57 protein-coding genes and 1 other RNA gene (1 of these 58 cut by a window edge) are annotated in these 54,615 nt (G+C 65.0%); 38 read left to right on the top strand and 20 right to left on the bottom strand.

The window, feature by feature from the left end; translation table 11 throughout:
* Positions 1–3 precede the first annotated feature (3 nt).
* Positions 4–933: a heme-dependent oxidative N-demethylase family protein gene (locus NOF55_RS06855; protein ID WP_306410598.1), complete on the bottom strand. Its 930-nt coding sequence runs from the start codon at positions 931–933 to the stop codon at positions 4–6.
* An 89-nt stretch (positions 934–1,022) separates the two neighbouring features.
* On the opposite strand from NOF55_RS06855, the gene NOF55_RS06850 reads away from it, so the two are divergent.
* Positions 1,023–1,535 carry a ClbS/DfsB family four-helix bundle protein gene (locus NOF55_RS06850; RefSeq protein WP_306410597.1) on the top strand — a complete coding sequence of 171 codons (513 nt, stop codon included), beginning with the start codon at positions 1,023–1,025 and terminating at the stop codon, positions 1,533–1,535.
* A gap of 134 nt (positions 1,536–1,669) precedes the next feature.
* Here NOF55_RS06850 and NOF55_RS06845 read toward each other — a convergent pair whose 3' ends face one another.
* Entirely contained in the window at positions 1,670–3,475 is a 1,806-nt protein-coding gene (locus NOF55_RS06845; RefSeq protein ID WP_306410596.1) for a M3 family oligoendopeptidase, read from the bottom strand.
* Between the two features lie 147 nt (positions 3,476–3,622).
* Between NOF55_RS06845 and NOF55_RS06840 the strand changes: the two genes are divergently transcribed.
* Entirely contained in the window at positions 3,623–5,182 is a 1,560-nt protein-coding gene (locus tag NOF55_RS06840; RefSeq protein WP_370868937.1) for a sigma-54-dependent transcriptional regulator, read from the top strand.
* A 311-nt stretch (positions 5,183–5,493) separates the two neighbouring features.
* Positions 5,494–7,326: a peptidoglycan L,D-endopeptidase MepK gene (gene mepK / locus NOF55_RS06835; RefSeq protein WP_306410594.1), complete on the top strand. Its 1,833-nt coding sequence runs from the start codon at positions 5,494–5,496 to the stop codon at positions 7,324–7,326.
* A gap of 220 nt (positions 7,327–7,546) precedes the next feature.
* Here the strand turns inward: mepK and NOF55_RS06830 are convergent, their stop codons facing one another.
* The 3 genes from NOF55_RS06830 to NOF55_RS06820 all read right to left on the bottom strand — a co-directional run bounded on the left by NOF55_RS06830 (position 7,547) and on the right by NOF55_RS06820 (position 9,001).
* Positions 7,547–7,813, bottom strand: coding sequence for a DUF2312 domain-containing protein (locus NOF55_RS06830; RefSeq protein WP_306410593.1), 267 nt, complete (start codon positions 7,811–7,813; stop codon positions 7,547–7,549).
* A gap of 86 nt (positions 7,814–7,899) precedes the next feature.
* Entirely contained in the window at positions 7,900–8,205 is a 306-nt protein-coding gene (locus tag NOF55_RS06825) for a DUF1244 domain-containing protein (protein ID WP_306410592.1), read from the bottom strand.
* Positions 8,206–8,215: 10 nt separating this feature from the next.
* Complete coding sequence (locus NOF55_RS06820; RefSeq protein ID WP_306410591.1) at positions 8,216–9,001, bottom strand: N-formylglutamate amidohydrolase; 786 nt, start codon at positions 8,999–9,001, stop codon at positions 8,216–8,218.
* 180 nt (positions 9,002–9,181) lie between these two features.
* Between NOF55_RS06820 and NOF55_RS06815 the strand changes: the two genes are divergently transcribed.
* Positions 9,182–9,670 (top strand): DUF1036 domain-containing protein, encoded by a 489-nt coding sequence (locus tag NOF55_RS06815; protein ID WP_370868936.1) that lies wholly within the window; start codon positions 9,182–9,184, stop codon positions 9,668–9,670.
* The gene (gene pyk, locus NOF55_RS06810) at positions 9,670–11,109 is read left to right on the top strand and encodes a pyruvate kinase (protein WP_306410590.1); all 1,440 of its coding nucleotides are present in this window, start codon (positions 9,670–9,672) and stop codon (positions 11,107–11,109) included. The genes NOF55_RS06815 and pyk overlap by 1 nt, the downstream gene beginning before the upstream one ends.
* A gap of 93 nt (positions 11,110–11,202) precedes the next feature.
* On the opposite strand, the gene NOF55_RS06805 is transcribed toward pyk, so the two are convergent.
* The 5 genes from NOF55_RS06805 to NOF55_RS06785 form a co-directional block, all read right to left on the bottom strand.
* Positions 11,203–11,829 (bottom strand): tetratricopeptide repeat protein, encoded by a 627-nt coding sequence (locus tag NOF55_RS06805; RefSeq protein ID WP_306410589.1) that lies wholly within the window; start codon positions 11,827–11,829, stop codon positions 11,203–11,205.
* Between the two features lie 81 nt (positions 11,830–11,910).
* On the bottom strand, positions 11,911–12,036 hold the full coding sequence (ykgO, locus tag NOF55_RS06800) for a type B 50S ribosomal protein L36 (protein WP_141147817.1): 126 nt from the start codon (positions 12,034–12,036) through the stop codon (positions 11,911–11,913).
* A 192-nt stretch (positions 12,037–12,228) separates the two neighbouring features.
* A complete protein-coding gene (locus tag NOF55_RS06795) occupies positions 12,229–13,305 on the bottom strand; it encodes a 5-(carboxyamino)imidazole ribonucleotide synthase (protein WP_306410588.1) in 1,077 nt (358 codons plus the stop codon).
* The gene (gene purE, locus NOF55_RS06790) at positions 13,302–13,802 is read right to left on the bottom strand and encodes a 5-(carboxyamino)imidazole ribonucleotide mutase (RefSeq protein ID WP_306410587.1); all 501 of its coding nucleotides are present in this window, start codon (positions 13,800–13,802) and stop codon (positions 13,302–13,304) included. The genes NOF55_RS06795 and purE overlap by 4 nt, the downstream gene beginning before the upstream one ends.
* A gap of 18 nt (positions 13,803–13,820) precedes the next feature.
* The gene (locus NOF55_RS06785) at positions 13,821–14,024 is read right to left on the bottom strand and encodes a YdcH family protein (protein WP_306410586.1); all 204 of its coding nucleotides are present in this window, start codon (positions 14,022–14,024) and stop codon (positions 13,821–13,823) included.
* A 327-nt stretch (positions 14,025–14,351) separates the two neighbouring features.
* Between NOF55_RS06785 and NOF55_RS06780 the strand changes: the two genes are divergently transcribed.
* The 7 genes from NOF55_RS06780 to NOF55_RS06750 all read left to right on the top strand — a co-directional run bounded on the left by NOF55_RS06780 (position 14,352) and on the right by NOF55_RS06750 (position 20,043).
* The gene (locus NOF55_RS06780; protein ID WP_306410585.1) at positions 14,352–14,528 is read left to right on the top strand and encodes a YdcH family protein; all 177 of its coding nucleotides are present in this window, start codon (positions 14,352–14,354) and stop codon (positions 14,526–14,528) included.
* 227 nt (positions 14,529–14,755) lie between these two features.
* Entirely contained in the window at positions 14,756–15,409 is a 654-nt protein-coding gene (locus NOF55_RS06775; RefSeq protein WP_306410584.1) for a thiamine phosphate synthase, read from the top strand.
* 8 nt (positions 15,410–15,417) lie between these two features.
* The gene (locus NOF55_RS06770; RefSeq protein ID WP_306410583.1) at positions 15,418–16,572 is read left to right on the top strand and encodes a tetratricopeptide repeat protein; all 1,155 of its coding nucleotides are present in this window, start codon (positions 15,418–15,420) and stop codon (positions 16,570–16,572) included.
* Between the two features lie 97 nt (positions 16,573–16,669).
* Positions 16,670–16,918, top strand: a complete 249-nt coding sequence (locus tag NOF55_RS06765) for a hypothetical protein (RefSeq protein ID WP_306410582.1) — start codon at positions 16,670–16,672, stop codon at positions 16,916–16,918.
* A 167-nt stretch (positions 16,919–17,085) separates the two neighbouring features.
* Positions 17,086–17,886 carry an inositol monophosphatase family protein gene (locus NOF55_RS06760; RefSeq protein ID WP_306410581.1) on the top strand — a complete coding sequence of 267 codons (801 nt, stop codon included), beginning with the start codon at positions 17,086–17,088 and terminating at the stop codon, positions 17,884–17,886.
* A gap of 99 nt (positions 17,887–17,985) precedes the next feature.
* Positions 17,986–19,011, top strand: a complete 1,026-nt coding sequence (locus NOF55_RS06755) for a flagellar motor protein MotA (protein WP_306410580.1) — start codon at positions 17,986–17,988, stop codon at positions 19,009–19,011.
* Entirely contained in the window at positions 19,012–20,043 is a 1,032-nt protein-coding gene (locus tag NOF55_RS06750; protein ID WP_306410579.1) for a peptidoglycan -binding protein, read from the top strand.
* A 43-nt stretch (positions 20,044–20,086) separates the two neighbouring features.
* On the opposite strand, the gene NOF55_RS06745 is transcribed toward NOF55_RS06750, so the two are convergent.
* On the bottom strand, positions 20,087–21,895 hold the full coding sequence (locus tag NOF55_RS06745; protein ID WP_306410578.1) for an ABC transporter transmembrane domain-containing protein: 1,809 nt from the start codon (positions 21,893–21,895) through the stop codon (positions 20,087–20,089).
* A 195-nt stretch (positions 21,896–22,090) separates the two neighbouring features.
* Between NOF55_RS06745 and rpmE the strand changes: the two genes are divergently transcribed.
* Positions 22,091–22,312 carry a 50S ribosomal protein L31 gene (gene rpmE / locus NOF55_RS06740; protein WP_306410577.1) on the top strand — a complete coding sequence of 74 codons (222 nt, stop codon included), beginning with the start codon at positions 22,091–22,093 and terminating at the stop codon, positions 22,310–22,312.
* 370 nt (positions 22,313–22,682) lie between these two features.
* Here the strand turns inward: rpmE and rcdA are convergent, their stop codons facing one another.
* From rcdA to NOF55_RS06725, 3 genes are all read right to left on the bottom strand, one after another.
* Positions 22,683–23,198, bottom strand: a complete 516-nt coding sequence (rcdA, locus tag NOF55_RS06735; protein WP_306410576.1) for a protease adaptor protein RcdA — start codon at positions 23,196–23,198, stop codon at positions 22,683–22,685.
* A gap of 435 nt (positions 23,199–23,633) precedes the next feature.
* Positions 23,634–23,822 carry a DUF1192 domain-containing protein gene (locus tag NOF55_RS06730; protein WP_370868956.1) on the bottom strand — a complete coding sequence of 63 codons (189 nt, stop codon included), beginning with the start codon at positions 23,820–23,822 and terminating at the stop codon, positions 23,634–23,636.
* A 2-nt stretch (positions 23,823–23,824) separates the two neighbouring features.
* A complete protein-coding gene (locus tag NOF55_RS06725; protein WP_306410574.1) occupies positions 23,825–25,189 on the bottom strand; it encodes an MFS transporter in 1,365 nt (454 codons plus the stop codon).
* A 259-nt stretch (positions 25,190–25,448) separates the two neighbouring features.
* Between NOF55_RS06725 and NOF55_RS06720 the strand changes: the two genes are divergently transcribed.
* Positions 25,449–25,610, top strand: coding sequence for a hypothetical protein (locus tag NOF55_RS06720; protein WP_306410573.1), 162 nt, complete (start codon positions 25,449–25,451; stop codon positions 25,608–25,610).
* An 82-nt stretch (positions 25,611–25,692) separates the two neighbouring features.
* Here the strand turns inward: NOF55_RS06720 and NOF55_RS06715 are convergent, their stop codons facing one another.
* The 3 genes from NOF55_RS06715 to tkt all read right to left on the bottom strand — a co-directional run bounded on the left by NOF55_RS06715 (position 25,693) and on the right by tkt (position 30,264).
* Positions 25,693–26,895 (bottom strand): phosphoglycerate kinase, encoded by a 1,203-nt coding sequence (locus tag NOF55_RS06715; protein ID WP_306410572.1) that lies wholly within the window; start codon positions 26,893–26,895, stop codon positions 25,693–25,695.
* A 227-nt stretch (positions 26,896–27,122) separates the two neighbouring features.
* Positions 27,123–28,124, bottom strand: coding sequence for a type I glyceraldehyde-3-phosphate dehydrogenase (gene gap / locus NOF55_RS06710; protein ID WP_306410571.1), 1,002 nt, complete (start codon positions 28,122–28,124; stop codon positions 27,123–27,125).
* Between the two features lie 157 nt (positions 28,125–28,281).
* On the bottom strand, positions 28,282–30,264 hold the full coding sequence (gene tkt / locus NOF55_RS06705; RefSeq protein WP_306410570.1) for a transketolase: 1,983 nt from the start codon (positions 30,262–30,264) through the stop codon (positions 28,282–28,284).
* A gap of 318 nt (positions 30,265–30,582) precedes the next feature.
* On the opposite strand from tkt, the gene NOF55_RS06700 reads away from it, so the two are divergent.
* The 5 genes from NOF55_RS06700 (at position 30,583) to NOF55_RS06680 (ending at position 33,322) form a co-directional block, all read left to right on the top strand.
* Positions 30,583–30,855, top strand: a complete 273-nt coding sequence (locus NOF55_RS06700) for a DUF4164 domain-containing protein (protein ID WP_306410569.1) — start codon at positions 30,583–30,585, stop codon at positions 30,853–30,855.
* A gap of 21 nt (positions 30,856–30,876) precedes the next feature.
* Entirely contained in the window at positions 30,877–31,257 is a 381-nt protein-coding gene (locus NOF55_RS06695) for a cell division protein ZapA (RefSeq protein ID WP_306410568.1), read from the top strand.
* 46 nt (positions 31,258–31,303) lie between these two features.
* Positions 31,304–31,463: non-coding RNA, 6S RNA (ssrS, locus tag NOF55_RS06690), on the top strand.
* 186 nt (positions 31,464–31,649) lie between these two features.
* Positions 31,650–32,675 carry a polyphosphate kinase 2 gene (ppk2, locus tag NOF55_RS06685; protein ID WP_306410567.1) on the top strand — a complete coding sequence of 342 codons (1,026 nt, stop codon included), beginning with the start codon at positions 31,650–31,652 and terminating at the stop codon, positions 32,673–32,675.
* Positions 32,676–32,737: 62 nt separating this feature from the next.
* Positions 32,738–33,322 (top strand): 5-formyltetrahydrofolate cyclo-ligase, encoded by a 585-nt coding sequence (locus NOF55_RS06680; RefSeq protein ID WP_306410566.1) that lies wholly within the window; start codon positions 32,738–32,740, stop codon positions 33,320–33,322.
* Here the strand turns inward: NOF55_RS06680 and NOF55_RS06675 are convergent.
* Positions 33,297–35,264 (bottom strand): methyl-accepting chemotaxis protein, encoded by a 1,968-nt coding sequence (locus tag NOF55_RS06675; protein ID WP_306410565.1) that lies wholly within the window; start codon positions 35,262–35,264, stop codon positions 33,297–33,299. The two genes, NOF55_RS06680 and NOF55_RS06675, sit on opposite strands and share 26 nt — an antisense overlap.
* Positions 35,265–35,322: 58 nt before the next feature.
* On the opposite strand from NOF55_RS06675, the gene NOF55_RS06670 reads away from it, so the two are divergent.
* From NOF55_RS06670 to NOF55_RS06650, 5 genes are all read left to right on the top strand, one after another.
* Complete coding sequence (locus NOF55_RS06670) at positions 35,323–35,544, top strand: hypothetical protein (RefSeq protein WP_306410564.1); 222 nt, start codon at positions 35,323–35,325, stop codon at positions 35,542–35,544.
* Positions 35,541–36,365 (top strand): TIGR00282 family metallophosphoesterase, encoded by an 825-nt coding sequence (locus NOF55_RS06665; protein ID WP_306410563.1) that lies wholly within the window; start codon positions 35,541–35,543, stop codon positions 36,363–36,365. Before NOF55_RS06670 ends, NOF55_RS06665 begins: the two co-directional genes overlap by 4 nt.
* A 114-nt stretch (positions 36,366–36,479) precedes the next feature.
* On the top strand, positions 36,480–37,331 hold the full coding sequence (locus NOF55_RS06660; RefSeq protein WP_306410562.1) for an MBL fold metallo-hydrolase: 852 nt from the start codon (positions 36,480–36,482) through the stop codon (positions 37,329–37,331).
* Positions 37,332–37,357: 26 nt separating this feature from the next.
* Positions 37,358–37,711: a hypothetical protein gene (locus tag NOF55_RS06655; protein ID WP_306410561.1), complete on the top strand. Its 354-nt coding sequence runs from the start codon at positions 37,358–37,360 to the stop codon at positions 37,709–37,711.
* A gap of 61 nt (positions 37,712–37,772) precedes the next feature.
* Positions 37,773–38,519, top strand: coding sequence for a YebC/PmpR family DNA-binding transcriptional regulator (locus NOF55_RS06650; protein ID WP_306410560.1), 747 nt, complete (start codon positions 37,773–37,775; stop codon positions 38,517–38,519).
* Between the two features lie 204 nt (positions 38,520–38,723).
* Here the strand turns inward: NOF55_RS06650 and NOF55_RS06645 are convergent, their stop codons facing one another.
* Together NOF55_RS06645 and NOF55_RS06640 are read right to left on the bottom strand one after the other, a co-directional pair.
* Positions 38,724–39,725 (bottom strand): LLM class flavin-dependent oxidoreductase, encoded by a 1,002-nt coding sequence (locus NOF55_RS06645; protein WP_306410558.1) that lies wholly within the window; start codon positions 39,723–39,725, stop codon positions 38,724–38,726.
* Between the two features lie 97 nt (positions 39,726–39,822).
* Complete coding sequence (locus NOF55_RS06640) at positions 39,823–42,123, bottom strand: methyl-accepting chemotaxis protein (RefSeq protein ID WP_306410557.1); 2,301 nt, start codon at positions 42,121–42,123, stop codon at positions 39,823–39,825.
* Positions 42,124–42,326: 203 nt separating this feature from the next.
* Here NOF55_RS06640 and ruvC point away from each other — a divergent pair, with 203 nt between their 5' ends.
* The 14 genes from ruvC to ftsH form a co-directional block, all read left to right on the top strand.
* Positions 42,327–42,839 (top strand): crossover junction endodeoxyribonuclease RuvC, encoded by a 513-nt coding sequence (gene ruvC, locus NOF55_RS06635; protein WP_306410556.1) that lies wholly within the window; start codon positions 42,327–42,329, stop codon positions 42,837–42,839.
* Between the two features lie 18 nt (positions 42,840–42,857).
* Entirely contained in the window at positions 42,858–43,475 is a 618-nt protein-coding gene (ruvA, locus tag NOF55_RS06630) for a Holliday junction branch migration protein RuvA (protein ID WP_306410555.1), read from the top strand.
* Between the two features lie 114 nt (positions 43,476–43,589).
* Positions 43,590–44,633: a Holliday junction branch migration DNA helicase RuvB gene (gene ruvB, locus NOF55_RS06625; RefSeq protein WP_306410554.1), complete on the top strand. Its 1,044-nt coding sequence runs from the start codon at positions 43,590–43,592 to the stop codon at positions 44,631–44,633.
* Between the two features lie 169 nt (positions 44,634–44,802).
* Positions 44,803–45,276 carry an NUDIX hydrolase gene (locus NOF55_RS06620; protein ID WP_306410947.1) on the top strand — a complete coding sequence of 158 codons (474 nt, stop codon included), beginning with the start codon at positions 44,803–44,805 and terminating at the stop codon, positions 45,274–45,276.
* Positions 45,269–45,712, top strand: a complete 444-nt coding sequence (gene ybgC, locus NOF55_RS06615; RefSeq protein WP_306410553.1) for a tol-pal system-associated acyl-CoA thioesterase — start codon at positions 45,269–45,271, stop codon at positions 45,710–45,712. The genes NOF55_RS06620 and ybgC overlap by 8 nt, the downstream gene beginning before the upstream one ends.
* Positions 45,713–45,939: 227 nt before the next feature.
* Positions 45,940–46,662, top strand: coding sequence for a protein TolQ (tolQ, locus tag NOF55_RS06610; RefSeq protein WP_306410552.1), 723 nt, complete (start codon positions 45,940–45,942; stop codon positions 46,660–46,662).
* 28 nt (positions 46,663–46,690) lie between these two features.
* Entirely contained in the window at positions 46,691–47,146 is a 456-nt protein-coding gene (gene tolR, locus NOF55_RS06605) for a protein TolR (protein WP_306410551.1), read from the top strand.
* 8 nt (positions 47,147–47,154) lie between these two features.
* Positions 47,155–48,321: a cell envelope integrity protein TolA gene (gene tolA / locus NOF55_RS06600; RefSeq protein ID WP_306410550.1), complete on the top strand. Its 1,167-nt coding sequence runs from the start codon at positions 47,155–47,157 to the stop codon at positions 48,319–48,321.
* A 14-nt stretch (positions 48,322–48,335) separates the two neighbouring features.
* Positions 48,336–49,640 (top strand): Tol-Pal system beta propeller repeat protein TolB, encoded by a 1,305-nt coding sequence (gene tolB / locus NOF55_RS06595; protein WP_306410549.1) that lies wholly within the window; start codon positions 48,336–48,338, stop codon positions 49,638–49,640.
* Positions 49,641–49,839: 199 nt separating this feature from the next.
* Positions 49,840–50,367 (top strand): peptidoglycan-associated lipoprotein Pal, encoded by a 528-nt coding sequence (gene pal / locus NOF55_RS06590; protein WP_306410548.1) that lies wholly within the window; start codon positions 49,840–49,842, stop codon positions 50,365–50,367.
* A gap of 252 nt (positions 50,368–50,619) precedes the next feature.
* A complete protein-coding gene (locus tag NOF55_RS06585; protein ID WP_306410547.1) occupies positions 50,620–51,546 on the top strand; it encodes a cation diffusion facilitator family transporter in 927 nt (308 codons plus the stop codon).
* Positions 51,547–51,714: 168 nt separating this feature from the next.
* A complete protein-coding gene (gene ybgF / locus NOF55_RS06580; RefSeq protein ID WP_306410546.1) occupies positions 51,715–52,686 on the top strand; it encodes a tol-pal system protein YbgF in 972 nt (323 codons plus the stop codon).
* A 2-nt stretch (positions 52,687–52,688) separates the two neighbouring features.
* Entirely contained in the window at positions 52,689–53,975 is a 1,287-nt protein-coding gene (gene tilS / locus NOF55_RS06575; protein WP_306410545.1) for a tRNA lysidine(34) synthetase TilS, read from the top strand.
* A 118-nt stretch (positions 53,976–54,093) separates the two neighbouring features.
* Positions 54,094–54,615, top strand: partial view of an ATP-dependent zinc metalloprotease FtsH gene (gene ftsH / locus NOF55_RS06570; RefSeq protein ID WP_306410544.1) — the 5' end (the start) only. The gene runs 1,431 nt beyond the window's last position; 522 of the gene's 1,953 nt are visible here — the first part of the coding sequence; it begins with the start codon at positions 54,094–54,096; its stop codon lies beyond the right edge, outside the window.

Genomic DNA, 54,615 nt, shown 5'->3' with positions numbered 1-54,615 from the left:
GGATCAGCCGGCGGCAGCGGCCTCGTGGGCGGCGGCGATGGCGCGCAGATGGGCGACGAGTTCGGGACGTTTTTCCGTCAGGCCCTTGTAGTTCGCCTGTTCGGTCGTCAGCCCCTCGAGCTGGTCGGCCAGCGAAAGGGCGGCGGGTGCCAGTTCCGGATTCTCCTCCATCGCCTTCACCGGGTCGATATAGATGCGGATGGTGAAGAGCAGGTCGCCGGAGACCGGCATCCGGGCGAGCGACTGCCGCTCGATGCGGATGAAGCTCGCCCCGGGCGCGACGTTGCGGGCCTCGACGTTCGGCGCATAGGTCTTGGTCGCCGGCAGATGCAGTTCGTAGCTCCAGTTGATCGTCCAGTTGTAGCGCTTCACCGGCATGCCAGGCTTGAAGTTGTCGAACATGCGGTTGATGATCGTGGCGTTGCGCGTGCCGCCCTTGAAGTCCGGCACCTCGGCGTGGACCTGCTCCATTGGTCGGCCGAACTTGTCCTCCAGCGACCAGGAGGAGGGGAAGGCCAGATGGGCGGCGGCGATGCGCCAGCCGTCCTCGCCGCGGCGCATCAGCACCAGGTCGTCCTGCACCAGAAGGCCGGCGCGCACGAGGGGCGGCAGGCTCTCATCCTCCAGATCGACCGTGTGGCCGGCGACGTGGACCAGGCTGCCGTCGCGCTGCCAGACGTCCGGGCGATTGGCCGTCAGCCAGCCGGAGAGTTCGGCCAGAACCTCCCGCTGCGCCGCGTCGGTTTCCGGCTCGGCCTTGTAGATCGTGTCGAAGACCTCCGCGCCGAGACGGCGTTTTTCCGAGAGGAAGAAGCCGATCTCCTCGTCCGGTTCGATCCAACAGTTCGGATCGAGCGGCGAAATGGCGATGGTGAAGGGTTTGTGTCCACCTCTGAAAGGTGTGTAGACAGGCTTTTCGATCAGTTGTTCCATCGTTGCTGTTCCCTTGTCTTTTTTGCCATGTTGCGCCGCGGAAAACATAAGGGCAAGCTCCGATTTCACGCAGCGGGAGGGATTCATTCATGGCTGTCGCGTTCAGCAAGGCCCAGTTGCTGGCGGTGATCGAGAAGAATTACGATCGTCTGCTGCGCGAACTGAAAGCGATCCCGGCGGAGCGGGTTTTCGAACGGTCGCTCGAAGGCCGCTCGAAAGGCACGACGATGAGCGTCGCCGACATCGTCGCCTATCTGATCGGCTGGAATGCGCTGCTGCTGAAATGGCAGGAGCGGCGGGCCGCCGGGCTGCCGGTCGATTTTCCCGAGACGGGTTACAAATGGAACGAACTGGGAAGGCTGGCGGAAAAATTCCACGCCGATTACGCAGCGCTCGGCTGGGAGGAGCGTCTGGAACGCCTCGATCTGGAGAAGGGACGGACCGTCGCCCTGATCGGGCGCCTCGACGACGACGCGCTCTACGGACTGCCGTTCTATGGCCAATATCCGCTTGGCCGGATGATCCAGTTCAACACGGCCGCGCCTTACGAGAACGCCCGCAAACGGGTGCGGGCGTGGAAGAAGGCGAACGGGCTGAACTGACGGACCCTAACCATTCTTTCGTCATGGTCGGGCTTGACCCGACCATCCAGCGGCACCCGCCGCATGGACCCTCGGGTCTAGCCCGAGGATGACGGAGGAGAGGTTACGCTTCCGTCTCTGACCTTTGCCGGTGCTCAGGCTTGCCTGTCGAGTGCCTCAAGCTCGTCGATCAGGCTTTCGATCATCGACAGGCCGCGATTCCAGAAGTCCGGGTCGGTGGCGTCGAGGCCGAAGGGCTTCAGCAGTTCCGCATAGTTCTTCGAGCCGCCGGCCTTGAGCAGGTCGAAATATTTCTGCTGGAAGCCCGTTTCCGCGTCGCGATAGACGGCGTAGAGCGAGTTCACCAGGCAGTCGCCGAAGGCATAGGCATAGACGTAGAAGGGCGAGTGGATGAAGTGGGGGACATAGGACCACCACGTCTCGTAGCCTTCCGAGATGGCGATGGCGTCCCCAAGGCTTTCCGCCTGAACCGAGAGCCAGAGCTTGCCGATATCGTCCGCCGTCAGTTCGCCTTCGCGCCGGGCGGTGTGGACCTTGCGCTCGAATTCGTAGAAAGCGATCTGGCGCACGACCGTGTTGATCATGTCCTCGACCTTCTGGGCGAGCATGGCCTTGCGCTCGCGCGGGTTCTCCGTCCTGTCGAGAAGGGCGCGGAAGGTCAGCATCTCGCCGAAGACGGACGCGGTTTCGGCCAGCGTCAGCGGCGTGTCGCACATCAGCGCGCCCTGGCCGCCCGCCAGGACCTGATGGACGCCGTGGCCGAGTTCGTGGGCGAGCGTCATCACGTCGCGCGGCTTGCCGAGATAGTTGACGAGCACATAGGGGTGCGCCGAGGGCACGGTCGGGTGGGCAAAGGCGCCCGAGGCCTTGCCGGGCCGGGCCGGGGCGTCGATCCAGTTGCCGTCGAAGAAGCGTCCGGCGATTTCCGCCATTTCCGGCGCGAAGGCGCCATAGGCGTCGAGAACGGTCTTCTTCGCCTCGGCCCAGGGGATCGCCGCATCCGGCGTTTCCGGCAGCGGCGCGTTGCGGTCCCAGTAGTTCAGCTTTTCCATGCCCAGCCATTTCGCCTTCATCGCGTAATAGCGGTGCGAAAGGCGCGGCCAGGCGGCCTTGACGGCGGCGACCAGCGCATCGACCACCTCGCGCTCGACGCGGTTGGCCAGATGGCGGCTGTCGGCGATGTCCTCGAAGCCGCGCCAGCGGTCGGAAATCTCCTTGTCCTTGGCCAGCGTGTTGGTGACGAGGGTGAAGAGCCGCAGGTTCTCCTTGAAGACCGCAGTCAGCCCTTCCGCGGCTGCCTTGCGCCTGGCCGGATCGGCGTCCTGAAGCAGCGTCAGTGCTGCCTCCAGCGGCATTTCCACCCCGTCGATGGTGAAGACGAGGCTTGCCAGCGTCTCGTCGAACAGCCGGTTGAAGGCGCCGGCGCCGGTCTGGCTCTTTTCGAGGAAGAGCTGTTCGATCCTGTCGTCGAGCTGATAGGGCTTGTCCTTCTTCAGGTCCTCGATCCACGGACGGTAATGCGCGGCCTTTGCGTCGGCCTTCAGGCAGGCTTCCATCACCGCGTCGTCGATGCGGTTCAGTTCCAGCCCGAAGAACAGAAGGTGGGAGGAGGCGTCCGTCAGCTTCGCCTGGGTGTCGCCGAAGACCTTGCCCTTTTCCGGGCTGGTCGTTTCGGCGTAGTAGGCGAGGCCGGCGAAGGAGCCGATCCGGCCCATGAGGTCCGACAGCGCCTCGTATTCCTCGATGGCCGCGCCGATCCCCTCCGGACCGGTCTTTGCCGCCGCTGCGGCGAGCTTGCCCTTCCACTTCGCTTCGAAGGCCAGGGCGTCGCCCTGCGCCTTCGCCAGCGCTCCGGTGAATTCGGCGGAGGCGGCGGAAGGATAGAGATGGGAAAGATCCCAGACGGGCAATTCACCGAGCGGGGAGGGGGCTGTGGACATGATCCGGCTCCTTGGCTGGCCGCTTCGCCGGCTCTGATGGGAACGCACCGAAACGGGAAATGGATGATCGTCCCTTGTGTGGTGCCTCGATCGTTAAAATGCAAGCCTTTCCCAAAACCTGATGTTCAAGCCTTTGTGGCAACTCTCATGGGTCCGCAGTTCGCTGAACGAAAGCCGAGCAGAACAGGGGGAGCGAAAGTGACCGCACAGATTCTCATTGTCGATGACGACCCGGTGCAACGCCGGCTTCTCAAGGCGGCCGTCGAACGCGACGGCCACCATAGTCATATGGCCGAGAACGGCCGTCAGGGTCTGGAGATCCTCAAGGCGCATGCCGGGATCGATGTCGTCGTGCTCGATCTGATGATGCCGGAGATGGACGGCCTTGCCTTTCTCGACGCGCTGGCCGTGATGCACATCGACGTGCCGGTCATCGTCCAGACCGGGCAGGGCGGTATCGAGACGGTCGTGAACGCCATGCGGGCGGGTGCGTTCGATTTCGTCGTCAAGCCGGTGTCGCCGGAACGCCTCGGCACGGCGATCGCCAATGCCCTCAAGCTCGGGCATGAGCAGGGCGAGGCCCGCTCGCGCGGTTCCCGCGGCCGGCGCAGCGGCACCGTCAGCTTTTCCGACATCGCCTCCGCCAGCCCGGACATGATCCGCGTCATCGATCTCGGCCGCCGCGCCGCGCAATCCACGATCCCGGTGATGCTGGAAGGCGAATCCGGCGTCGGCAAGGAAATGGTGGCGCGGGCCATCCAGTCGGCCAGCGAGCGGTCGGGCAAGCCCTTCGTCACCGTCAATTGCGGTGCGATCCCGGAAAATCTGGTCGAGAGCATTCTCTTCGGCCACGAGAAGGGCGCCTTCACCGGCGCCACTGAAAAGCATGCCGGCAAGTTCATGGAAGCCGATGGCGGCACGCTCTTCCTCGACGAGGTGGGGGATCTGCCCCTCGACATCCAGGTGAAGCTTTTGCGCGCCGTCCAGCAGGGCGAAATCGAAACGGTCGGCTCGTCCCGCGTGCAGAAGGTCAATGTGCGGCTGATCTCGGCCACCAACAAGAACCTGATCGAGGAGGTCAAGGCCGGGCGGTTCCGCGAGGATCTCTATTACCGCCTCAACGTCTTCCCGATCACCATACCGGCCCTTCGTCGCCGCAAGGAAGACATTCCCAACCTGGTGCGGGTCTTCCTGCACCGCTTCTCCACCGAGCAGCGTCTCGGCGCCCCGCTGACGATCAGCGCCGGGGCGATGGCGCTGCTGACCGCCTTCGACTGGCCGGGCAATATCCGCCAGCTCGAAAACACGATCTACCGGGCGGTGGTTCTGGCGCAGGGAAGCGAACTGACGGAAACCGACTTTCCGCAGATCCTCGGGCAGTTGCCGGATTTCGCGGCCGGCAGCGCTGTGCGGCGCGAGATCGGCGAAAAGCATCTGCGCCTCGTCGAAAGCCTGACCGCGCCGGTCGAGAGCCTGGCCGCCGAAGAGGGCCCTTCCCGCGAGGACATGATCGCCAGCGTCGACGACAGCGGCGAAATCCGCAAGCTTGCCGAGGTCGAGGAGGAACTGATCCGCTTCGCGCTGAAGTTCTACGGCGGCCAGATGAGCCGGGTCGCCCGGCGTCTGGGCATCGGCCGCTCGACGCTTTACCGGAAGCTCAAGGACTACGGCATCGACCCGGACAATCCGGTGCAATCCGTCGCCTGAGACGGACCTGCGGCCGGCAGACGGCCTCTGCGAAACGCCCCCGCGCCACATCCGGCGCGGGGGCGTTTACCGTTAACCATGCCTGTTGATCCAAGTTAAGGTCTCGGCAAGGATAAGCAGTTACCCTTTGTCAATGTCCTGTTAGTGAACGATTCACCATGCGGGAAATGAGCGGGTGACTGTGGCAGATTGGCCATCGTGTCACCGTATTTGACAGTCAATTCAGGCAACTCATGTTGTCTGCGATGGGGATAGCCTTGCCTTACGGGTACGAAAATGAAACGCCGCCGGCCGCAGTTTCATGCGGCGCGATGGCCAGATTCGGCACACTGTTCGTGGACAAGATGGTTGCGACCCTGGTTGCCCTGGCGCTGGTCTTTTCAAGCTGGCCGGTCGCGACAGCGCAGGCGGCGGGCCAGACCCGCAGTCTGAAGATTTACTTCGTCCATACCGGAGAGCGCGCCAACATCGTCTACAAGCGCAACGGCCGTTACGACCAAAAGGGTCTGGATGCCCTGAACCGTCTGCTGCGCGACTGGCGCCGCAACGAGCCGACCCGCATGGATCCCAGGCTGTGGGATCTCGTGTGGGAGGTCTATCGCTCCGTGGGAGCGAAGGACTATATTCATGCGGTTTCCGGCTACCGTTCGCCCAATACCAACGCCATGCTGCGCTCGCGCACGGCGGGTGTGGCGGAAAAGAGCCAGCACATGCTCGGCAAGGCGATGGATTTCTATATTCCGGGCGTGCCGCTGAAGAAGCTGCGCGAGACGGCGATGCGGGTCCAGGGCGGCGGCGTCGGCTATTATCCGAAATCCGGCTCGCCCTTCGTGCATCTCGACGTCGGCAACGTTCGCGCCTGGCCGCGCATGAGCCGCAAGGAACTGGTCAGTCTCTTCCCGAACGGCAAGACGCTGCACATTCCCGCGGACGGAAAGCCGCTTCCCGGTTATCAGCAGGCGCTGGCCGAGTACAAGCAAAGGGGCGGGGCGCCCGCCGGCGTCATGGTCGCGGATTCCCGCAGCGGGCAGCCGAAACGGCGCAATCTCCTGACCGCCCTGTTCGGCGGAGGCGACGAGAACGAGGATGCGGACGCCATCACGGCGCCGGCCCGCGCGCCGTCGCGGCAGCAGGCACCGGCCCGCGCCGCACCCGCCGCACCGGCACCGCAGCAGGAAGTTCTGACGGCGCGCACCGAAGTCCGCAATCTTCCGGGCACGGAAGTGGCGTCCGCACCGGTTCCCGCCGCCCGCCCGGCCTATGCAGGCCAGGTCGCCGGCAACGGGCTGGCAACGGCACTTTATTCTCCGCCGCGCAGCACGGCGCAGGAAGCCATCGCCTCGGTTCTGCCGGCGGACCGGCCGCAGGCCTCCGACGCTTCGGCCGGCGTCGCTCCGGATCTTGCCGGCATGGCCATTCCGGTGCCGACCCTGCTTGCCGGGCGTAACGAGCAGCCCGAAACGGAACCGCTCATGACCGCGTCGATCTCGCCGGTTGTACCGGAACTTTCCGGCGGCGTGCCGCTGCCGCTGTCCCGTCCGTCCGTTGCCGAAAGCCTGATGGCCGGCGTCGACGGCGACGAGGAAGGCGAAGACGATCTCGCCGAACAGGAGGAACTGTCCGCCGGAATGGTGGCGGCCCTCGCCGCCGACGGAACGGACGCCCGCCGCGATTTCCAGTCGGCAATGGAGAAGGCCGCGACGGCGACCGTGGTCGCGACGCGCGTTCCGGTGCCGGAGACTGCCGCCCGGCAGAAGGCGCAGGAAGTGGCGGCGCTTGAAACCGTCACGCCATCGACGGGTCGTTTCGGCGATGTCTTCGACATGCCGGTCCAGAAGTCCGAGGACTTGCCGCGCGGCATCGAGGCGGGACTTCCGGAAAAGGGCGGCCGTCCGCAGCAGGCCGACGCTGAAAAGGCGCGCCGCGCCATGAGTTCGGGCACGGCCGAACTGACGGGCGCCAAGCTTGCCGAATGGGCCTTCGCGAAACAGCGCCAGACCGCGCCCGCCTCGGCCTTCAAGGCACCGCGCGTGACGGCCCAGGCGCTGGCGGGCTACGATTCCGGCGACCGGCCGCAGCAACTCCAGTCGGAGCCGGATCGCTTTTCGGGCAATTCCCGCGTCCTGACGGTCAACGTTCCCTGACCTGAAATATAAAAAACGCCGGGGCGATGCTCCGGCGTTGGTATATGGCAAGCCCTTTCCTCCGTCACCCTCGGGCTCGACCCGAGGGTCCATGCAGCGGTTGCCGCTGGATGCTCGGGTCAAGCCCGAGCATGACGAAAGAGAGGGGGAGGCATTTGTAAACAGTCCGACGCCGGGAGCGATGTCCCGGCGTTTTTTCATGGAGGCGGGTGGCCCGGATTTATTCGGCGTCCGGCGGACTTTCGATCATGCCCAGCGCGGCGAGATAGGTTTCGAGGATCGCTTCCTCTTCCATCCGCTCCTGATCGTCCTTCTTGCGCAGGGCGATCACCTTCTTGAGGATCTTGGTGTCGAAGCCCGTGCCCTTGGCTTCCGCATAGACATCCTTGATGTCGTCGGCGATGGTCTTCTTTTCTTCTTCAAGGCGTTCGATGCGCTCGATGAAGGCGCGGAGCTGATCGCGGGCAACGCCGTGAACATCCGTCATCGGGTTCTCCTTATATGATTATGGTTCAGGTGAAAAATGGTCGGGCATGACCTGCCCCGCCGCGCGGCGAAGGTCAAGCGAATTGATCAGCCGTGCGGCGTGTTCTTCTCGAACGCGGCCTTCTGGCTGTCGGAGGCTTCCGTCTGGTGTAGCCTTTTCCAGTCCTCGTACGGCATGCCGTAGACGATCTCGCGCGTCTCGTCCTTCGTGAGTGCGACGCCCGCCTCGCGCGCGGCATCGCCGTACCAGTTGGAAAGGCAGTTGCGGCAGAAGCCGGCGAGGTTCATCAGGTCGATGTTCTGCACGTCGGTGCGTTCGCGCAGATGGGCGACGAGGCGGCGGAAGGCGGCGGCCTCGAATGCGGTCTGTTCGGCTTCGGTCAGCTTCTTCATCCTTCAATCCTCAGAGGTCCGCCCGCGAGGGATGGACCTCGTAGACGTGCAGGGCAGGGTCTTCGTTCATCGCGGCGAAAATGGGGTGAAGCCGGGCCGCCCAGCTTTCGATCCCCGCCTCGTCGGCGATCAGGTCCTGCCGCACTTCGAGCAGGGCGTGCGGCGTGCCGTTCATCGTGCAGTGGCGGTACATCGTGTCGTTCTTCAGCGCGCCGTCATAGGGCTCGTTGTCGCCGACGAGAATGTCGCCCGGGGCGCGCAGCCGGTCGATGAGCTGGCCGGGGGCACGGAAGTCGCTGTCCCACAGAACGGCGGCGTGCCAGGGCCGGCGGACGTTCTTCCAGGCTGGTGTGTAGGAATGCAGGGAGATGACCAGCGGCGCCCGGCCGGAGGCCTTCGTGACGCGGGCGATCGTCTCGCCCACGGCGCGGTGATAGGGGCGGTGAAAGTCGATCAGGCGGCGCTCGCGCTGCTCGGCGGACAGGGGATAGTTGCCCGGAATGATCGCGCCGTCCGAGATCTTCATGATCAGGGTGGGATCGTCCTCGCCGCGGTTCGGGTCGATCAGCAGCCGGGAGAAGCGCGACATGACGGCGGGAACGCCGAGCGAGGCGGAAAGCCGGCGGGTCAGCCCTTCCACGCCGATGTCATACGCGATATGGCGCGTGAAAGCACTTTCGGGCAGGCCGAGGCGGGCGTAAGGTTCCGGCACGATGTTGGTGGCATGATCTGCCAGGATCACCATCGCCTTGTCACAATCGCCATCCAGAATCTCGAAAGGTGTAAGGTCAGGCATGGGGGTCATCGGAGCGCTGAGGAAAGGAGGACCGGGCCGGTCCATCGGGATGCGGCGGCTGTGATCGCATGGGCGGAGGGCGCATGCAAGCGCCTATTGTCCCTACAGCCGGGCGAACGTTCCGCGCGTTGACAATCGCTGTGCGCCGCGCAAGAAAGATAGCATTCGAAAATGGGAGACATGGTTCGAATCGTGCCCAAAATTCAGTCATTTTTCGCCGCGTCCAAGGGCAGGCACCTTTTTCATGCCGGTATAGTTGCCGGTTTCTGCCTGGCCCCGCTGTTTGCGGCGAGCGATGCCCGCGCCGATTTCCGCGTGTGCAACGGAACGCAGAACCTCGTCGGCGTGGCCATCGGCTACCGTGCCGCCGAAGGATGGATCAGCGAGGGTTGGTGGCAGGTGCCGGCCTCCACCTGCGCCACCCTGATCGAGGGTGAACTGCAATCCCGCTACTACTATCTCTATGCCGAGGATGCGGCCCGGGGCGGTCGCTGGACCGGCGAGATCAACATGTGCGTGGCGGAGAACGAGTTCAAGATCACTGGCGTCGAGGAGTGCTTCTCGCGCGGTTATCAGCGCATGGGTTTCAAGGAATACGACACGGGTCGGCAGGGAAGCTGGATGGTCCAGCTTTCGGATACGCCCGGCGCTCAGGAAGGCCAGAATTGATGAAGCGGAACCGTAAAGTCAAAATCCTCGCGACGCTGGGTCCCGCCTCCGCCGAGGAGGAGATGATCCAGAAGCTGCACGAGGCGGGGGCCGACCTCTTCCGCATCAACATGAGCCACGCCAGCCACGATGTGATGCGCACGATGATCCAGCGCATCCGCGCCGTCGAAGCCCGCTGCGGCCGGCCGATCGGCATCCTCGCCGATTTGCAGGGCCCGAAGCTGCGGGTCGGCAAGTTCGCCGAAGGCAAGGTCGATCTTGTTCCCGGCCAGACCTTCACGCTCGACAACAAGGACGAACCCGGCGACGACAAGCGCGTCTTCCTTCCCCATCCGGAAATTCTCGAAGCCGTGCGCCCCGGCCATCGCCTGCTGATCGACGATGGCAAGCTGAGCTTGCGCGCCGAGAAGTGCGATGGCAAGAGCATCGTCTGCACCGTCGTTTCCGGCACGCGCATTTCCGACCGCAAGGGCGTCAGCCTGCCCGACACGCTGCTGCCGGTCGGAGCGTTGACGCCGAAGGACCATGCCGACCTCGATGCCGTCCTGGAAACCGGCGAGGTGGACTGGGTGGCGCTGTCCTTCATCCAGCGGCCGGAAGACCTGGCCGACGTTCGCAAGGTGGCGCGGGGCCGTGTCGGCCTCATGTCGAAGATCGAGAAGCCGCAGGCCATCGAGCGCATCGATGAAATCATCGAGCTTTCCGACGCCCTGATGGTGGCGCGCGGCGACCTCGGCGTGGAAATGCCGCTCGAAACCGTTCCCGGTCTCCAGAAGCAGCTCATCCGCGCATGTCGCAAGGCCGGCAAGCCGGTCGTCGTGGCGACGCAGATGCTGGAATCGATGATTACCGCGCCCGTGCCGACCCGCGCCGAGGTTTCCGACGTCGCGACCGCCGTCTTCGAGGGCGCCGACGCGATCATGCTGTCGGCCGAGTCCGCGTCGGGCGCCTATCCGGTGGAGGCGGTGTCCACGATGGCGTCGATCGCGACGACCGTCGAGCGCGAGCCGCACTATCCGGGGATCATCTACGCCCAGCGCCCGCAGCCGGAAGCGACCGGCGCCGACGCCATCTCGCTTGCCGCCCGCCAGATCGCCGAAACGCTGAAGCTGACCTCGATCGTCTGCTATACGGCCACCGGCACGACCGGCCTGCGCGCCGCGCGCGAGCGGCCGCAGGTGCCGATCATCGCGCTGTCGCCCTCGACGCCGACGGCCCGCCGTCTTTCCGTCGTCTGGGGCCTGCACTGCGTGATCGAACAGGATGCGAACGATCTCGAGGACATGGTGAACCGCGCCTGCCGCATCGTCGCCGCCGAAGGTTTCGGCAAGCCGGGCGACCGCATCATCATCTCGGCGGGCGTACCGCTCGGCACACCGGGTTCGACGAACCTGCTGCGCATCGCCTATATCGGTTCGGACGGCCTTTCCGGCATCTGAACGCTCTGCACTCTGTATCATTGGAAAAGCCGGCAACATCATTGCCGGCTTTTTCGTTTCGGGCTGCTGCTGTTCGGCGTCGCCAAGCGACCGTCAGGCCCTGCTGCCGGCGAGTTTTTCTTCGAGGGCGGCGGCCTTCTTCTGGGCGTCGCGGTCGGCGGGGTAGATTTCCAGATAGCGCTGCCACGCCTTGAGGGCGGCTTCCGTCTGCTCGCCGCTTTCGAGGATTTCCGCCATCATGGAGAGGGCGCGGAAATGGCGCGGCTCGCGAATCAAGACCCGGTTCAGATCGCTCATCGAGCGCTTGTCATTGCCCAGAACATGGTTGAGCGCCGCGCGCTTGTTCCAGACCCCGACATGATCCGGGTCCAGAACGGTGGCCTGATCGAGAAAATCGAAGGCGGCGGTATTGCGCTTCTGCTTCACGGCGTCGTCGGCCCATTTCATCAGAAGATTGACCGTGGCGCTGCCAGAATCGTTCCAGGCTGCCGACAGCCTGCCTGCGATCTGGGCCGCCTTGGCCGGATCGCGCTCGCGGCGCAGTTCCGACAGGAGCGATTCGATTCGCTGGCTTTCATCGGGCTGGGACTTCAACGGCGCCGGCCATGCGTCGGCAGGCGACGTGCGAGCTTCGACGGCATCGGGCGCACCGGCCGTCTGCGCCAGTGCGGCGGCGGCAGTCAGGTTCAGGAGAAAAAGGGCGGACAACAAAAAGCGCATGGCGGGAGTTTAACCCGCCATGCGCAATGTTCCAATCACTTTTCTGCGCAGCCCGTAACCGGGGCGCAGTGCCTTCCGCAATCAGCCCTGACGGGCCTTGAAGCGCGGGTTCAGCTTGTTGATGATGTAGACGCGGCCCTTGCGGCGAACCAGACGGTTTTCCCGGTGACGGGCCTTCAGGGCTTTCAGAGAGTTCTTGATCTTCATGTCTTCAGTCCGCAAGGCTTCGGGGACGCATCCCCTTCGGTCTCTACAATCAAAAGCGCGCCGGTCAGCGCGCTCTTTTGGGTTGGGCAGGGAGATACAGGCTCGGCCCCGGCCTGTCAACCGCCGCCGCGGGCATTTTGCCGGAATGCCCGGCATTTTAGCCTGCCGACGACCCCTCGGCTGCGGCCCTTCCTATCGTTTCAGAACGGTGACGTGGCCCATCTTGCGGCCCGGCCGCGCTTCCGCCTTGCCGTAGAGATGCACCAGGGCATCCTTTCTCAGAAGCCAGCCGGGAACGGCCAGCACGTCGTCGCCGATCAGGTTGGTCATGACGCAATCGCTGTGGCGGGCCGGATCGCCGAGCGGCAGGCCGGCGACGGCGCGGATGTGCTGTTCGAACTGCGAGACGACGCAGGCCGCCTCCGTCCAGTGGCCGGAATTGTGGACGCGCGGCGCGATTTCGTTGGCGACAAGCCTGCCGTCCGGCAGGGCGAAGAACTCGATGCCGATGACGCCGACATACTCCAGGGCGGATAGCAGCTTTTCGGCCGCCGCGAAGGCTGCCTCGACGGTTTCGCCGGAGACCTGCGCCGGAAGCGTGGACGTATGAAGGATGCCGTTCAGATGGACGTTTTCCGCCGGGTCGTAGCAGGCGACGGCGCCATCCGCCCCGCGCGCCGCGATCACGGAAATCTCGCGCTCGAAGGGCACGAAGCTTTCGAGGATGAGCGGCACGCCGCCGAGCGCCTCGAAGCCGCCGGCGGGGCTGTCTTCCGGGCCCTTGTAGACGCGCTGGCCCTTGCCGTCGTAACCGAGTCGGCGGGTCTTCAGCACGCCGCGGCCGCCAAACCCGGCCAGGGCGCTTTCCAGTCCCGCCTGATCGTCGACGGCGCGGAACTCGGCGGTGTCGATGCCGGAGGCATTGAGGAAGGTCTTTTCCGTGAGCCGGTCCTGCGCCACTTCCAGCGCCCTGGGCGGCGGGAACACGGCGACGTTGCCGTGAAGCGTCGCCGTCGCCGTGACCGGCACGTTCTCGAATTCGTAGGTGACGACGTCGCAGAGGCTCGCCAGTTCGGCAAGCGCGACCGGATCGTCGTAGGCCGCCGCGATCTGCCGGTTGGCGACCTGCGCGGCGGGGCAATCGGCCTGCGGTTCGAGGATGACGGTGCGGTAGCTCAGCCGCGCCGCCGCCATCGCCAGCATGCGGCCGAGCTGGCCGCCGCCGATGATGCCGATCGTAGCGCCGGCCTTCAGGGGTGCCTGTGTCATGGGGTGTCGTCCAGCGGATAGTCCGCGACGGCGGTCGTCTGGCGGCGGCGCCATTCGTCCAGCCGCTCGGCGAGCGCGTCGTCGTAAAGGGCGAGAACGGCGGCGGCCAGAAGCGCGGCGTTCACCGCGCCGGCCTTGCCGATGGCAAGCGTTCCGACCGGAATGCCGGCGGGCATCTGGACGATCGACAGAAGGCTGTCCTGGCCGGACAGGGCCCGGGACTGGACCGGAACGCCGAAGACGGGAAGGGGGGTGAGCGCTGCGGTCATGCCGGGCAGGTGGGCGGCGCCGCCGGCCCCGGCAATGATGACCTTGAAGCCTTCCTCCCGCGCGCCCCTGGCGAATTCGACCATGCGGTCGGGCGTGCGGTGGGCGGAAATGATGCGGGCCTCGTAATCCACGTCGAGGGCTTCGAGCGTGTCTGCGGCGTTCTTCATGGTCTCCCAGTCGGACTGGCTTCCCATGATGATGGCGACGGGCGGCGATGTGACGCTCATATGCGGGCCTCCGGCCGTTCAGGCGATGATGTCGGGAATGATCTGGTCTTCGATCTGGCTCATCTTGTCCTTGATCGCCAGCTTCTTCTTCTTCATACGCTGCACGCGCAGGGCGTCGCAGCCGGTCTCGATCATGGCGTTGATGGCGACGTCGTAGTCCTCATGCTCCTGACGCAGGCGCGCCAATGTCAGCCTGATCTCGGCCTGTTCCTGATCTGCCATTTCCATTCTTCCCCACTGACACCCGTCCTTGCCGGACGCCCGGATTATGGGCCGTGCGGCTGTTCCGGGGCTGATGCCCTCTTTGAATCTCTCCGTTGCGCGGTCCGTCGCCGGATGCCGGAAGGCCATCGAGGCCGACCTTCGCGTGGCCATGCCTCTATCACCAAACCGTCTGCACGGGAAGTTAGACATGATCACGAAATTACCACGCCCGCGACAAGATTTCACCTTCGACAACGACGGCACTTCATGTCACAATCCCGTCGTAAACCTGAAGTCCCGGCGATGGGATGGCCGGGACGGGTACACGAAGGAAGGACGTGTCACATGACCATTCAGGCTCATCTTGAATCGCTTGAAAAGAAGCATGGTGCTCTTGAGGAGGAGTTGCGCACCGCTCTTACGTCGCCCTCTTCCACGGACAGGCACATCTACGAACTCAAGCGGCGCAAGCTGCGCATCAAGGATGAAATGCATCGTATCAAGGAAATGACACGCCACTGATCGCATTTCCGCATGACACCGCCGCCGCTTCGGTGGTTCCGTTCCGGGAGGATGGGACGGAGCCGCCGGGGCGGCGGTCTCGTATCCGGCCCGGCCATCCCCTCGCACCGGACCGTCTCCTGGGTTTTTCTCTGCACCATTGAACCTTGCGCCCGTCCGGTTTATCGAAGGACGGATGAAACACGGGCCGCGCGCCAAGGCGGTGGCCCACGCCGAGCAGGATTGACATGACCTCACCCGAAGACCGCTGCCGCCTCGTGCTGATCGTTCCGCAGGGAGGCGATGCCGACGAACAGGCGAAAATTCTGGGCGATGCCCTGAAGGGTGGCGATGTCGCCTCCGTGATCCTGCCGCAATACGATCTCGACGACGTCGCCTTCCAGAAGCTTGCCGCAGCCCTCGTGCCGGTGGCGCAGGCGGCCGGAGCGGCGGCGCTGGTCGCCGGCGACAGCCGGGTGGCCGGGCGCGTCAAGGCCGACGGGCTTCATGTCACCGGCAATGCCGAGGCGCTCGCCGAGGCGGTGGAGAAATTTGCGCCAAAGCTCATCGTCGGCGGCGGCAATGCGACGGAACGCCATACCGCGCTGGAAATGGGCGACGCCAGCCCCGACTATCTCTTCTTCGGCAAGCTCGACGGCGACATCAAGCCGGAGCCGCATCCGAAGAACCTGGCGCTCGGCGAGTGGTGGTCCGAAATGGTCGCGATTCCGTGCATCGTCATGGGCGGCTCGGATCTGGGTTCCGCTCTGGCCGTCGCGGAGACCGGCGCCGAATTCGTCGCGCTTTCCAAGGCGGTTTTTTCCCATCCCGCCGGCGCGGCGGCGGCCGTTGCGGAAATCAACGCGGTTCTTGACGAAAAAGCGCCACGGTTTGAGGCTTGAAGGTTGGCATGAGCCGAATCCCGACGCGCCGCCTTGTTTTCGTTCTGCCCGTTCTGGCCCTCTGCTGTGCAGGGGCCGAGCGCCCGGCGCTGGCGCAGGCCATCCGATCCCAGCAGAGCGAAGGCGGCGCGGCGCCTGTGAAGAGCAGCCGCGTCAAGAGCGCCGACGACGATCCGCGTTCGATCATGGACGAGCCGGATGTGCCTGCCGCCGGCCTCAGGATCTATGACCGCATGGGCGCCGGTCTGCCGCCGCTTCCGCAGGAAAAGCCCTATGAGGGCGTCGTGGACGAGGCTTACGGGGCCTATCAGCGGGGGCTTTACGTCACCGCCCTCCAGCTTGCGCTGGCGCGGGCCGAACAGGGCGATGCGACGGCCCAGACGCTCGTCGGCGAAATGATGTCGCAGGGGCTCGGCATCAAGCGGGACCGCAAGAACGCGGCCTTCTGGTATGGCGAGGCGGCCAGGCGCGGCGATCCGGCGGGAATGTTCCAGTATTCGCTGCTGCTGATGGACGGGCGCGACGTGCCGCGCGACCGGGCGCTGGCCCAGGATTACATGCGCAAGGCCGCCGAGGCGGGCAATGCGTCGGCGCAGTTCAACTATGCGCAGATGGTGGCTTCGGACAATCCGGGCGATGAGGGCCTCGCGCTGGCCTTGCCCTATTACGAAAAGGCTGCGGATCAGGGCCTGGCCGATGCGCAATACGCCGTCTCGCAGCTTTATGTCGGCCTGGAAAGCGTATCCGCGGAGAAGAAGGCGCTGGCGCGGGACTATCTCGAAAAGGCTGCGGCGGCCGGCCACGACACCGCGCAGCACGACATGGGCGTCTGGCTGATCGAGGGCATCGGCGGCGATGTCGATTACGAGAAAGGGTTCCGCTGGCTACGGGTCGCTGCCCTTCGCGGCAATGTCGCGGCCCAGAACAAGCTTGCCCTGCTTTACGTCCATGCCATTGGCACGCGTCCGGACCCGGTTGAGGCCGGCAAATGGTATGTCCTGTCGCGGCGGGCCGGGCTCGGCGATGACGATCTGGAGGATTTCTTCCTCGGCATCAGCGACGAAACCCAGGAGAAGGCGACAGAGGCGGCCAACAGCTTTGCCGCCGCGCGCCGCGCGGCGATGGGTGAGGCGCGGCTCGAACTGCGCCAGTTGACCCAGTGAAGCTGCATGGACGGCGAATGCGTTTCCGGTATGGCTTTCCGCCCGGCGGTGCGGCAATGCCGGCCCCGCGTGCCCGAATGATTCCCTTCCCCCGGCGATGAAGTATATCGCTATCGGCCTCTATGGCGTCGTCACCGTTCCCATCCTTGCCGCGACCCTTGTCGAGGGCGGGAGAGGTGGCGCAAAATGGGATGCGATGCGGGTCATCGGCCTCGTGCTGTGCGTCGCCTGGCCGTTGGCGATCCTGGCGCTGCTTGCGCTTTCGTGCGTGGGGAAACGGGGGAGAGGGCTCGTCAGGCGTCTCGTTGCCGATCCCACCTCCGGCCGCGTGCGGTCGGGCGACTGAGGGGCATCGCCGTCCGGGAAAGCGGTCCCTGGACCTGTTTCTCCTGCCGCCCCTTGAATTCCGGCGCGTTTTGTGGTCTTGAACCCGCCGATCAATCATGACCGCATGAACGCTTTGGCCGATCCGGCTTCCGGATGGCTCGCCGGATTTTTCAAGGACACCGCAACATGGCCCGCTCAGCCCTTCTCAACGTGATGGTTCAGGCCGCCCTCAAGGCAGGCAAGTCGCTGGCACGCGACTTCGGCGAAGTGCAGAACCTTCAGGTTTCGGTGAAGGGGCCGGGCGATTTCGTCTCGCAGGCCGACCTGCGCGCCGAGCGCGTCGTGCGCGAGGAGCTTCTGAAGGCCCGCCCGACCTACGGCTTCCTCGGCGAGGAGAGCGAGGAGATCATCGGCACGGACGGCGCGCATCGCTGGATCGTCGATCCGCTGGACGGCACGACCAATTTCCTGCACGGCATTCCGCAGTTTGCCGTGTCCATCGCGCTGGAGCGCGACCGCGAGATCGTCGCCGGCGTGATCTTCAATCCGGCGACCGACGAGCTGTTCGTCGGCGAACGCGGCGGCGGCGCGTTCCTCAACGATCGCCGCATCCGCATCGCGGCGCGGCGCAGCCTTTCGGATGCCGTCATCGGCTGCGGCGTTCCGCATCTCGGCCGCGGCCACCACGGCAAGTTCCTCGTCGAGCTTCGTCATGTGATGGGCGAAGTGGCCGGCATGCGGCGTTTCGGCGCGGCCTCGCTCGATCTCGCCTATGTGGCCGCGGGCCGTCTCGACGGGTTCTGGGAAGCCGATCTCATGCCGTGGGACGTGGCCGCCGGGCTGGTGCTGATCCGCGAGGCGGGCGGTTTCGTTTCCGACCTGAAGGGCGGCAGCGACATTTTCGGCACGGGCTCCGTGGTCGCCGGCAACGAGCAGATCCACAAGGCGCTGCTGGGCGTCGTCAACCGTCCGGTGCCGAAAGCCTGATCCCTTTCCGCCGGTTCTGAACCGGCAAGGTTATCCCTTCTATTCGTCGCAATTTTCCTCTAGCGTTCGCGCAGGATTCCCTGAACGAGTGTGAGAGTTATGGCGGATATCAGTGTGGACGAAACGGACGGTTTCGAAACGGGGCGGTTTGCCGGAGCTGCAAAACTGTCCAGCCCCATGCCGATTTTCTGGACGATGGTGCTGTTTCTCATCATCGTCGGTTTCATTACGGCGATTCTTTACCGGCAGGCGCATACGGCCTTCATGACCAATCCGGGGCTCAACGGCTTGATCCTCGGCGTGTTGCTGATCGGCGCCATCCTCGTCTTCACGCATGTGTTCGGGTTGCGGCGCGAAGCGCAATGGTTCAATTCGTTCCAGGCAGCCGGGCAGGATGCCGACCGGGTCGGCGGGGAGCCGAAGCTCCTGGCGCCGATGCGCTCGCTGATCGGCCGCCGCCACGCGCAGGCGCTGTCGACCGCGGCGTCCCGATCCATCCTCGATTCCATCGCGACACGCCTCGACGAGTCGCGCGATACCTCCCGCTATCTCATCGGCCTTCTCGTCTTTCTCGGCCTGCTCGGCACGTTCTGGGGACTGATCGGAACGATCGGCTCGATCGGCAGCGTCATCCAGTCGCTCGATACGGGCGGCGACAGCAACGACGTGCTGTCCGCCGTCAAGAACGGCCTCGGCCAGCCGCTGGCCGGCATGGGCACCGCGTTCTCGTCCTCGCTGCTCGGCCTTTCCGGCTCGCTCATCCTGGGCTTCCTCGACCTTCAGGCGGGCCGCGCCCAGAACCGTTTCTACATGGAGGTGGAAAACTGGCTGTCCTCGGTCACGGATGTCGGTTCGGATGCCGGTAACGGGTCTCAAGTCGCGGGCTCGGAGGATCTGCGCCGGCTGACGGAGGAGCTTGCCAAGCTCGCCAAGGCGGGCGGGGCAGAGGAGCGTTCCGTCGCCGCTATGGCACATCTGGCCGAGGGCGTGCAGGGGCTTGTACGCAACATGCGCAACGAACAGCAGATGCTGCGTGACTGGATCGAGAAACAGCAGCAGGAGAGCCAGGAATTGCGCCGGGTCATCGACATTCTGGCGGCCAGGAAGAGCGGGGGCAACGGCTAAATGGCTCTGGCGAAGAACCGTCGCCGCGAACGCGGCGTGGATTACTGGCCGGGCTTCGTGGATGCGCTGTCCACGCTGCTTCTGGCCGTCATGTTCCTGCTCACGGTCTTCGTTCTGGCGCAGTTCGTGCTGAGCCGGGAAATCTCCGGCAGGGACGAGGTTCTCATCCGTCTCAACAGCCAGATCGCCGAACTGACGGAGCTTCTGGCGCTCGAAAAGGGCGGCAAGCAGGATCTCGAGGATTCGCTTGCGGCCTTGCAGTCGTCGCTCAGCACCTCCGAAAGGGAACGCTCGCGCCTGCAATCGCTGCTCGATGCCGGCACCGGCTCGGCCGGCGCTGCAGACCAGCGGATTTCGTCCCTGAGCGGCGAGCTTTCCCAGCAGCGGGAAATCAGCGAGCGGGCCATGAGCCAGGTCGAGCTTCTGAACCAGCAGATCGCGGCGCTGCGCGCGCAGATCGCCGCTGTCGAATCGGCCTTGCAGGCATCGGAAGCCAAGGATCAGGCCTCGCAGGCGCGGATCGCCGATCTGGGGCGCCGCCTCAACGTCGCGCTGGCGCAGAAAGTGCAGGAACTCAACCGCTACCGCTCGGACTTCTTCGGCCGTCTTCGCGAAATTCTCTCCGACCGGGAAAATATCCGCATCGTCGGCGACCGTTTCGTCTTCCAGTCGGAAGTTCTGTTTCCCTCCGGCGCCGCCGACATCAATCCGGCGGGGCTGGACGAGATGCGCAAGCTGGCCGGGGCGCTGATCGAGCTTGCGCGGGAAATTCCGCCGGAAATCAACTGGGTGCTGCGCGTCGACGGCCACACCGACAACGTGCCGCTTGCCGGCACCGGCCGTTATGCCGACAACTGGGAGCTTTCCTCCGCCCGCGCCACCTCGGTCGTCAAATACCTCATGAGCCAGGGCGTGCCCGCCGACCGGCTGGTGGCGGCGGGCTTCGGCGAGTATCAGCCCCTCGTGCCCGGCAATACGCCGGAAGCGCGCGCCCAGAACCGCCGTATCGAATTCAAGCTGACGGAACGGTAAGGCCCGTTCTGGACGCCGGCGCCTGCTGCCGGGGGCGGCGCCCTTACTGGGCGGCGTCCTGCGGCAGTTCGGCGTTTCCGGCGTCGAATTGCAGGCGGGCGAGGCGGGCATAGAGACCGTTGGTGCGGATAAGGCTCGCATGCGTGCCTTCCTCGACGAGCCGGCCTTCGTCCATGACCAGAATGCGGTCGGCTTTCAGCACCGTGGCGAGGCGATGGGCGATGACCAGCGTCGTGCGGTTGCGCATCAGCCCCTCCAGCGCCTGCTGCACCAATGTCTCGTTTTCGGCATCGAGCGCCGACGTGGCCTCGTCGAGGAGAAGCAGAGGCGCATCGCGCAGGATGGCGCGGGCAATGGCGATGCGCTGGCGCTGGCCGCCGGAGAGCGTGACGCCGCGCTCGCCGGCCAGCGTCTCATATCCCCTGTCCAGCTTGCCGATGAATTCGTCCGCCTGCGCGGCGACGGCTGCGGCCTTCACCATTTCGGGCGTCGCCTGCGGACAGCCGAAGGCGATGTTGTCGTGAATGGAGGCGGCGAATATCGTCACGTCCTGCGGCACGATGGCGATGCGGGCGCGCAGGTCCTCGAGCGAGGCGCTGCGGATATCCGTGCCGTCGATGCGGATCGCGCCGCCTGACGGATCGTAGTACCGCAGCAGAAGGGAGAACAGCGTGCTCTTGCCAGCGCCCGACGGGCCGACGACGGCGACGGTTTCGCCCGGCCGGGCGGTGAAGGACAGGCCGTTCAGGATATCGCGGCCGGGGGCTGCCGGATAGGCGAAGGTCACGGCATCGAACTCCACCGCGCCTCGGGCCGGCACCGGCATCGTCTGCGGGGCGGCGGGGGTGGCGATGTTGGATTGTTCCGCCAGAAGCTCGCTCAGCCGTTCGGCCGCGCCGCCCGCCTGGGACAGTTCGCCCCACACCTCGGAAAGCTGGCCGAGACCGCTTGCGGCAATCACGGAGTAGAGGACGAACTGGCCGAGCGTTCCGGCGGACATGTCGCCGGACAGGACGCTCTGCGCGCCGAACCAGAGGATGGCGACGACGCTGCCGAAGACCAGCGATATGGCGACGCCGGTCAGCAGGGCGCGGGCGCCGACGGCGGAACGGGCGGCGTCATAAGCCTTTTCGACGGCGGTCGCGTAGCGGGTGTTGGCGGCGCGTTCGCCATTGAAGGCCTGGACGGTGCGGATGGCGCCGATGGTCTCGCCGGCAAACGCGGCGGCATCGGCCAGTGCATCCTGCGCCTGGCGCGAGCGGCGGCGCACCGAGCGGCCGAAGGCGACCAGCGAAAAGACGATGAACGGGATCGCCACCAGCACCATGCCGGAGAGTTTCGGGCTGGTATAGACCATCATGACGATGGCCCCCAGGCACAGGATGGTGTTGCGCAGCGCCACGGAAGCCGCGGAGCCGGCGGCGGAGCGAATCTGCGCGGCATCGTTGGTGAGGCGCGAGACGATTTCGCCCGACTGGCTCTTGTCGTAGAATTCGGGCGAGAGCGCGGTGATGTGGGCGAAGACATCGTTGCGCAGGTCCGTCACCACGCGCTCGCCGAGCAGCATGACGAAGTAGTAGCGCATGGCGCTCGCCAGGGCGAGGACGCCGGCAATCACCATCAGCATCAGGAAGTAATTGTTGATGAAGCCGGAATCTGCCTCGCTGAAGCCGTGATCCACCATGCGGCGGACGGCCAGCGGCAGGGCCAGCGTGGCGACGGCGGCAAGCGCGAGAAAGAACAGCGCCGCCGCCACGAGCGTGCGATATCGCTTCAGATAGGGAAGCAGGCCGAGAAGCGGCTTGACCGATTTGCGGCCGGGTTCTTCCGTCCTGTTGGCTTGTCTCGACACGTTTTCTCCATTCTCCCCATGCCGCCGGATCGGCCGCACGGGGTACTTGTTATCTGGTCGGCCTTCATGTATAGGCACGGCACGGAATTGGAAAGCCGTGCTCCGCTACCTGCGAACACGGCTTTGATTATTGGATCGGCTCGCTTGCTTCCTTGACATAAAGCAAATGAGCCCCGAAGCACCAGGAAGATTACGATGAAGGCCGACATCCATCCCGACTATCACTTTATCAAGGTGGTCATGACCGATGGCACCGAGTACGAAACCCGCTCGACCTGGGGTTCCGAAGGCGCCGTCATGAACCTCGAAATCGATTCGAACTCGCATCCGGCCTGGACCGGCGGCAACCAGCAGCTCATGGACCGCGGTGGCCGCGTTTCCAAGTTCAACAAGCGTTTCGGCGGCCTCGGCCTCTGATTCCTGCTTGCGAGCGAAGGCGATTGTGGAAAACCCGGCTTTTCAGCCGGGTTTTTTGTATTGACTGAAGAGGACGTAAGAGAGCAATCGACGTTTTGTCAGCAGTCTGAAACCGGCTTCGGCCGGATTTTTGTTGTCCGCTTCAGGTCGACAGATCAAAGAAAAGCGCGGCCGAAACCGCGCCAGTGTATCGACAAACCCTTTCCTTCGTCACCCTCGGGTTTAACCCGAAGGTCCACACCGCAGGCGGCGCGGTGGATGGTCGGGACCAAGCCCGACCATGACGGAAGAGAGCGATGAGCCCTTTGTCAGCAGTTTGAGCACGGCCGGAACCGCGCCTTGAGTTGACCTGGAGGTACTTGCGGAAGGGTCAATGGACCGAGAAAGCCGTACGCAGCAGGTCGAGCTGGGCCTGAACGCTGTTTTCGTTGTCGGGAACGATCACGGCGTCGGCGGGACGGTAGATTTCACGGTCGAGAACGGAGATGCGGTTCTGGAGGCGCAGCGAGCGCTCGACCAGGTCGCGGAATGCCTCCGGCAGGTCGTTCCAGCCGGGAGCGTGGCGGTCGACGTTGAAACCGTCCAGACGCACCTTGCTCTTTTCGGACAGAACCTGCTCGCGGGTCATTTCGCCATTGTTCACGGCGCGCTGGAGCAACAGCCACGAGGCCATCTGCATCAGGCGGGTGGTGAGGCGCATGGATTCCGCCGCATAAAGGACCGAGGCCATGCGCGGCAGGATCTTGGAGGCCGTACGACCGTCGCCATCGAGATAGGTTGCGGTTTCCTCGACGAGCGCCATGCCCTCGGCATACAGCGCCTTGAACTGGGAGGAGGAGGCCGCGCGACCTGCAAAGCTGATCGTATTCAATCCGAGGTCAGACATAGAACCAAATCCCTGTTAACGCATCACTTTTCGGGCAATTACGGAAGGCTGAAAAAATGCCTTTTTCCCGTCTTTTTGTGTCCTTGAGGATGCTCTGAATACCAGAAATGCGCAAGGCGTTTCTTAAGGAAAGGTTAATTCCCACAATTTTGCGCTTTTTAGGGCAAAAAAAGAGAGCCGCTGGTGAGCGGCTCCGAAGGTAAAACAGGGAGAAAATCAGACCAATTCGCCAAGACGGTGAAACTGTCTGAGTCCGGACGAATCCGGATACCCACAATAATCCATTATAAAGCTTAATAAAGTCTTAACGACACGCGATGAAACGAAGTCGTTTCCCGGTATTGGGCAGCTTCCGGACAGTTTGTGTAAATTGTTTCATGGAAGAAACATGCGGCCGGCGGCAGGGGCCGCGAAACGCGATCAGGGAATTTCGGGCTATCGCTTGAACAGGCTTTCCGCCGCCGTGCGGCCGGCGGACTTGCGGGCGCGCTCGGCTTCCAGACGTTCGATTTCCGCGCGAAGAAGCGCGATCCGTGCGGTCAGTTCGTCGGCGGAAAGGGCGGACAGATCGCCGCCGATTTCATGGGCGGGCTTTCCTTTCGGCCGGTCGTCCTCTTCCCCGATGCTCACTGGCGCTCCTCCTCCCTTTCGGCCGGATCGGCCTCGGCCAGACCTTCGGGGACAGCCTCCGCTTCGGCGGCCGCCTCGTCCGGCGTGTCCCCGGCCGGATTGTCTTCGGAGGGAGTGTCTTCCGCGACGGCGCGCGGGTCAAGCGCGCTTGCTTCGGGGGTGAGGGCGGGCGTCGTGCCCATCGGCACGGTGGTGTAGCTCTCGCGTTCCTCGACGGGAATCGGCGCCCGCATGCGGCTGCGGAAGATCGCCCAGAGCGTGATCGACAGATGCGCCAGCGCCGTCACCGCGAAGAGGAAATGCGGGCCGTAGAGCGTCATCACGGGACCGCCGATGGTCGGGCCGATGATGGTGCCGATGCCGAAGAGAAGGAGAAGGCCGCCGGAGACCTTCACGAAGTCTTCCGGTGCGGCGAAGTCGTTCGCATGGGCGACGGCAATCGGATAGAGCGCGTTTGCCGCGGCGCCGTAGAAGACGATCAGCGGGATCAGGTTGACGGCATCGAACGGGTGCAGGATGACGATCAGGAGGCCGGCGAGGGAGGCGACGCCCGAAAGGCCGGCGAGAACGTGGCGGCGGTCGATGCGGTCGGAGAGCCGGCCGGCGGGAAACTGCGCCAGCGCCCCGGCGAAGATGGTCAGGCTCATCATCAGGGCGATGCTGCTCTGGCTGAGACCGGCGCGTGCGCCGAACACGGCGCCGAGCGTGCCGAACGCGCCGTTGGCGATGCCGATCAGCAGGATGCCGAAGAAGGAGACCGGCGACGTCCTGAAGAGGGTGGGCAGATCGAGCTTCACCGCCTTCAGCGGCTGCGGCGTGGCCGCGTTGGACATCGTCGTCGGCAGGATGGCGAGGCAATAGAAGATGCCGCAGGCCAGAAAGAGCGTCTGCGTCGAGATATCGCCGAGCGCCAGCGACATCTGCCCGCCGACCACGCCGATCAGCGTGATGGCGATGTAGAAGGAGAAGATGGCGCCGCGGCTTTCGTTCGTGGCGCGTTCGTTCAGCCAGCTCTCGATGATCATCGACGTGCCGGCGATGCAGAAGCCGGTCATGGCCCGCAATGCCACCCAGACGATGTCGTCGATGATGATGCCGGTCGTCAGCGCGACGATGGCGATCAGGGCGACGAAGACCGAGAAGGCGCGCGCATGGCCGATGCGGCGGATGAGGGACGGGGCGAAGAAACAGCCCAGCACGAAGCCGGAGGCCCAGGACGTGCCGAGCAGGCCCAGCATTTCGTTGGAATAGCCTTCATGCGTACCGCGCACGGGCAGGAGCAGTCCATGCAGACCGTTTCCGGAAAACAGGAAGAGCGTGCCGCACAGCAGGGCGAGGATGGGCAGGAGGTTACGAGGCATGTGCACTGTCTGTAGTGGCGGTTCTTGATAAAAATAAGGTAGGCCAAAGAGAGATTTCGACAATAGGCGGCGTTGCTTTCGGCAGGCTGTCGTTGTTTCGCGCGGACAGAAAGCGCTTGCCAGCACGGCCCTTATGGCCGATGTCGTCCTGACGGGAGCATTTCCGGACGGAAATCGCTTCACACTTTTCCTGGAATGGCTTTAGTGCGTCCGTTCGGATGCACGGCGCTCCGGACAGTGCAGGACGGGAGAGACATTCATGACCAAAGCGATCGGCCTTTTCATGCTTCTGGTCATGGTGGTGCAGATCATCCGGCCGCTCGGCCTGCCGGGCCTGAAACGGCGCTCCGACTTCTGGAAACTGGCGGTTGCCACTTTCGCGATCTGGGCCGCGACCATCGTGTTGCGCGACCTTATCTGAAACTGAGTGGGGGCGGGTCTTCCGCCCCCGGGTCGTGGCAGGAATGCGCGGGGGGCACGCAGCCGCCCACGCATTGCCGGTATCAGGCCGTCTGCGTCAGGACGGCGACGCCGGGCAGTTCCTTGCCTTCCATCCATTCCAGGAAGGCGCCGCCGGCGGTCGAGACATAGGTGAAGTCGCCGGCAACGCCGGCGTGGTTGAGCGCGGCCACCGTATCGCCGCCGCCGGCGACCGAGACCAGCTTGCCGGCCCTGGTGCAATCGGCGGCATGTTTGGCCGCCGCCACCGTGGCGGCGTCGAACGGGGCGATTTCGAAAGCGCCGAGCGGGCCGTTCCAGACCAGCGTTTCGGCGCGGGAAATCCATGCCTTCACGTTGTCGATGGATTTGGGGCCGACATCGAGGATCATGGCGTCGGCCGGCACGGCGTCGATGGCGACCACCTCGTTTTCGGCCCCGGCCTTGAATTCGCGGGCGACCACGCCGTCATCGGGCAGAACGATGGCGCAGCCGGCGGCGGCAGCGTCGATCGTGATCTGGCTGGCGGTCTCGGCAAGGTCGTGCTCGCACAGCGACTTGCCGACATCGACGCCGCGCGCGGCAAGGAACGTGTTGGCCATGCCGCCGCCGATGACGAGCGCATCGACCTTCTTCACGAGGTTGGACAGCAGGTCGATCTTGGTGGAGACCTTGGCGCCACCAACGATCGCGACGACCGGGCGTTGCGGATTGCCGAGACCCTTTTCGAGGGCTTCCAGTTCGGCCTGCATGGTGCGGCCGGCATAGGCGGGCAGGTGATGGGCAAGACCTTCCGTCGAGGCATGGGCACGGTGCGCGGCCGAGAAGGCGTCGTTCACGTAGATGTCGCCGTTGGCGGCAAGCGCCTCGACGAACTCCGGCAGGTTCTTTTCCTCGCCCTTGTGGAAGCGGGTGTTTTCAAGCAGGAGAACGCCGCCGGCGGGCAGGGCGTCCACGGCCTGCTTCGCGACGTCGCCGATACAGTCGCCCGCGAACGCGACCGGCTGGCCGAGAACCTGCTCGAGCGCGGGGGCGACGATGGACAGCGAGAATTCCGGCGCGGGAACGCCCTTGGGGCGGCCGAAATGGGCAAGGAGAATCACCTTCGCGCCCTTGGCAGCCAGTTCCTTGATCGTCGGGGCTACGCGCTCGATGCGGGTCGTGTCGCTGACCTTGCCGTCGGCGACGGGCACATTGAGATCTACGCGAACGAGAACACGCTTTCCGGAGATATCGCTCAGGTCATCGAGGGTCTTGAAGGCCGGCATGGTAATTTTCCACCTGTCTTTGGTCTTGGACATCTATAACAGGGGACCATACACGGACAGATCGCTGACGCAAGCACTTCGCGGCGCTTGTCTTTTTGCACCCCTCGTCCATTGTTTTTATAACGATTTAAACGGATGGAAGCGGGTGTGGAAACCGCATTGCAACAAAAAGCCGCACCCTTTCGGGTGCGGCCATGCGGGACGGATAACGGCTTTCTCGACCGGTATCAGAGCAGCTTGCCGATGGCGACGGCGGTGTCGGCCATGCGGTTGGAGAAGCCCCATTCGTTGTCGTACCAGGACAGGACGCGCACGAGGTTGCCTTCCAGAACCTTGGTCTGGTCGGCGGCAAAGCTCGAGGAATGCGGGTCGTGGTTGAAATCGATCGAGACGAGCGGCGCGGTGACGTAGCCGAGGATGCCCTTCAGCTCGCCTTCGGCGGCAGCCTTCACGGCTTCGTTGACCTCTTCCTTCGTGACCGGGCGCGACGGGATGAACTTCAGGTCGACGACCGAGACGTTCGGGGTCGGGACGCGGATGGCCGAGCCGTCGAGCTTGCCCTTCAGTTCCGGCAGGACGAGGCCGACGGCCTTGGCGGCGCCGGTCGAGGTCGGGATCATCGACATGGCGGCGGCGCGGGCGCGGTAGAGATCCTTGTGCAGCGTGTCCAGCGTCGGCTGGTCGCCGGTATAGGAGTGAACCGTCGTCATGTAGCCCTTCTCGATGCCGAAGGCCTTCTGGAGGACGTATGCGACCGGAGCGAGGCAGTTGGTGGTGCAGGACGCGTTGGAGACGATGATGTCGTCGCTGGTCAGCGTGCCGTGGTTGACGCCGTAGACGATGGTCTTGTCGGCGCCGTCGGCCGGGGCGGACACGAGAACGCGCTTGGAGCCGTTCGAAAGGTGCAGGGAGGCCTTTTCCTTGGAGGTGAAGATGCCGGTGCATTCGAGCGCGACGTCGACGTCGCCCCAGGGCAGCTCCTTCGGATCGCGGATGGCAGTGACCTTGATCGGGCCGCGGCCGACGTCGATCGTGTCAGCAGTGGTCGTGACGGTGCCCGGGAACTTGCCGTGGACGGAATCGTAACGGATCAGGTGGGCGTTGGTCTCGACGGGGCCCAGATCGTTGATGGCAACGACCTCGATGTCGGTGCGGCCGGATTCGACGATCGCACGCAGCACGTTGCGGCCGATGCGGCCGAAGCCGTTGATGGCAACCTTTACAGTCATTCTTGTCACTCCCGCTTCAGGTGTTCGGTTTTGTCGGTTCCGGAAGGGCGCGGCGTCCGAACGCTTTCGCCGTGCCCTTCGGGCTCTTTGGGCCTGCCGCCTGCGTGTGTGTGCAACGCAAAATCAGGCGACGGGTATAGAAAGGCTTCGCAAGCCCTTATGCAAGCTTCGATTCAACCGCTGCGACAATTGCGCCGGCGGTGATACCGAAATGCTCGTAGAGTTCCTTGTAGGGGCCGGAGGCGCCGAAGGACGTCATGCCGACGAAGATGCCGTCGGCGCCGATGATCTCGTCCCATCCCTGGCGGATGGCGGCCTCGATGCCGACGCGCACCGGCGAATTGCCGATGATCGCCTTGCGATAGGCTTCCGGCTGCCGGGCGAAGAGTTCGAAGCAGGGAACGGAAACGACGCGGGCGACGATCTTCTTTTCGGCCAGAAGCTTGCGGGCGGCCAGCGCGATCTCGACCTCGGAGCCTGAGGCGAAGATCGTGACCTCGGCGCCATCGGCCGGGGCGATGTCGTAGGCACCGTGCGCCGACAGGTTCTTCTCGCTGTATTCGGTGCGTACGGGGCTGAGGTTCTGGCGCGTCAGGGCGATGGCCGAGGGGCTTTCCTTGTCGTGCAGGGCAAGCTGCCAGCACTCGGCCGTTTCCGTGGCGTCGGCCGGACGGAAGACCTTGAGGTTCGGAATGGCGCGCAGCGCCGCCAGTTGTTCGACCGGCTGGTGCGTCGGGCCGTCCTCGCCGAGACCGATGGAATCGTGCGTGAGGACGTGGATGGAGCGGATGCCCATCAGCGCGGCGAGGCGGATGGACGGACGGCAATAGTCCGAGAAGATCAGGAAGCCGCCGGAATAGGGGATCAGGCCGCCGTGCAGGGCGATGCCGTTCATGGCGGCGGCCATGCCGTGCTCGCGCACGCCGTAGTGCAGGTAGCGGCCGGAGAAATCGTCGGGCGTGATCGAGGCCGTCTGGCTGGTCTTGGTGTTGTTGGAACCGGTCAGGTCGGCGGAGCCGCCGAGGGTTTCCACCACGACGCCGTTGATAACCTCGAGCGCGTCCTCGGATGCCTTGCGGGTGGCGACGGTCGGCTTCGTTTCGGCGAGCTTCTTCTTGTAGGCGTCGATGGCGCCGTCGAAGGTGCCGGGCAGGTCGCCGGCGAAGCGGCGCTCGAACTCGGCCTTCTTCTCGGCCGGCAGCGCGGCAAGGCGGCCCTCCCAGTCCTTGCGGGTCTTGGTGGAACGCAGGCCGGCCAGCCGCCAGGTATCGAGAATCTCGGCCGGAACGACGAAGGGCTCGGCTTCCCAGCCGAGGGCGGCGCGGGTGGCGGCGATTTCCTCGGCGCCCAGCGGCGAACCATGCACCTTGTGGGTGCCGGCCTTGTGCGGCGCGCCGAAGCCGATCGTCGTCTTGGCCGCGATCATGGTCGGCTTGTCGGACTTCTGCGCTTCCTCGATGGCAGCGGCGATGGCGTCCGGATCGTGACCGTCGACGGCGATGGTATGCCATTTCGAGGCGCGGAAGCGGGCGTGCTGGTCGGTCGAATCGGCCAGCGAGATCGGGCCGTCGATGGAGATGTTGTTGTCGTCCCAGAAGACGATCAGCTTGTTCAGCTTCAGGTGGCCCGCGAGCGCGATGGCTTCCTGGCTGATGCCTTCCATGAGGCAGCCGTCACCGGCGAGGACGTAGGTGTAGTGGTTCTGCACGTCCGCGCCGAATTCCTGGGCCAGCTTGCGCTCGGCGATGGCCATGCCGACGGCGGTGGCAATACCCTGGCCGAGCGGGCCGGTGGTCGTCTCGATGCCCGAGGCGTGGCCGTATTCCGGGTGGCCGGCGGTCTTGGAGCCGAGCTGGCGGAACTGCTTGATGTCCTCGATGGTCATGTCTTCGTAGCCGGTGAGGTAGAGCAGCGAGTAGAGCAGCATGGAGCCGTGGCCGGCGGACAGGACGAAACGGTCGCGGTCGGGCCAGAGCGGGTTCTTGGGATCGAACTTCAGGAAGCGGGTGAAGAGGACGGTCGCGACATCGGCGGCCCCCATCGGCAGGCCGGGATGGCCGGACTTGGCCTTCTCGACGGCATCCATCGACAGGAAACGGATCGCGTTGGCCATCTGGTTGTGCTTTTCTGTAGAGATCATGATCGTCCCATCCTTAAATCCGGCGGCGACAGGGGTTATGGCGGCGGGGCCGCTCAGTTTGGGTGTTCCATATCAGGTGCGCGGGCCATGTCAATAAATCCGGCTGCGCCACGGGCAGAGTTCGCCGTATTCTTCGCTAGGCCCGAAACGTGAAATCGGCGTGACGGCTTTGGCCGGAACGGGCGCCGTCCACAGCAAGAGCGATCCGTCCGGCCCGCATTTGTTGACGCGGCTCGTTCACGGCGAATATTGTCCGCCATCAGGTTCAAAGTGTGTCCGTGCGATTCGATCCGCAAGGGCAAGGCCGGGATGGGCAGCATGTCGACAGGGAAATCGATGGAGGCGGCGCTCAGCGAGTTGCGAAGGGCGATGACGGGGCTGGAGAGCGCCGTGGATGCCCGCATCGACCGCGAGCGCGAGCATGGCGACGCCGACAACGAGGTGCGCCGCGTTCACGCCGACCGTGCCCGTCTGGCGCAGGAACTGGACCAGGCCGAGTTCAGGGCCAACCGTCTCGAGGAGGTGAACCGGGAGGTCTCCCGGCGTCTGGTGACGGCGATGGAAACGATCAGGGCGGTTCTTGACCGGTAATCTTCAGCGGGCGGGCGAACAATGGCACAGGTAACGGTATCCATCGACGGCAAGGCCTATCGCATGGCCTGCGAGGAAGGCCAGGAAGAGCATCTCGTCGATCTCGCCCAGCGCTTCGACCGCTATGTCGGGCATCTCAAGAGCCAGTTCGGCGAAATCGGCGATCTGCGCCTGACCGTCATGGCCGGCATCATGGTGATGGACGAGATGACCGAACTGTCGCGCCAGGTCGCGGCGCTCCAGACGGAAGTGGAGGGGCTGCGCCAGAGCCGCGACGGTGCAGCCGCCAGCCTGGAAACGCGCAATCTGGAAGTGACGGCCGTCATCGAGGAGATGACCGCGCGGATGACCGCGCTGGCCGCCAAGCTTTCGGCCCGCCCGCCCTCGACGCCGGTGAATTGATCCGGCAGCCTCTGGCGCAACGGCCCGATTGAGACTATATGTTTCATGCGGTCTGCGCTTCCCGGCAGGATACCACAATCCCTGGGGCCATACTCGATCCAAAGGGAGCTGTCCCTGACCGGACCCGTGGGTCCGGACATATGGCGCCCACCTACGTTTGTAGGCACCCAGGATCGTAAACATCCACCGGTTGTCGTGGATCGCGCTTTCCTTCCCCACACACCGCATTGACCCGGTTGAATCGGAGGCAGGTTGCGCCTGCGCGGCAGGTGGAACGCTTTCTTTACCCCGCGCAGAACTTGTTATTCCAACCTTGATTTCGATCAATGCGGGCATTCCTGCATGGGCGGAGATTTGCGTTGTGTTAATTTCAACGAGGGAAACGGGACGGAATGACGGATCAGGACAACGTCACCGCAGTCGAGGGTTTCAGGACGGACGACAGCGTTCCGGCGCCGGAGCCCGTAGCGGCTGCCGAACCGGAGATCGGAACGGCCGTTCACGTCGCGCCCTTGCCGACGCCGCCGGTGGAGCATCATTTCGATATCCGCAGCCTGCGCAAGGACCCGGACGCCATCCGGCAGACCTTCGAGACGGGGGAATATCCCTATCGAAACCGCATGCCGAACAAGACCTACATGGAGCAGATGTCGGCGCTTCAGGTCGAGCTTCTGAAGGCCCAGAACTGGGTGAAGGAAACGGGGCAGAAGATCGTCGTGATCTTCGAGGGACGCGATGCCGCCGGCAAGGGCGGCACGATCAAGCGCTTCATGGAGCACCTCAATCCTCGCGGTGCGCGGGTCGTGGCGCTGGAAAAGCCCTCCGACCGGGAAAGGACGCAATGGTATTTCCAGCGTTATCTCGAACACCTGCCGGCGGGCGGCGAGATCGTGTTCTTCGACCGCTCCTGGTACAACCGTGCCGGCGTCGAGCGCGTCATGGGCTTCTGCTCGCCGAACGATTACCTGGAATTCATGCGCGAATGCCCGGAACTGGAAAAGATGATGGTGCGCTCCGGCATCCGTCTTTTCAAATACTGGTTTTCCGTGACGCGCGACGAGCAGGCCCGCCGCTTCAGGCAGCGCGAGACCGATCCGCTGAAGCAGTGGAAGCTCTCGCCCATCGACAAGGCGTCGCTCGGCAAGTGGGACGATTACACCGAGGCGAAGGAGGCGATGTTTTTCTTCACCGATACCGCGGATGCGCCGTGGACCATCGTCAAGTCGGACGACAAGAAGCGCGCGCGGCTCAATTGCATGCGGCATTTCCTGACGTCTCTGCCCTATCGGCCGCCGGGCGTGCGCGCCGTGGACGATCCCGATCCGCTGATCGTCGGCGCGAGCGCCCATGTCATCGGGCGTGACGAGAGCATCCTCGGCAAGACGCTGCACCCGGAAAGCCGCCGCATCAACCGTTGACCGGCTTTCGCCGGGCCGTGGCCTGTATTATGGTTCCGGCCCGATTGCGAACGGGGAGAACGATGTCCGAAACCATATCCAAGGCGGTGCTGCGCGCGGAACGGCTGGCGGCGCGCGACGGGCTTTCGCCCCGGGAACGGGCATGCAGGAGCGCTGCCATCTGCCGCCACGGGATCGCCGGTCTGGACGTGCCGCCGGGCGCCGTCGTTTCCGGTTATTACCCGATCCGCTCCGAAGCGGACATCATGCCGCTGCTGGCGGCGCTGGCACAGAAGGGCGCCCGGCTCTGCCTGCCGGCGGTGCTCGACCGCGAGACGATCGCCTTCCGGCTTTACGATCCCGCCCGGCCGCTCACCGATACGGGATGGGGAACGATGGGCGCCCCCGCCGATGCGCCGCTGGCCGATCCCGATATCATCCTGATGCCGCTGTCGGCCTTCGACCGTTACGGCAACCGCATCGGTTACGGCGCCGGCCATTACGACCGGGCCATCGACCGGATGCGCGAGCGGGATCTCAGACCCCGCCTCGTCGGTGTCGCCTTCGCCTGTCAGGAGAGCGAGGCGGTGCCGGCGGATGCCCATGACGTGCCGATGGACGCCGTGCTGACGGAGGAGGGGTTCAGAACTCTTCCCAGTCCGAACTGACGGCCGCCGCCGGGCTCGCGCCGCTGCGGAATGCGCCGGTGAGCCGGTTCTGCATGGCCCGGGCTGGCGATGCCGCGGGACGCGTTTCAACCGGCGGCGCGACGCGGGCGGGCGCTTCGGCGCGGCCTTCCACCCTGAAGCCGGTCAGCAGGTCGGAGAGCGTTGCGGCGCTTTCGGCCAGCTTGTGGGTCACGGCCGTGGTTTCCTCCACCATCGCGGCGTTCTTCTGCGTGAACTGGTCCATCTGGTTGACGGCGGTATTGATTTCCTGAAGCCCGGTGGACTGTTCGCGCGCGGCGGTGGCGATGGCGGCGATCAGGTCGTTGATGCGGCTGACCTGCCCGGAAATGGAGCCGAGCGCCTCGCCCGTCTCGCGGACCAGCTTCACCCCGCCCGCCACTTCCTGCCCCGAGCGGGTGATGAGCGTCTTGATGTCCTTCGCGGCGTTGGCGGAACGCTGGGCAAGCTCGCGCACCTCCTGCGCCACGACGGCGAAGCCCTTGCCGGCATCGCCGGCCCGGGCGGCCTCGACGCCGGCGTTCAGTGCCAGAAGATTGGTCTGGAAGGCGATCTCGTCGATGACGTTGATGATGGTCGAAATCTCGCCGGCGGCCTGCTCGATGCGGTTCATCGCATCCACGGCGTTGGAAACCACCCGGGACGATTGCTCGGTGCTGGTCTGGGCCTGCGCGGCGACGCCGGAGGCTTCCTGCGCCCGTTCGGCGGAGGAGCGCACCGTTCCCGTCATTTCCTCGATGGCGGCGGAGGTCTCCTCCAGCGACGCGGCCTGCTGTTCGGTGCGGTTGGCCAGATCCGAGGCGGAGCCGCGCATCTCGGCGCTGCTTTCGGCGATGGCGGACGCCTCGTCGCGCAGGCGGGCAAACGCCTTGCTGAGGTTGAACACCGAATTGTTGAAATCGGACCGCAGGCGTTCCATCTCGGGCGTGAAGGGCCGCTCGATCCGGGTCGTGAGGTCGCCCTGGCTCAGGCGGTCCAGCGCTTCGGCGAGGTGGTCGATGCAGGCGGCGCGCGCGGCCGCGGCCTCCTCCTTTTCCCGCTCGTCGGCCACGCGCTCGGCCTCGTGGCGGCTGCGCTCGTCCGCGGAGCGGCGTTCCAGTTCCAGCTTGGCGAGCGCGTTCAGGCGGAAGACCTCGAGGGCGCGGGCCATAGCGCCGATTTCGTTGCGCAGGTCGCGATCGGGAATGTCGTCCCGGACCTGTCCGTCCGCCAGCCGGCCGGCGGCTGCCGTCAGCCTCGGAATCGGGCCGATGATGCTGCGCATGATGAAGACCATCAGGGCGATGGCGATGACCACGGCGATGCTGGCGGTCAGGCCGATGGCCCAGGCGAAGCGGCTGGCGATGCCGGCGATTTCGGCGGTGCGGACGCCGGCATAGACGACGCCGATCACCTGTCCGGCGGAGGTCGCGACGGGCTGGTAGATCGTGTAGTAGGGGACGTCGAGGATCGTCGCCTCACCGCGATAGGTCTCCCCCCGCTTGACGGCCGGAAAGACGGTGCCGTTCGGGTCGAGCGGCGTTCCCACGGCGCGGGCGCCGTCGGCCGTCTTCACATTGGTCGTGCGGCGTATGAACCCCTGGCTCTGCCCGTCGATGGTGAAGAGCGTCGCCGTCTGTCCGGTCATGCGGCCGATGGCGTCGATCATCGAATGGTCGGTGAATTCCGCCGGCAGCCGTTCGGCGGTGATGCGCTCGACATTGCCGTCCTCGCTCCAGGTGACTTTCAGGCCGGGAATGTCGCGCTCCATGATGGTGGCGGCGATGCGCAGGCTGGCGTTCTGGGAGTGGATGGCTTCGGAGGCGATCCGTTCGCGGATCAGCCCGGCGACCGTCCATGAGACGGCGCCGAGACAGAGGACGAGGATCGCCGCCATCGCGATGGTCGCGGTGCTGACGAGGCTGAAGCGGGACAGGAGTTTCATCGGGCATCCCCATATTATGATTGCCTTCACTATCGCCTCCTATTCTTAAGAGAAGCTTGTGACGCAGGCCTTGCGCGCGCACTTTGTCGCCACCCCGTGCCGTTTTGGCGCGGTGGAGGGGCTTCTTTCGGCAAAAAGCCCTGAATCGGCGGGATGCGGCATTGCATTTGCCCGCCGGGAAATGGCAGAAGTCCCGGCAGGGCCGTATGACATTCCGATGAATGGCGTGCCGATTGCAGAAGGCCCTTTCCTTGTTCGGTTGAAAGGGCGGGCATCATGAGGTTGCTGTTTCTGGGCGATATGGTGGGCAAGACCGGTCGCGTGGCAGTGTGGGAAAAATTGCCGGGGCTGGTGTCCGACCTGAAGCTCGACTTCGTGATCGTCAACGGCGAGAACGCCGCCGGCGGCTTCGGCATCACCGAGGACATCTTCCTGGAGACGATCAATGCCGGCGCCGACGTGGTGACGACCGGCAACCACGTCTGGGACCAGAAGGAAGCCGTGGCCTTCTCCACGCGCCACGACCAGTTCCTGCGTCCGGCCAATTATCCGGCCGGAACGCCGGGCAAGGGCTCCGGCCTCTTCTTCGCCCGCAACGGCGCGCGCATTCTGGTGGCCAACATCATGGGCCGCGTCTTCATGCATCCCGAACTCGACGATCCCTTCAAGTCCGCCGAGGCCATTCTCGCGGCCTGCCCGCTGAAGGAGGAAGCCGACGCCGTGGTCTTCGATTTCCATGCGGAGGCCACCAGCGAGAAGCAATGCTTTGCCCATTTCGTCGACGGCCGCGCCAGTTTCGTCGTCGGCACGCATACCCATGTGCCGACTGCCGATCACCAGATCCTCAACGGCGGCACCGCCTATATGTCGGATGCCGGCATGTGCGGCGATTACGACAGTTCGCTCGGCATGGACAAGGAAGAGCCGCTCAACCGCTTCATTTCCAAGATGCCGAAGGGGCGGTTCGAGGCGGCCCACGGCCCCGCGACCATCTGCGGCGTCGGGGTCGAGATTTCGGACAGGACGGGGCTCGCCGAAAAGATCGCCCCGCTGAGAATCGGACCGCGGCTGGCGGAGACCCTTCCGGCGTTCTGGCTCTGACGAAGGCGGCGCGATGACGCGATTGTGAGGCCGGGCGGAACTTAAACGCCTTTACGCCCGATGCCGCCTGCCGCATCCTTCCGGTGACAGACAGACAGGATGCGGGCCTTGCCAATGCTCAGGACGTTTGCCTTTGCCGCTGCGGCATTCATCGCCATCGCCCCCCAGGCCCTTGCCCAGCAGGCGCGCGCGGCGGTGAGCCAGTGCCAGGCGATTGCGCAGACGCTGCCCGGCGTCACCTTCGCGAGCTTCCGGCCGGAAGCGCCGATCCTGGCCGCCGGCACGGCCAAGGACGAGGTAGCGATCACTTTCATCGGCCATTCGACCTTCCTGATCGAGGGGCCGGACGGGGTGAGCGTGGCGACGGACTACAATGGCTGGCTGCCGATCTCGCCGGCGCCGACGGTCGCCACCATGAACAAGGCACACAGTTCGCACTACACGCTGACGCCGGACCCGGCGATCCGGCACGTCCTGCATGGCTGGGGCGACGAACCGGGCAGCAAGGCGGAGCATCATGTCGTCATCGGCGACACCTATATCCGCAACGTGACTACCGACATGCGAATCTTCCCGGGCTGGGGAGGGGATGCAGGGGCAGGTGGGATGGAGGCCGATCAGAACTCGATCTTCATCTACGAGATGGCCGGTCTTTGCATCGGTCATCTCGGCCACCTGCATCACGAACTGACCGATACGCACTATGCCGAAATCGGCCGTCTCGACGTGCTGATGGTGCCGGTCGACGGCGGGCTGACGATGGGGGCGGACAGCATGAGCCGGGTGGTCAAGCGGCTGCGCTCCTCGCTGATCCTGCCCATGCACCGCACCGGCAGCCCGCGCGACCGTTTCATCGAGATGTTCGACGGCCAGTTCGACGTGGCCTTCGCGCCGAGCGAGCGGATCACCGTATCGATGCGCAGCTTGCCGAAAAAGCCGTTGATCTACGTGCTGAAGGGCATGTAACCTTCCGGCGCGGTTCGGAGGGCGGCATGACGGATGAAGCGCGGATCGCTCTGGCGGTAGGACTGTTTTCCACGCCGTTTCTCCTGCTGGCGATCCTGAAATCGCTCGACAGGTTCGGGCCTTGGGAGTGGCCGGGCCGCTTCGTTCGCGCCGAACGCGGCAGCCGCCGGCACACGACCATGAAGTGGTCGAGCGTCGCCCCGGTTATCGTTGCCATGCCGGTTCTGCCGCCCGCCGTGCTGAAAGATCCGGATGTCCTGTTCTGGTCCGGCCTTGCGTTCAGCGTCGCCCTGGTGGCGGGCGTCCTCGCCCTCGACCATTACTCCCGCCGGATCGAGGGCCGCTTCTTCGGGAAAGGCAAAAACGCGCCGAAGTCTTGAACGCGCGCGCTTTCGCTCTTATAAGGCCGCCAATCCGAAAAATCTGACGTCAAGGGGTGTCATGGCTGGCCATTCACAGTTCAAGAACATCATGCATCGCAAGGGCAAGCAGGATTCCGTGCGATCCAAGATGTTTTCCAAGCTTGCGCGCGAAATCACCGTTGCGGCCAAGGTGGGCATGCCCGACCCGGCGATGAACCCGCGCCTGCGCCTGGCGATCCAGAACGCCAAGGCGCAGTCCATGCCGAAGGACAATATCGAGCGCGCCATCAAGAAGGCCGCCGGCAACGACGGCGAGAACTACGATGAAGTCCGCTACGAGGGCTACGGCCCCGGCGGCGTTGCCGTCATCGTGGAGGCGCTGACCGACAACCGCAACCGCACCGCCTCCAATGTCCGCTCCATCTTCACCAAGGCCGGCGGCGCGCTGGGCGAAACCGGCTCGGTGTCCTTCTCCTTCGACCGCGTCGGCGAAATCACCTACACACCCGCCGCTGGCGACGCCGACACGGTGATGGAGGCCGCCATCGAGGCCGGGGCCGAGGACGTCGAGACGGACGAGGACGGCCACACGATCATCTGCGGTTTCGAGGATATCGGCGAGGTGTCCAAGGCGCTCGAATCCGCCCTCGGCGAGGCCGAGACCGTCAAGGCGATCTGGAAGCCGCAGAACACCGTTCCGGTGGACGAGGAAAAGGCCCAGTCGCTGATGAAGCTGATCGAGAACCTCGAAGACGACGACGACGTGCAGAACGTCTATTCGAACTTCGAGGTGTCCGACGAGGTGATGGCCAGGCTTTCGGCCTGAGCGGACCATGCCGCGAGCCCGGCACGAAGGCCGGGCTTAGTGTATGGACAATCCGTCTTCTTCGTCACCCTCGGGCTCGAGCCCCAGGGGCCCACGCCGCAAGCGGCGCGGTGGATGGCCGGGTCAGGCCCGACCATGACGAAAGAGAGCGATGAGCCCTTTGTCAGCAATCCGATCCCGGCCTTCGTGCCGGGCTTTTCCGTCTTATCCGGCCTTCTTCATCAGGCGCGTCAGGCCGGCGAACAGATCGACGGAGTGCAGCCGCGCCTCGATGCTGTGGATCGGCATGGAGACGATCAGCTCGTCGGCGCCGGTTTCCTTCAGGAAATGGGTGAGCTGCGACTCGACGGTTTCGGGAGAGCCGACCGCTGCGTAGCGCAGCGTATGCTCGACATTGTAGCGCTCCAGATCGGTCCAGATGCCGTCCATGCTTCTGACGGGTTCGGGGAATTCGCCGCGGATATTGCGGCGCAGGTTGATGAACTGCTGCTTGGAACTGGTGAAGAGATAATCCGCTTCATCATCCGTATCGGCGGCGACGCCCATGACGCCGACCATCACATAGGGTTCGGCCAGCGCGGCCGAGGGCTGGAAGCGCTCGCGGTAGATGGCAATCGCATCCATCAGGTAGTCCGGCGCGAAATGCGAGGCGAAGGCGTAGGGCAGGCCGAGCGCGGCGGCGAGGTGAGCGCTGTAGAGGCTCGATCCGAGCAGCCAGAGCGGCACCTGGCTGCCCTTGCCGGGAACGGCGATGATGCGCTGCTCCTCCCCCGTTTCGCCGAGATATTGCATCAGCTCCACGATGTCGTGCGGGAAGTTTTCCGCGCCCGCGTCCAGATTGCGGCGCAGCGCGCGGGCGGTGCCCATGTCCGTGCCGGGCGCACGGCCGAGGCCGAGGTCGACGCGGCCGGGGAAGAGCGCGGCCAGCGTGCCGAACTGTTCGGCGATCACCAGCGGCGAATGGTTGGGCAGCATGATGCCGCCCGAACCGATGCGGATGCGCCGGGTGGCGTAGCCGGCATGGGCGATGACGAGCGCCGTCGCCGCGCTGGCTATGCCGGGCATGCCGTGATGCTCGGCCAGCCAGAAGCGGTTGAAACCCTGCTCCTCGGCGCGGATGGCCATGCGCTTGGTGTTCTCCAACGCCCTGCCGACGGTGTCGCCAACGCCGATGGGGGAGAGGTCGAGGATCGAAAAGGGTATCATGGGCGCGTGTCCGGAGGCGTTTGTCGTCGCCTCTCATGTAAGATTTATTTCCCGGCAACCAAGGTGCGCCGGGAAATAATAACCGGTCAATAATCCGTCAGCCTGCCCGGCGCAGATAGGCTTCGCCCGCGGTGCCGGCGCCGCTCAGGGTGAAGTGGCCGATGCGGCGGTCCATTTCCCCGGCTTCGCCGGCGAGGCGATGGATGGCCCGGGTGGTTTCCTCGACCATCGACGCATTCTCATGCGTCACCTGATCCAGCTCGCTGACCGAATGGCTGATCTCGCGGATCATGCTGGCTTCCTGATGGGTGGATTCCATGATAGCCGCGATTTCGGCATTGATCGTCTCGACATGCGAGCCGATCTCGTTCAGCGCCTGTCCGGCCTTCTCGACCAGCGCTACGCCGTTCTCGACGTCCTCGGTGGACTTCTGGAGAAGCACGGTGATCTCGCGGGCGGCATTCGACGAGCGCTGCGCCAGTTCGCGCACTTCCTGCGCCACGACCGCGAAACCCTTGCCCGCGTCACCGGCACGCGCGGCCTCGACACCGGCGTTGAGCGCGAGAAGATTGGTCTGGAAGGCGATTTCCTCGATCACATGGGTGATGCGGTTGATCTGCGAGGAAGACGACTGGATGGCCTCGATGGCGCTGATGGTCTGCGTCATGACCTGGCCGGACTGGCGGGCGCCGGTCTGGGCGGTGGCGGCGATCCGGGCCGCCTGTTCGGCCTTGGCCGTCTGCTCGGCCAGCGCCTTGTTGATGGCGTCGATGGCGCTGACGGTCTGGGTGATGGCGGTCGCCTGCCGGCTGGTGCGGTCGGCAAGGCGGTCGGCGCCTTCGCGCATCCGCTCGGAATCGTCGCGCACGGTGCAGGAGTTGCCGCCGATCGCGGCCATCGTCTCGTTCAGCCGGGCGATGGCGCGGTTGAAGTTGAGGCGCAGCCCTTCCGTTTCCTCGGGGAAGGGGCGTGTGATGGCATAGGACAGGTTGCCTTCCGCAAGCTGGCTCAGTCCCGCGTCGAGTTCGCTCACCACGGCTTGCAGGCTGCGGGCTTCCGCCTCCCGTTCGGCCAGACGTTCGCGGCGTTCGGCGGCAAGGCCGGCTTCCCGCTCGGCATTGGCGGCTTCCAGATGGCGCTGCTGGAGAAGGGCCTGGCGGAAGCTTTCCAGCGCGCGGGCCATCACGCCGGTCTCGTCCTTGCGGGTCTGGTCGGTGATTTCCAGGTCAAGATTGCCTTTGGCGACGTCGCCGGTGGCGCGGGCGAGACGGGCCAGCGGCGAAAGCAGCCGGTTCATGCTGAAAAGCGTTGCCGCGACGCTGATGGCGAGCACGACGAAGCCGGTGAGAAGCAGGACGCCGGCGATCTTTTGGGTGCCGGCCTCGATCTCGCTCGAGAGCAGGCTTTCCGAAACGGCGAAGCGCTGATCCCCGAAGCTGACGGAGCGAAGGAAGCTGCGCTCCGGTTCGCTGCCGCGCAGCGAGTCGACCGTCGTCATGTCGGTTTCGGGAGCAGCCAGCGCCGTGCGGAGGCTGTCGGCCGGGGCCTTGCCGAGCATGGCCAGGCGGTTCTGGCCGTCCTTGCCGAAGATGTCGCCATCGGCGCTGATCAGCGTCGAGAGAAGGCTGGTGTCGGCGGAATGGCCCTTTTCGAGGATCGACAGGACGACGTCGTTGCGGACGTGGAACAGCATGACCGTTCTCAGCGAACCGAGGCGCAGGACCGGCACGGCGAATACCAGTGAGGCCTCGCCGTCATCGCCTGCCGTCATCAGGCCGGAGAAGCTGGCGGAAGGTTCCTGCTCGTCGCTCATCGAACCGACTGCCGAGCGGGCCCGCTCGAAGGCGGCGCCCAGGCTGCCGTTCGCCCACTGGCCCCCGGCGACGTTTTCGGCGAATGCAGGTCCCTTGCGGTAGGAATAGAAGACGGTGCCGTCGGGTGCGGCGATCATCAGGTCGTCGAAGGGCGTGTTGTCGAGATAGCGTGCGACGTCCGCCTGAACCGTCTCGTGGGTGGAATAATAAAAGCCGCTGGGGCCTTCCGGCTTCAGCAGCCTCTCCTTTTCCGCAAACGGATTGCCGGTCACGAAGATCCGTTGCAGCTCGGCACGGGCGCCGCCGGCATTCTCCAGCGAGTTCCAGCCGCTGCGCAGGCCGGTGGATGCCGCCTGCAAGGCCTCGATGCGGGCGATCGAGCCCGCCTGCTGCGCCATGAGCCCGAGCTGCTCCTTGAGCATGTCGCCGCGAAACACCAGAACCTGGCTCATGCTGGCCGAAGCCTGATCCTGAAGGACGCCGCTGCTGCTGCGATAGGCGAGCAGGTTGAGTGCGGCTATGGAAATCAGGCTCAGGAACAGGAAGATCGTTGTGACCTTGAAGGCGAGTGAATGGCGGTTCATATCTCGACAGCTTTCGGTTTTGGCGCGGCGTGCGGCTCCGGATGGCCCCTCGCTCTCCGGTTGCTCACTTCCGTTCGATATTCGAATAGAAGACGTGTCTGCGCTTAACGGGCGGTAAATGTTGCAGAGCAAAAAAACAGGGATCGTTTTTGTTTTGTTCACATTTCGGTGGCACCCATTCCGGCTCGCAGCTAGGGTGAGACATGCAGGAAACGATTCGCATCATCGGGATTGATCCCGGGCTTCGCCGGACGGGATGGGGCGTCATCGATACGCTCGGCAACAGCCTGCGGTTCGTGGCTTCCGGAACCGTGACCTCGGACGGGGACATGGATTTGGCCTCGCGCCTCTGCCAGTTGCATGACGGGCTGGCGGACGTGGTTCACGGCTACCGGCCCGACGAGGCGGCGGTCGAGCAGACTTTCGTGAACAAGGACGCCGTGGCGACGCTGAAGCTCGGGCAGGCGCGCGGCATCGCCATGCTGGTTCCGGCCCGCGCCGGGCTTCCGGTTTCCGAATACGCGCCGAATGCGGTGAAGAAGGCGGTCATCGGGGTCGGTCATGGCGAGAAGCAGCAGATTCACATGATGCTGAAGATCCTCATGCCCAAGGCGGAATTCAAGGGAAACGACGCAGCCGACGCGCTGGCCATCGCCATCTGCCATGCCCACAACCGGGGCGGCAATCGCATGCGCATGGCGAAACTGGCGGTCTGAAGTCTTAAAGAGGCGGGAATGATCGGCAAGCTCAAGGGCACTATCGAGGAGATCGGCGAGGACCATGCGCTGATCGACGTGCATGGCGTCTGCTACGTCGCCTATTGCTCGTCGCGGACGCTTTCGAAGCTCGGCGGGGCCGGCGAGGCGGCGGTGCTGTTCATCGAGACCTATGTGCGTGAGGATCAGCTCAGGCTGTTCGGCTTCCTGTCGGCGCTGGAGCGGGAGTGGTTCAACCTGCTGCAAAGCGTGCAGGGCGTCGGCGCCAAGGTGGCGCTGGCCGTGCTTTCGACGCTGTCCCCGTCCGAGCTTGCCAATGCCATCGCGCTTCAGGACGGCAAGTCGATTTCGCGCGCCCCGGGCGTCGGCCCCAAGGTGGCGACCCGCATCGTCACCGAACTGAAAAACAAGGCGCCCGCCTTCGCCGGCGACGCCGCGATCCATATCGGCCTCAAGCAGGAACTGGGCGAAGGCGTCGCCTCCGCGCCGGTGGCGGATGCCGTTTCGGCGCTCGCCAATCTCGGCTATTCGCGCGATCAGGCGGCGAACGCGGTGGCGGCGGCGCTGAAGAATGCGGGCGAGGGAGCCGACAGCGCCCGCCTGATCCGTCTCGGCCTGAAGGAGCTTTCGCGCTAAAATGATCCGTTCGATGCTGGCAAGCTCCGGCAAAAGAGGTAGAACGTCGCCAATGTTGCGATTTCGATCCCGGTGCCGCCGGCACGGCGCCGGGACGTCCAGATGCGAGGGTTCATGAGCGAGGCAGACCGGCTTATCTCCCCGGAAAAACGCGGCGAGGACATCGATGCGGCGATGCGGCCGCAATCGCTCGACGAGTTCACCGGCCAGGCGGAGGCGCGCGCCAATCTCAAGGTCTTCATCGAGGCGGCCAAGGGCCGCGGCGAGGCGCTGGACCATGTGCTGTTCGTCGGCCCGCCCGGCCTCGGCAAGACGACGCTGGCGCAGATCATGGCCAAGGAACTCGGCGTCAACTTCCGCTCGACCTCCGGCCCGGTCATCGCCAAGGCGGGCGATCTTGCGGCACTCCTCACCAATCTCGAGGAGCGCGACGTGCTGTTCATCGACGAGATCCACCGGCTCAATCCGGCGGTCGAGGAAATCCTCTATCCGGCGATGGAGGATTACCAGCTCGACCTGATCATCGGCGAGGGACCGGCGGCGCGTTCGGTGAAGATCGATCTGGCGCGGTTCACGCTGGTTGCGGCCACCACGCGTCTCGGCCTGCTGACGACGCCGCTGCGCGACCGCTTCGGCATTCCCGTGCGCCTCAACTTCTACACGGTCGAGGAACTGGAAAGCATCGTGCGGCGTGGCGCACGGCTGATGGGACTGCCGGTGACGGAGGAAGGCGCGCGGGAAGTGGCCCGCCGGTCGCGCGGCACGCCGCGTATCGCCGGGCGTCTTCTGCGCCGGGTGCGCGATTTCGCGGAGGTGGCGAGGGCCGAGGCCGTGACCCGGCAGATCGCCGACGAGGCGCTGAACCGGCTGAATGTCGACAATATGGGCCTCGACCAGCTCGACCGGCGTTACCTGACGATGATCGCCATGAACTTCGGCGGCGGGCCGGTCGGTATCGAGACGATCGCGGCGGGGCTTTCCGAGCCGCGCGATGCCATCGAGGACATCATCGAGCCTTACATGATCCAGCAGGGCTTCATCCAGCGCACGCCGCGCGGCCGCATCCTGACCGCGAATGCCTGGAAACATCTGGGGCTGGCGGCCCCGAAGGATATCGAGGCAGCACAGTTCCGGCTCACTCTGGACGAGGACGAGTGATGCGCCGCGGTCCAGTGCTGCAAGGGGCCGGCGTCCGGCGGCTGCCCGGACCTGCCGCCGCGCCGCGTGCTGTTGCCGGAAATCGGGGTTGTCGAACCGGGATGGTGGGACCGTGGGCGAACGAAGGCTGATCCGCATCAAACAGAAGAAACGCGGCCGCATCTTCCAGATGCGCGTCGCCGGGCTTGCCTTCCGGGAGGGGCATCTGCTCGTGCATCGCGCGACGCATGAGGATTTCTGGACGATTCCCGGCGGACGGGCGGAAATCGGCGAGACCTCGAGCGAGACACTGGTGCGTGAAATGCAGGAGGAACTCGGCGTCAGCGCGGAGGTGAAGCGCCTGCTCTGGTCGGTCGAGAACTTCTTCCGTTACGAAGAGGCCGACTTTCACGAATACGGGCTCTACTACCTGATGGAGATACCGGAGAGCTTTCCGTTCCATCCGTCCGACATCGTGCATCGCGTCGCCGACGGCCGCAGCGAACTGGAGTTCAAATGGGTGCCGGCGACCGGCCAGGCGCTGACGGCGCTCGACATCCCGCCCTATTTCCTCGCGGAGGAGATCGAGACCCTGCCGGAAAGCCCGCGCCACCTCGTCTGGCGCGACGGCGATCTGGATGCGATTGGAGCAAGGCATGACTGAGCATCACGTTCCCCTGTCCGGCGCGTTCGACGCGGAAGGCCGGCATCGCCTCACGCAGCGCGTCTATTACGAGGACACGGATTTCTCCGGCCGGGTCTATCACGCCCGCTACCTGCATTTCCTCGAGCGCGGCCGCACCGATTACCTGCGCTGTCTCGGCGTGGAACAGGGGCAGCTCGCCGACGACGAGGCGGGACTGGTTTTCGTGGTCGGGCGCATGGAGATCGATTTCCGGTCTCCGGCCCTGATGGACGACGTCCTGACCGTCCTGACCGGAACCACGGAGGTGGCGGGTGCGCGCATGGTGATCGAGCAGGAAATCCGTGCCCGCGACAAGGTGGTGGTGTCGGCGCGGGTTCGGGTCGCGGCCATCAGCAAGGCCGGGCGACCCCGCCGCCTGCCGCCGGAACTGGCCGCGCGGCTTCTCGGGCGGTGAGCTTTTCGTTGCGTTGCAAAAACAACGCAGAACGTAACAATGTTTTAACCATAATAATGTCCTAATGCACGTGAGATGGAATGTGCGCCGGACGCCTTCCTTTGACCAAAATTAAAAGCAAGAAGGCGAGGACGGGCTTTACGCCGCAACCACGGCTTCTTGCAGTAAACAACGCTCTTTTGATCGCCCGGTCCTGCGCCGGGCGTTTGGATTCGGGGATATTTCGAATGGAACAGGTAGAACTGGCCGCCGCGGCAACGGATGTGAGCCTCTGGGCGTTGTTCATGCAGGCGGGCTTGATCGTCAAGCTCGTCATGCTCGGGCTCGTCGCCGCTTCCATCTGGACCTGGGCGCTGATCATCGACAAATCGCTGACCTTCAAGAAGGCGCAGCGCCAATACGATCATTTCGAGCAGGTATTCTGGTCCGGCCAGTCGCTCGAGGAATTGTACCGCACGCTGTCCGAACGGCAGAACACCGGTCTCGCGGCGATCTTCGTGGCGGCCATGCGGGAATGGAAGAAGAGCTTCGAGCGGGGCGCCCGCTCGCCCATCGGCCTCCAGATGCGCATCGACCGCGCGATGGACGTGACGATGGCGCGCGAGAGCGAGACGCTCGAAGCGAGGCTGTCCTCGCTCGCCACCATCGGTTCCGCCGGTCCGTTCATCGGCCTGTTCGGCACGGTTATCGGTATCATGACCTCGTTCCAGGCGATCGCCGGCTCGAAGTCGACCAACCTTGCGGTGGTCGCGCCCGGTATCGCGGAAGCGCTTCTGGCGACCGCCATCGGTCTCGTCGCGGCCATTCCGGCGGTTATCGCCTACAACAAGTTCGCCGGCGATGCCGGAAAGCTCAATGCGCGCATGGAAGGCTTTGCGGACGAGTTCTCGGCCATCCTGTCGCGCCAGATCGACGAGAAGCTCCAGCCGCGCCAGCAGGCAGCGGAATGACGAACGACGGCCAGCGGAGATCTGAATCATGGGCATGGCGGTAGGCGGAAACAATTCGGGCGGAGGCGGACGGCGCCGGCGCGGCGGCAGCCGCAAGGGCGTGATCAGCGAAATCAACGTGACGCCGCTGGTGGACGTCATGCTGGTGCTGCTCATCATCTTCATGGTGGCGGCGCCGATGATGACGGTCGGCGTTCCGATCGACCTGCCGGAAACCTCGGCCAGGGCGCTGAATTCCGAGACGCAGCCGATCACCATTTCCGTCAATGCATCGGGCGAGATCTACCTTCAGGAGACGGCCGTGGCTGCCGACGAGGTGACGGCCAAGCTCGAGGCCATAGCCACGACCGGATACAACGAACGCATTCTCGTGCGCGGGGATTCCGCCGCCGCCTACGGCGTGATCGCCGACGTGATGGCCCGCATCCAGCAGGCCGGCTTCAGGAATATCGGTCTCGTCACGCAACAGCGTCAGGATCAGTAAGGTTCGGGATGAGGAACAGTCTCGTCACATCGGCGGTCATGCACGGCGCGGCACTCGCTTTCGCGCTGGTGTCGATCGGCTCGCCCGAGCCGTTCGAGATGACGGACGTGGAGGCTTTGCCGGTCGATATCGTGCCGGTTTCGGAACTGACGCAGATCCAGCAGGGCGACAGGAACGCGCCGTTGGCCGACAGGGCCGCGCCGGTGCCGACGACCAATCCGCGCCAGGTCGAGAATGCCGAGAACCTCGGCGACAACAATGTCGACCTGAGGACGCCCCCGACGCCGCAGAACCGCCCGAGGGAACAGGAGGTCGCCGCAGCGCCGATGGCGAGCGAAAAACCTGCGCCCGTCCAGGACACGAAACCGACCGAATCGAATGAGATCGTGAAGGAGGACACGGCGCCGCCGGTGCCGGACGTCAGGCCCGAGCCGAAGCCGCAGACCCCGCCGCCGGAGCCGAAAGCGGAGGCGCCGCCACCGGAACCCGCACCCGAGCCTGCACCGCCGGAACCTGCCGCCGCGCCGCCGCCGGAACCGCAGCCGGCGCAATCGGAAACGGGCGAGATCGCCGTGCCGCAGAACGTGCCCGTGCCGAACGCGCGGCCGCGGCAGGAGCCGCCGAAGCCGACTCAGACGGCCGTCGCCCGTCCCACGGAGACGCGGCAGAGGGAGCAGGCGCCTGCGCCCAGCAACGCCCGGCCGGACAACCGCAGGCAGGAAGCGGCGAGATCGTCCTCGACCAGGCAGAACGACTTCAGCGCCGACGAGGTGGCCGCGCTTCTGAACAAGACCGACGCGCAGGGCGGCGGCGCCAGACGCTCCGCCGACGATCCGGCGTTGGGCGGCAGGCGGACCACCGGCGGCTCCACCTTGTCGCAGAGCGAACTGGATGCCCTTCGCAGCCAGATCCAGAGGAACTGGTCGGTCATTTCCGGCATCGAGGGTGCGGAAGGCGTGATCATCCGCGTCACCATGCGTCTCGACCAGTCGGGCGAGATCATCGGCCAGCCGGACGTGGAGGCTTCGGGCGGTTCCGAGAGCGCCCGCCGGACGTTGCAGTCGAGCGCGCTGCGCGCCGTGCGCCGCTCGGCGCCCTTCCGGGGCCTGCCAGCCGACAAATATGATGCCTGGAGTGAAGTCGTCGTGAACTTCGACCCGAGTGAATTGCTTTGAAAGGCTTGAAATCAATGATGAAACGAACTTTCATCCGCCTCATGATCGCGTTCGCCGGCATGGCCGTGATGTTCGCCGCGCCGGCCCAGGCCAGGGTGGAGATCAACATCAACCAGGGTAACGTGGAGCCGTTGCCGATCGCCATCACCGACTTCCAGTCCGCTGACGCGCTCGGCGCGCAGATTTCCGAGGTGATCGCGGCCGACCTGAAACGCTCGGGCCTTTTTGCGCCGATCGGCAAGACGGCGTTCATCGAGAAGATCGCCAACCCGGACCAGACGCCGCGCTTCGAGGACTGGAAGGTCATCAACGCGCAGGCGCTGGTGACGGGCCGGGTGGTGCGCGAGGGTGCGCGCCTTCGTGCCGAATTCCGCCTGTGGGACACGTTCTCCGGCCAGCAGATGACCGGCCAGCAGTTCTATACCCAGCCGGAAAACTGGCGCCGGGTCGCCCACATCATCGCCGACGCCATCTACAAGCAGATCACCGGCGAGAACGGCTATTTCGACACGCGCGTCGTCTTCGTGTCCGAAAACGGCCCGAAGAACGACCGCAAGCGCCAGCTCGCCATCATGGACCAGGACGGTTTCAACCTGCGCGTCCTGACCAATACCAACGACATCGTGCTGACGCCGCGCTTCTCGCCGAGCCAGCAGGAAGTGACCTATATGTCGTTCGAAGGCGGCCAGCCGCGCGTCTACCTGCTTCAACTCGAAACGGGCCGCCGCGAGGTCGTGGGCAACTTCCCCGGCATGACCTTCTCGCCGCGCTTCTCGCCAGACGGCCAGCGCGTGATCATGTCGCTGCAACAGGACGGCAACTCCAACATCTACACGATGGACCTGCGTTCGCGCACGACCACCCGTCTGACCAACACCGCGGCCATCGACACCTCGCCGTCCTATGCGCCGGATGGCCGGCGGATCGTGTTCGAAAGCGACCGGGGCGGCCGCCAGCAGCTCTACGTGATGAACGCCGACGGCTCCGGCCAGCAGCGGATTTCCTTCGGCGACGGTTCCTATTCGACGCCGGTCTGGTCGCCGCGCGGCGATCTCATCGCCTTCACGAAGCAGTCGGGCGGCAGGTTCTCCATCGGGGTGATGCGTCCGGACGGTTCGGGCGAGCGCATCCTGACGACGGGTTTCCACAACGAAGGCCCGACCTGGGCCCCCAACGGACGCGTCATCATGTTCTTCCGCGAGAATGCCGGTTCGGGCGGCCCGCAGCTCTATTCCATCGACCTGACGGGCTATAACGAGCAGCTTATCAAGACGCCGAGCTTCGCTTCCGACCCGGCCTGGTCGCCGCTGCTCGAGTAATTCTGGCAGCGCGTCACGTTCCTGCCGCAAAGTCCTGTGAGGGAGCGGCTATCACGTCATGCAAATCACGTCCGGAGGCCGCGCAAAACCGTCCTCCGGACGGCGTTTCAGGAAAGCGTTAACCATACTTGTTGGATGCCGATTAACCGAGAGGGGTTATGGTTCGGCAACCTTAATGAAATTCGCAAGGAGACCGGCGATGAGCCGCATCGATACCCAGGCCGCAGGCCGCATGCAGACTCTCGCGCGCAACCCGATCGTCGTCGCTCTCGTGATGACGCTCGCACTGGCCGGTTGTGCGTCCAAGAAGAATCTTCCGAACAATGCCGGCGAACTGGGGCTCGGCGGCGCCGGCGCGGCCACGCCCGGTTCACAGCAGGACTTCACCGTCAATGTCGGCGACCGCATCTTCTTCGACACCGACAGTTCGTCGATCCGCGCCGACGCGCAGCAGACGCTGTCCCGTCAGGCCCAGTGGCTGCGGCAGTATCCGAACTACTCGATCACCGTCGAAGGCCATGCGGACGAACGCGGCACGCGCGAATACAACCTTGCGCTCGGTGCCCGCCGCGCCGCCGCGACCCGCGATTACCTCGCCTCGCTCGGCATTCCGGCCGGCAGCATCAGGACGATCTCCTACGGCAAGGAACGCCCGGTCGCGGTTTGCGACGACATCTCGTGCTGGTCGCAGAACCGCCGCGCCGTCACGGTGCTCGGCGCCCGCTGATCGACCCCGCATCGCGGAAACGAACATCAAAGGGGGCGGTCCTGCGGGCCGCCCCCTTTGATGCGTCCGGGGGCAGGTGTCTTGTGGTCCGGCCGTGAAAAACCCGCGCTCATTCTGTGTTTTCACGCATTTCCGCGCGCAAAACCGCTGCGCACTTCTGCGGGACATGCTCTAACCGGACAACCACAGCGAATCTGCGCTACAAGGGCATAGTCCGGGCGTTGCGTCCGGCCGGGCAGGGGAGACGTGAGGGTGCGAAGCGAGCAGTTCGTCCTGAGATTGTCCATCGCCGTGACCTTTCTGGTCGCGGTGGCCGGGGTGTTTTTCGGATTGCTTTCGGGATCGTCGGCCATCGTGTTCGACGGCGTGTACTCGCTGGCGGACGTGACGATGACGCTCGCCGCGCTTGTGGTCTCGAACCTGATCGCGACGTCGACGGCGCGCGGCCCTTCGAGGAACAGGCTGGCCGAACGATTCACGATGGGGTTCTGGCATCTGGAGCCGATGGTTCTCGGCGTGAGCGGCACCCTGCTCATCGGCGCGGCGGTCTATGCGCTGATCAACGCCATCGGCAGCATCATCGACGGCGGGCGGGTCCTGAACTTCGACCAGGGCATTCTGTATGCCGCGCTGGTGGCCTGCGTGGCAGTGGTCATGGCGATCTACAGCGGCCGGGCGAGCCGGGTCCTGAAGTCCGGTTTCGTGGCGCTCGACGCCAAGGCATGGTGGATGTCCGCCGCGTTGAGCGGCGCCCTTCTGCTGGCGTTCGCCTTCGGGTTGCTGATCCAGGGAACGGCGCTCGAGTGGATGTCGCCCTATATCGACCCGGCGATTCTGGCGCTGGTCTGCCTCGTCATCATACCGGTGCCGGTCGGAACGGTGAAACAGGCGCTGGCCGACGTGCTGCTCATCACCCCTGCCGCCGACAAGCGGCATGTCGACGGTGTCGCGGAGGAAATCGTGCGGCGCTACGGCTTCTCGGCCTTCCGCTCCTATGTCGCGCGCGTCGGGCGCGGGCGGCAGATCGAGCTTTACTTCATCGTACCGTCCGGCGGCCCCGCGCGGCGGCTGGAGGAATGGGACGACATCCGCAATGCGGTCGGCGAGGCGATCGGCGGGGAGGGGCCGGACCGCTGGCTGACGATCGTGTTCACCACCGACCCGGAATGGGCCGAATAGCGATCCCGCGCCGCTTCTTCCGCCCTTCTTGCCGGCGGGATGCGGTTTTCCATGTTTTCGCCGAACTTACCTGCTTTCTCAGGCGTTGGAAAAAGTCGGCATTCGTGTCATTGAAGGCAAGGGTCCGGGTCGCCGGATCGTCGTTTCAACCTTTTGAGGACGAACCAAATGAGGAAACTTGTCGTGGCGGGGATGCTGGGGCTCGCCGCCTTTACCGGGTGGCAGGGCACGGCGTTTTCCCAACCTCTTTTCAGGGCATTCGGCACGCCGGTGGCTGAACGGCAGCAGCCGGTCATTCTGGCGCAGGCGGGCGATGCCGCGCGCATCCAGCAGCTTCAGGAGGAAATCCGCCAGTTGAACGGCCGCATCGAGGAAATGAGCTTCCAGCTTCTCCAGATGCAGGAACAGATGCGCAAGACGCAGGAAGACAACGAATTCCGCTTCCAGGACCTGGAAGGCGGCAAGAAGCGCAGCGAAGCGCCGTCGTCATCCTCCGGTTCCGTCGCCACGGCAGCGCCCTCCTCCGGGACGGGCGCACCGGGGGCGGACGACGACGTGGCGACCATCATCGATTCGGACGGGACGGGGCAGAACGGTCCGGCCTCGTCCGGGGCAGGCGCTTCCTCCACCACGCTCGGTTCCGTGCGTTTCGACGCGCAGGGCAACCCGATCGGCTCCACCATGAACGCACCCGGTTCGAATGCTTCGTCCCTTCCCGGCGTGGCGACGGCTGCCCCGTCGACGCCTGCCGCTCCGGGAAGCGACGAGGACCTCTACAAGGCCGCCTACGGCCATGTGCTGGCCGGCGACTATGCCGTTGCGGAACAGGAGTTCGAGCAATACATCTCCTCGTTCCCGCAAGGCCCCAAGATCGCCGATGCCAGTTTCTGGCTGGGTGAGGCGCAATATTCACAGGGCAAGTACAACGAGGCCGCGAAGACCTTCCTGGATGGCCATCAGTCCTACGGGAAATCGCCTCGTGCGCCGGAAATGCTGCTGAAGCTTGGCATGTCGCTTGCCGCGCTCGACAATCCCGACGTAGCCTGCAAGACGCTGCGGGAAGTGCCGTCGCGCTATCCGAACGCTTCGCGGGCGGTTCTGAGCAAGGCGGCCAGCGAACAGAAGCGCCTTTCCTGCTGATCATGCAGCCACTCGATGCCGCGCAGCGTTTTCTGAACCGGCTGCCGCGGCCCGCTCGCATTCTGGTCGCGATCTCCGGCGGCAGCGATTCGACCGGGCTTCTCGCCGCCCTACACCGGGCCGCACGCGGGGGGCATTCACTCTGCGCCGTCACCATTGATCATGCCCTGAGGCCGGAATCGGCGTCGGAGGCGGAGACCGTCGCGGCGCTATGTGCTTCCCTCGGCATTTCTCATGCGACGCTGCGCTGGGAGGGCGCCAAACCCGAAAGCCGCCTTTCCGAAGCGGCACGGCTGGCGCGCTACCGGCTGCTGAAACAGGCGGCGGCGCGGTTTTCCGCCGATCTGGTGGTGACTGCCCACACCGCCGACGATCAGGACGAAACGGTGCTGATGCGGGCCGCACGGTCTGCCCGCGCCGAGAATGCCGGTCTTTCCGGCATGGCGGAAGCGGTGTTCTACGACCGCTCGATCTGGATCGCCCGGCCGTTTCTCGATGTCCGGCGCCGGGCGATCCGCGATTTTCTGGCCGGCGAAGGGATGGGCTGGATCGACGATCCGACCAATGACGACCCGCATTACGAGCGCGTGCGCATCCGTCGGGCGCTGGCGGCGGGGGAGGCGACGGTGCCGGACGTCGCGTTTGCGGCGCAAGAGCGCCGCCGCCTTGCCGTCGCGGCGGCGGAATGGCTGGAACGCCATGCGGTGCTTCGAAGCGCCGTGCTCGCCCGCATCGCCCCGGAAGGACTCGATGCGCCGCCCGATGTGCTGCGGGTCGCGCTTTCCGGCCTCGTCGCCATGCTCGGCGGGCGGGAGAACGGACCGGCCCGCAATGCCATGAACCGGCTGCTGGCGATGATCGGCGACGGCCGGCCGGGCCGCATGACGCTGTCGCGCGTGTTCGTTGCCCTGCGCCGCGACGGGCTTTATCTGATGCGCGAATTGCGCGGCCTGCCGGAGATGACGGTCGCCTCCGGCGCGGAGGGTGTGTGGGACGGGCGTTTCCGGGTCGCCAATCCGTCCGCCGGGCCGCTGACCGTCGTGCCGGCACCCGCGCCGGACGATGCCCGTGTCGCGGCCCTGTTTCCGGGAATGCCGGTTTCGCTGGCGCGGCGGGCGGCGCAGGCGATGCCCTGCATTTCCGGCGCGAAACACCCGGATGAAGCGCCTTTCGAGCCGCGGATCGCCGCTTGCGATCTTTTCCTGCCGCTTTTCGATCTGCGGCTTGCGAATGCGCTGGCGGGGCTGGCCGGTCGCACTCCGTTTACCGAGCCTGCGTTCAGTCGTTGAAGCCTGACCGGAAAACACATGAAAAACGTGCGGTCGCCTTGGCAAGTGTCAGTGCGACCCCTATGTTAGTCTGCAAATTGCGCGCCATATGTGCGCCCGAGGTACTCTGGGGAGTTCAATGAACCCAAATTTCCGCAACTTCGCTCTTTGGGCCATCATTGCCCTGTTGCTGATTGCGTTGTTCAGCATGTTCCAGACCACGCCGACGCAGACGAGCGGCAGGGAAATTCCCTATTCGCAATTCCTGCGGGACGTGGATGCGGGCCGTGTGCGCGACGTGACCGTGACCGGCAACCGGGTCTTCGGCACCTATCTGGAAAACGGCACGGCCTTCCAGTCCTACGCGCCGGTCATCGACGACAACCTGATGGTCAAGCTTCAGGAAAAGAACGTGACGATCGTCGCGCGTCCGGAGAGCGACGGTTCGTCCGGCTTCCTCAGCTATCTCGGCACGCTGCTGCCGATGCTGCTCATTCTCGGCGTCTGGCTGTTCTTCATGCGGCAGATGCAGGGCGGCTCGCGCGGCGCGATGGGCTTCGGCAAGTCGAAGGCCAAGCTTCTGACCGAAGCGCACGGCCGCGTGACCTTCGATGACGTCGCGGGCGTCGACGAAGCCAAGCAGGACCTCGAGGAGATCGTC

The organism is Ectorhizobium quercum (genome assembly GCF_026552795.1).
Taxonomy (GTDB): domain Bacteria; phylum Pseudomonadota; class Alphaproteobacteria; order Rhizobiales; family Rhizobiaceae; genus Ectorhizobium; species Ectorhizobium quercum.
This window is presented reverse-complemented; position numbering and strand designations above follow the sequence as displayed.

Bases quoted from the DNA above. Each gene is read 5' to 3' on its own strand.
- NOF55_RS06855 (WP_306410598.1), bottom strand. From the start codon at position 933: ATGGAACAACTGATCGAAAAGCCTGTCTACACACCTTTCAGAGGTGGA.
- NOF55_RS06850 (WP_306410597.1), top strand. From the start codon at position 1,023: ATGGCTGTCGCGTTCAGCAAGGCCCAGTTGCTGGCGGTGATCGAGAAG.
- NOF55_RS06845 (WP_306410596.1), bottom strand. From the start codon at position 3,475: ATGTCCACAGCCCCCTCCCCGCTCGGTGAATTGCCCGTCTGGGATCTT.
- NOF55_RS06840 (WP_370868937.1), top strand. From the start codon at position 3,623: ATGGGTCCGCAGTTCGCTGAACGAAAGCCGAGCAGAACAGGGGGAGCG.
- mepK (WP_306410594.1), top strand. From the start codon at position 5,494: ATGGCCAGATTCGGCACACTGTTCGTGGACAAGATGGTTGCGACCCTG.
- NOF55_RS06830 (WP_306410593.1), bottom strand. From the start codon at position 7,813: ATGACGGATGTTCACGGCGTTGCCCGCGATCAGCTCCGCGCCTTCATC.
- NOF55_RS06825 (WP_306410592.1), bottom strand. From the start codon at position 8,205: ATGAAGAAGCTGACCGAAGCCGAACAGACCGCATTCGAGGCCGCCGCC.
- NOF55_RS06820 (WP_306410591.1), bottom strand. From the start codon at position 9,001: ATGCCTGACCTTACACCTTTCGAGATTCTGGATGGCGATTGTGACAAG.
- NOF55_RS06815 (WP_370868936.1), top strand. From the start codon at position 9,182: ATGGTTCGAATCGTGCCCAAAATTCAGTCATTTTTCGCCGCGTCCAAG.
- pyk (WP_306410590.1), top strand. From the start codon at position 9,670: ATGAAGCGGAACCGTAAAGTCAAAATCCTCGCGACGCTGGGTCCCGCC.
- NOF55_RS06805 (WP_306410589.1), bottom strand. From the start codon at position 11,829: ATGCGCTTTTTGTTGTCCGCCCTTTTTCTCCTGAACCTGACTGCCGCC.
- ykgO (WP_141147817.1), bottom strand. From the start codon at position 12,036: ATGAAGATCAAGAACTCTCTGAAAGCCCTGAAGGCCCGTCACCGGGAA.
- NOF55_RS06795 (WP_306410588.1), bottom strand. From the start codon at position 13,305: ATGACACAGGCACCCCTGAAGGCCGGCGCTACGATCGGCATCATCGGC.
- purE (WP_306410587.1), bottom strand. From the start codon at position 13,802: ATGAGCGTCACATCGCCGCCCGTCGCCATCATCATGGGAAGCCAGTCC.
- NOF55_RS06785 (WP_306410586.1), bottom strand. From the start codon at position 14,024: ATGGCAGATCAGGAACAGGCCGAGATCAGGCTGACATTGGCGCGCCTG.
- NOF55_RS06780 (WP_306410585.1), top strand. From the start codon at position 14,352: ATGACCATTCAGGCTCATCTTGAATCGCTTGAAAAGAAGCATGGTGCT.
- NOF55_RS06775 (WP_306410584.1), top strand. From the start codon at position 14,756: ATGACCTCACCCGAAGACCGCTGCCGCCTCGTGCTGATCGTTCCGCAG.
- NOF55_RS06770 (WP_306410583.1), top strand. From the start codon at position 15,418: ATGAGCCGAATCCCGACGCGCCGCCTTGTTTTCGTTCTGCCCGTTCTG.
- NOF55_RS06765 (WP_306410582.1), top strand. From the start codon at position 16,670: ATGAAGTATATCGCTATCGGCCTCTATGGCGTCGTCACCGTTCCCATC.
- NOF55_RS06760 (WP_306410581.1), top strand. From the start codon at position 17,086: ATGGCCCGCTCAGCCCTTCTCAACGTGATGGTTCAGGCCGCCCTCAAG.
- NOF55_RS06755 (WP_306410580.1), top strand. From the start codon at position 17,986: ATGGCGGATATCAGTGTGGACGAAACGGACGGTTTCGAAACGGGGCGG.
- NOF55_RS06750 (WP_306410579.1), top strand. From the start codon at position 19,012: ATGGCTCTGGCGAAGAACCGTCGCCGCGAACGCGGCGTGGATTACTGG.
- rpmE (WP_306410577.1), top strand. From the start codon at position 22,091: ATGAAGGCCGACATCCATCCCGACTATCACTTTATCAAGGTGGTCATG.
- rcdA (WP_306410576.1), bottom strand. From the start codon at position 23,198: ATGTCTGACCTCGGATTGAATACGATCAGCTTTGCAGGTCGCGCGGCC.
- NOF55_RS06725 (WP_306410574.1), bottom strand. From the start codon at position 25,189: ATGCCTCGTAACCTCCTGCCCATCCTCGCCCTGCTGTGCGGCACGCTC.
- NOF55_RS06720 (WP_306410573.1), top strand. From the start codon at position 25,449: ATGACCAAAGCGATCGGCCTTTTCATGCTTCTGGTCATGGTGGTGCAG.
- NOF55_RS06715 (WP_306410572.1), bottom strand. From the start codon at position 26,895: ATGCCGGCCTTCAAGACCCTCGATGACCTGAGCGATATCTCCGGAAAG.
- gap (WP_306410571.1), bottom strand. From the start codon at position 28,124: ATGACTGTAAAGGTTGCCATCAACGGCTTCGGCCGCATCGGCCGCAAC.
- tkt (WP_306410570.1), bottom strand. From the start codon at position 30,264: ATGATCTCTACAGAAAAGCACAACCAGATGGCCAACGCGATCCGTTTC.
- NOF55_RS06700 (WP_306410569.1), top strand. From the start codon at position 30,583: ATGTCGACAGGGAAATCGATGGAGGCGGCGCTCAGCGAGTTGCGAAGG.
- NOF55_RS06695 (WP_306410568.1), top strand. From the start codon at position 30,877: ATGGCACAGGTAACGGTATCCATCGACGGCAAGGCCTATCGCATGGCC.
- ppk2 (WP_306410567.1), top strand. From the start codon at position 31,650: ATGACGGATCAGGACAACGTCACCGCAGTCGAGGGTTTCAGGACGGAC.
- NOF55_RS06680 (WP_306410566.1), top strand. From the start codon at position 32,738: ATGTCCGAAACCATATCCAAGGCGGTGCTGCGCGCGGAACGGCTGGCG.
- NOF55_RS06675 (WP_306410565.1), bottom strand. From the start codon at position 35,264: ATGAAACTCCTGTCCCGCTTCAGCCTCGTCAGCACCGCGACCATCGCG.
- NOF55_RS06665 (WP_306410563.1), top strand. From the start codon at position 35,541: ATGAGGTTGCTGTTTCTGGGCGATATGGTGGGCAAGACCGGTCGCGTG.
- NOF55_RS06660 (WP_306410562.1), top strand. From the start codon at position 36,480: ATGCTCAGGACGTTTGCCTTTGCCGCTGCGGCATTCATCGCCATCGCC.
- NOF55_RS06655 (WP_306410561.1), top strand. From the start codon at position 37,358: ATGACGGATGAAGCGCGGATCGCTCTGGCGGTAGGACTGTTTTCCACG.
- NOF55_RS06650 (WP_306410560.1), top strand. From the start codon at position 37,773: ATGGCTGGCCATTCACAGTTCAAGAACATCATGCATCGCAAGGGCAAG.
- NOF55_RS06645 (WP_306410558.1), bottom strand. From the start codon at position 39,725: ATGATACCCTTTTCGATCCTCGACCTCTCCCCCATCGGCGTTGGCGAC.
- NOF55_RS06640 (WP_306410557.1), bottom strand. From the start codon at position 42,123: ATGAACCGCCATTCACTCGCCTTCAAGGTCACAACGATCTTCCTGTTC.
- ruvC (WP_306410556.1), top strand. From the start codon at position 42,327: ATGCAGGAAACGATTCGCATCATCGGGATTGATCCCGGGCTTCGCCGG.
- ruvA (WP_306410555.1), top strand. From the start codon at position 42,858: ATGATCGGCAAGCTCAAGGGCACTATCGAGGAGATCGGCGAGGACCAT.
- ruvB (WP_306410554.1), top strand. From the start codon at position 43,590: ATGAGCGAGGCAGACCGGCTTATCTCCCCGGAAAAACGCGGCGAGGAC.
- NOF55_RS06620 (WP_306410947.1), top strand. From the start codon at position 44,803: ATGCGCGTCGCCGGGCTTGCCTTCCGGGAGGGGCATCTGCTCGTGCAT.
- ybgC (WP_306410553.1), top strand. From the start codon at position 45,269: ATGACTGAGCATCACGTTCCCCTGTCCGGCGCGTTCGACGCGGAAGGC.
- tolQ (WP_306410552.1), top strand. From the start codon at position 45,940: ATGGAACAGGTAGAACTGGCCGCCGCGGCAACGGATGTGAGCCTCTGG.
- tolR (WP_306410551.1), top strand. From the start codon at position 46,691: ATGGGCATGGCGGTAGGCGGAAACAATTCGGGCGGAGGCGGACGGCGC.
- tolA (WP_306410550.1), top strand. From the start codon at position 47,155: ATGAGGAACAGTCTCGTCACATCGGCGGTCATGCACGGCGCGGCACTC.
- tolB (WP_306410549.1), top strand. From the start codon at position 48,336: ATGATGAAACGAACTTTCATCCGCCTCATGATCGCGTTCGCCGGCATG.
- pal (WP_306410548.1), top strand. From the start codon at position 49,840: ATGAGCCGCATCGATACCCAGGCCGCAGGCCGCATGCAGACTCTCGCG.
- ybgF (WP_306410546.1), top strand. From the start codon at position 51,715: ATGAGGAAACTTGTCGTGGCGGGGATGCTGGGGCTCGCCGCCTTTACC.
- tilS (WP_306410545.1), top strand. From the start codon at position 52,689: ATGCAGCCACTCGATGCCGCGCAGCGTTTTCTGAACCGGCTGCCGCGG.